This is a genomic window from Nesterenkonia marinintestina, assembly GCF_025420485.1.
GTDB classification, from domain to species: domain Bacteria; phylum Actinomycetota; class Actinomycetes; order Actinomycetales; family Micrococcaceae; genus Nesterenkonia; species Nesterenkonia marinintestina.
The window spans coordinates 55,427-113,097 of the sequence record NZ_JAOEFD010000003.1; the positions used below are offsets into that span (position 1 = coordinate 55,427).

Sequence of the window (57,671 nt, forward strand, 5' to 3'; positions counted from 1 at the left end):
CGTCACCGCGGCCTGGACGAGTCCTACCGTCCCGAAGGTCAGCACGAACATGATCACGAACGGGAACAGGCCGAGCAGCATCGGGCCGACGCGGTCGTACACGTCGGGCTGCCCGTCGAAGACGTACTTGGTCAGCCACATGAGCATCGACGGAAGCACGAGGATCATCACCAGGCTTCGACGGTCGTGCAGAAGCTGCTGCGCCGTGCGCCGCGCCGTGGCCAGCACGCCGATCACGGGAGGCTCTCTCGGGCCAGAGCCAGGAACGCCGCATCGAGGTCCTGCTCACCGGTCATCCGCCGCAGACCGTGCGGTGAGGCGTCGGCGAGGAGCGCTCCGTCCCGAAGCAGGAGGACCCGGTCGCAGCGTGCCGCTTCGTCCATCACGTGGCTCGAGATCAGCAGGGTCCGCCCGGCGTCGGCCAGGCGCCGGAACATGACCCACAGATCGAGCCGCAGCACCGGATCGAGTCCCACCGTCGGTTCGTCCAGCAGCAGCACCTCCGGCGCGGCCAGCAGCGCCGCGGCCAGTGATACCCGTGCACGCTGGCCTCCAGAGAGGTCCCGTGCGAGCCGCCCCTCCGTGCCGGTGAGGCCGACGGTGGTCATCGCCTCGTCGACCGAGGCCGCATCGGCGCGGCTGACGGAGGCGAAGTATCGGAGGTTCTGGACCACGGTCAGATCGGGGTAGACCGAGCTGGCCTGGGTCACGTAGCCGACTCGCCGACGGGCCTCCGCCGCACCGGCGTCGATCCCCAGGACCGTGACCTGTCCTCGGACGTGGGCCTGCACTCCTGCGACGGCCCGGATGAGGGTCGACTTTCCGCTGCCGCTGGGACCTCCATACTGACAAAGTAGGCCTGCCTCCCCACCCGAGCAAGGGTGGGGAGGCAGGCCCCTCTCTGCGTCCGGTGCTGCCCGGAGCCGGCGGCGGCCCGGCGACGGATCGGCGGGGGGCGCCGAGGGCGTCAGCCGGTGGTCACCGGCTCCAGGGCCTCGGTCTCCTCGTCGGAGAACAGCCTCGACCGGATGACGAAACGGTTGCCGGTCGGCCCCTCGATCGAGAATCCGGCCCCGCGTCCCTCCACCACGTCGATCGTGATGTGGGTGTGGGACCAGTACTCGAACTGGGCCTTGGAGATCCAGACCGGAACCGGTTCGGGAGTTCCGGGCTCGAGCTCTCCGAGGAGCACATCCGCCGGGCCGGTCATGAACGTGCCCTGCGTGTAGCACATCGGCGCCGAACCGTCGCAGCAGCCCCCGGACTGGTGGAACATCAGGGGCTGTCCATGGTCCTCCCGGAGCCGGCGCAGCAGGGCTGCGGCGTCCTCACTCACATCGACACGCTGTGCCATGGCGATCATTCCTCCTCCGCGATGTGGTCAGCGGCCCATGGGTCCGATCGACCCCGCCGTGCCGGATCAGAACAGCCCCATCGGGTCCTCAGAGTAGCTGACCAGCAGGTTCTTCGTCTGCTGATAGTGGTCCAGCATCATCTTGTGGTTCTCACGGCCGATGCCGGAGTTCTTGTAGCCGCCGAACGCCGCATGCGCCGGGTACTGGTGGTAGCAGTTCGTCCACACGCGCCCGGCCTGGATCTCGCGTCCCGCACGGTAGGCAGTGTTGCCGTTCCTCGACCACACGCCGGAGCCGAGGCCGTAGAGGGTGTCGTTGGCGATCTCCATCGCCTGGTCGAAGCCGGAGAACTCGGCGACCGAGACCACGGGGCCGAAGATCTCCTCCTGGAAGACACGCATCGAGTTGCTGCCCCGGAAGATCGTCGGAGTCACGTAGTAGCCGCCGGAGAGGTCGCCTCCGAGGTCGATCTGCTCACCGCCGGTGAGGATCTCGGCACCCTCCTGACGTCCGATGTCCAGGTAGGACAGGATCTTCTGCAGCTGGTCGTTGGAGGCCTGGGCGCCGATCATGGTGTCGGTATCGAGCGGGTTGCCCTGCACGATCTTCTCCGTCCGAGCCACGGCGTCCTCCAGGAAGCCGTCGATGATGGACGACTCGACGAGCGCGCGCGACGGACAGGTGCAGACCTCCCCCTGATTGAGGGCGAACATGGTGAACCCTTCGAGCGCCTTCTGGTAGAAGGAGTCCTTCTCCTGTGCCACGTCGGCGAAGAAGATGTTGGGACTCTTGCCCCCGAGCTCGAGCGTGACCGGGATCAGGTTCTGTGACGCGTACTGCATGATCAGGCGCCCGGTCGTCGTCTCCCCGGTGAAGGCGATCTTCTTGATCCGCGGGCTGGAGGCCAGGGGCGCGCCGGCTTCGGCGCCGAACCCGTTGACCACGTTCACCACGCCCTCCGGCAGCAGGTCGGCGATCAGCTCGACCAGGACCATGATCGAGGTCGGGGTCTGCTCCGCGGGCTTGATGACGATGGCGTTGCCCGCCGCCAGCGCGGGAGCCAGCTTCCACGTGGCCATCAGCAGCGGGAAGTTCCAGGGGATGATCTGACCCACCACGCCCAGCGGCTCGTGGAAGTGGTATGCGACGGTGTCGCCGTCGATCTCGGAGATGCCGCCCTCCTGCGTCCGGATCGCACCGGCGAAGTAGCGGAAGTGGTCCACGGCCAGCGGCAGATCGGCCGCCAGGCATTCACGGATCGGCTTCCCGTTCTCCCAGCTCTCCGCGACCGCGAGGGTCTCCAGGTTCTCCTCGAGCCGGTCCGCGATACGGGTCAGGACGAGGGCGCGCTCGGTCGCCGAGGTCCGACCCCAGGCCGGGGCGGCCTTGTGCGCGGCGTCCAGGGCCAGCTCGACGTCCTCCGCCGTGGACTGCGCGACCTCGGTGAACGCGCGACCGTTGACGGGTGAGGGGTTCTCGAAGTATTGGCCCTTGACCGGTGCGACCCACTCGCCGCCGATCCAGTTGTCGTAGCGTGACTTGAAGGTGACCTTCGCACCTTCGGTGCCGGGCTGTGCGTAGACGGTCATCGTGACTCCCTTCCTGGGGTCAGCACTCCATGGGTGTCCGGGTGCTGCCGCGGCTGGCGGTGTTCTCGGCTGTGCGAGAGTGATGCACATCACTCTACCGTCACGAGCCTAGACCCACGGACGTTGCACCGACGTTGCACTCGGGTGACACGGGTGAGGTGCCGACGACCGACGACGTGGGCCTAAGCCTCTGAGAAGTCGACCTTTCCGCCCCTCGTCATCCGCCCTATGCTGGTGATCCCGGACACGACGGCGTCCGAGGACGGTTTCTCGGGAGTGACGGACACTGTGAGCACCACCGGCGAGGGCACCGGGTCCCACTGGTCAGCGGTGAACCCTCTCCTGCGCGACTCTTGGAGCCGGTCTCGGCGCTACGTCACCGATCCCTTCGACGCCCTCGCACCGATCGCGCTGGACGACGCCCACCTGCGGGAGGCTCGTCGAGATCACCCACTGTCCGCCGTCATGCCCGTGTTCGGGCGTATGCTCACCCAGCCGGCCGCCGACGCCGGGCTGATCGTCGCCGTCGGCGACGCCCGCGGAAGGCTCCTCTGGGTCGACGGGGCCCGATCCACCCTCCGACGGGCCGAGTCCGTGGCGTTCCAACCGGGAGCGGACTGGTCCGAGCGGGCCATCGGGACCTCCGCGCCCGGGACGGCTCTCGTCACCGGCCACGGCGTCCAGGTTCACCGCTCCGAGCACTACGCCCACCCGGTGCAGGGCTTCTCCTGCACCGCGGCACCCATCCGCTGCCCGCTGACCGGTGAGGTCCTGGGAGTCGTCGACGTCACCGGCGGCGCAGACGCCGTGTCCAGACACTCCCTTCCGCTGATCCTCGCCGCCGTGGACGCCGCACAGACGGAGCTGCGTCGGATCCGAGAGGTCGGACCGGCCCCGAGCTCGGCGGCCCGGCGCGCCGTACGGCCTCACAGGGGCCCGGCGCCCCTCCCGGTGCCGCCTGCGGCGGAGCTGACGATCCTCGGAGCCGACCGACCGCATCTGCGCGCCGGAGTACGCTCGGCGGAGCTGAGCCTGCGCCACGCCGAGATCCTGACGCTGCTCCTCGAGGACCGAGGCGCATCCTCCGCCGTCGGCACGCACGGCATGACCGCCGAGGAGTTGGCCGAGGCCCTCTACGGCTCACGGGGGCATGCCGTGACGCTGCGCGCCGAACTGGTCCGGCTGCGGCGTCGCCTGGCGGATCTGGCCTCTCCCGAGCACCTGGGGATCGCCTCTCGGCCCTATCGGCTGATCGGTCGCGTCACCTCTGATGCGGAGCAGATGCTCGAGGCCCTCGCGGACGGCGACCGCGACACCGCACTCACCCTGTGGTCCGGCCCGCCGCTGCCGACCTCGGAGTCCCCCGGGGTGGAGGCCCTCAGGACCCGGACGGAGTCCGTGCTGCGCGAGGCCATGCTCCAGGACGCCGACGCCGACCAGCTCTGGCGATACCTGGAGGCCGGCACGGACGCGAGCGACGAGGAGCTCCTGCGCACAGCCCTGCGGATCCTCCCCGCCGACTCACCTCGTCGCGCCGTGCTGCTCGGACGTGCAACTGCCGCGCAACGTGCCTGTGACTAGAGTCACAGGTGCTGCGACAGGCGGTGCAGGCCGGCACCGTCGTAGAGACAGCGGACTGAGGAGATTCCCATGAAGAGCATGAGAGCAGCGGTCGTCGAGAGCTTCGGCGCAGACCTCAACGTGACCGACCGCCGGGTCCCGACGCCGGAACGGGGCCAGGCCCTGGTGAAGCTGATCGCCTCCGGCGTCTGCCATACCGACCTGCACGCCGCCCAGGGCGACTGGCCGGTGAGACCGACTCCGCCGTTCGTCCCCGGTCACGAGGGGGTGGGCATCGTCGAAGAGATCGGCGAGGGGGTCGAGGACCTCGAGGTCGGCGACATGGTCGGCAACGCCTGGCTGTGGTCGGCCTGCGGGACCTGCCAGCACTGCCGCACTGGGTGGGAGACGCTGTGCGAATCTCAGGTCAACGGGGGCTACAGCACCGACGGGTCCTTCGGCGAGTACATGATCGTCGACGCCGCCTACGCACCCCGCATCCCGGAGGGCTCGGACCCCCACGAGATCGCGCCGGTGCTCTGCGCCGGGGTCACGGTCTACAAGGGACTGAAGATGACCGGCGTCCGCCCCGGCCAGTGGGTCGTGATCTCCGGGGTCGGAGGATTGGGGCACATCGCCGTGCAGTACGCCGTGGCGATGGGGATGCGGGTGATCGCTGTCGACGTCGCCGACGACAAGCTGGCGCTGGCCGAACGGCACGGTGCCGAACTGACCTACAACGCCATGGGACGCGATCCGGCCCAGGAGATCCAGGAGGCCGTCGGCGGCACCCACGGCGTGCTGGTCACCGCGGTGCATCCCTCGGCGTTCGGCCAGGCCATCGGCATGACCCGACGCGGCGGCACCATCGTCTTCAACGGCCTGCCCCCGGGCGACTTCCCCGCGCCGATCTTCGAGATCGTGCTCAAGGGGCTGACCATCCGCGGGTCGATCGTCGGCACCCGTCAGGACATGGTCGAGGCGCTCGACTTCTACGCCCGCGGCACGATCCGCCCGACCTTCACCCGTCGTCGGCTCGACGACGTCAACGCGGTCCTCGACGAGATGGAGCACGGAAAGATCGAGGGCCGTGTGGTGATCGACTACACGGAGGAGGCCTGATGACCATGACCGCCGAGGCCGGACACACCCATGAGCCGAGAGCCGTCGCTCAGCGTTGGCTCGACGGATTCGCCGCAGCATTGGACTCGAAGGCTGGGGACTCCGTGGCGGCCTGCTTCGAGCCGGACGGGTTCTGGCGCGACTTCGTCGCCTTCACGTGGAACCTCTACACGGCTGAGGGCCGCGGCGAGATCGCCCGGCTCGTCGAGTCCACGGCCGAACCGACCGCGGCGACCGACTGGCACCTGGCCGAGGAGCCGACCGTCGAGGACGACGGCGTCGTCCTGGCGTGGCTGTCCTTCCGCACCGGGGCGGGAGTCGGTCAGGCTGTGGTCCGCCTGCGCGGCGGTCATGCCTGGACCCTTCTGACCATGCTCAATGAGCTGACGGGGCATGAGGAGCCCGTCGGACGTCGTCGCCCTCGGGGCGTCACCCACAGGATCACCGGAGACCGCGCCACGTGGCTGGAGGAGCGGACGGCCCGGGAGGCCGCGCTCGGCCGCACCGAGCAGCCGTACGTCCTCATCGTCGGGGGCGGCCAGGGCGGCATCGGTCTCGCGTCACGCCTGCACCACCTGCAGGTGCCCACGCTCGTCGTCGACCGGTACGACGCGCCCGGAGACGCCTGGCGGAACCGATACAGGTCTCTGCACCTGCACGACCCCGTCTGGTACGACCATCTGCCCTATCTGAAGTTCCCCGACACCTGGCCGATCTTCCCGTCGAAGGACAAGGTCGCAGACTGGCTGAACCACTACGTCGACATCATGGAGATCCCCTACTGGTCGAAGACCGAGTGCGTGGGGGCGTCCTGGGACTCCGCGCATGGTCGCTGGGAGGTCCGAACGGTCAGGGACGGCACGACGGTCACACTGCATCCGCAGCATCTGGTGTTCGCCCTCGGCGTGTCCGGATATCCGCAGACGCCGGAGCTCCCCGGACAGGACGTCTTCTCGGGCGAGCAGCACCACTCCTCGGATCACCGAGGCGCCGAGGGGTACCGCGGCCGGCGGGCCGTGGTCATCGGTTCGAACAACTCTGCCCACGACATCTGTGCGGCCCTCTGGGAGGACGGGGCTGAGGTGACGATGGTCCAGCGCTCGTCCACCCATATCTCGCGCAGCGAGTCCCTCATGGACCTGGTGCTGGGCCCGCTCTATTCGGAGGACGCCGTGGAGGCCGGCGTGGACACCGACCGGGCGGATCGGCTCTTCGCCTCCTGGCCGTACCGCCTGCTCCCCGAGGTCCAGCGGCCCGCGTTCGACGCCATGCGCGAACGGGACTCGGAGTTCTACCGCGCCCTGGAGGACGCGGGCTTCCGACTGGACTTCGGGGAGGACGGCTCGGGGCTGTTCATGAAGTATCTGCGCCGCGGCTCGGGGTACTACATCGACGTCGGGGCCTCACAGCTGGTCATCGACGGCGAGATTGCGTTGGCGTCCGGCCAGGTCGACCACCTCACCGAGGATGCCGTCGTCCTGGAGGACGGCACCCGACTGCCGGCCGACCTCGTCGTGTATGCGACCGGCTACGGTTCGATGAACCAGTGGCTCGCAGACATCGTCTCCCCCGAGGTCGCCGACGCCGTGGGCAGGTGCTGGGGATACGGATCCGACACCACGCGTGACCCCGGCCCCTGGGAGGGTGAGCTGCGTAACATGTGGAAGCCCACCAACGTGGAGACCCTCTGGATCCACGGCGGCAACCTGCACCAGTCCCGGCACTACTCGAAATATCTGGCGCTGCAGCTCAAAGCGCGCTATGAGGGGCTCGACACTCCGGTGTACGCGCTGCAGCAGTCACACCACACCTCGTAGTCGGCGGGCCGCCCACGGGCCGGATCCCCGCCGCAGCCCCATCGACCCGTTCGTCAGCCCATGAGGGGTGAGCCGACGAACGGGTCGATGGCCAGCCCGACGAAGAGCAGGGTGAGGTACATGATGGACAGGTGGAAGACCCTCATGGCCTTCTTGTCGGTCAGCGTGCCGTCCTGCGCCTGTCGGTGCAGCACGTGGGACTCATAGACGAACCACACTCCGGCCACCGCGGCGAAGGCGGTGTAGGTGATGCCCGCCCATCCCATGGGGATCAGCAGCAGCGAGCACACCACGGTGGCCCAGGCGTACAGGACGACCTGGACCGAGACCGTCTGAGCGGTGGCCACCGCCCCCAGCATCGGCACGGAGGCCGTCTGGTAGTCGGTGCGGTACTTCATCGACAGCGGCCAGTAGTGCGGCGGGGTCCACAGGAAGATGATGAAGAAGAGGACCACCGCGGGCCATTCGACGGTCTCACGCACCGCCGCCCACGCGATGAGCACGGGGAAGCAGCCGGCGAGCCCGCCCCAGATGATGTTCTGCTCGGTCCGACGCTTCAGCACCATCGTGTACACCACGACGTAGAAGAACATCGCCGCGGCCCCGAGGGCGGAGGCCAGCGGGTTCGCACCCAGCCACAGGATCACCAGCGCGGCGACCCCGAGCAGCGAGGCGAAGACCAGCGCCTGCCGGGGAGTGACCTCTCCGGTCACCAGCGGCCGCCGCTTGGTCCGGTTCATCAGTCGGTCCATGTCCCGATCGATGTAGCAGTTGAACGCCCCTGCTGAGCCCGCGGCGAAGGCACCGCCGACCATCGTCGCCAGCACCAGCCAGAAGTCCGGGAAGCCGCGCTGGGCGAACATCATCGTCGGCAGCGTGGTGACCAGCAGCAGCTCCACGACGCGCGGCTTGGTCAGCGCGAACAGCGCCGAAGCCTTCTGCCGCCACCGAGGGGCACGGTCGGCGTCGCTCACAGGATGGTCCGCGGCGTCGACGGCGGCCCGGGGCGCCGCATCTGCGGCCGCGCCGGTGGGGGCGGAGGGGTTCTCAGTCACGTCTGGGCTCGCTCAGAGGGGTCGAGGTGCAGGGCGATCATCGTCATTCTAGCGCCCCGATCGGACGACCGTCGGACCTCGACCGCTGCGGCTCCCATATTTCGACAGCAGGTAGAAGAGCCTCTGGGCGGCTCAGGCGTCGATGCGCTCCTTCGTCACCGCCTGGGACCCCTGGATGATGAAGTCCTTCCGCGGGGCCACCACCGAACCCATCAGCAGGTCGAAGATCCGCTCGGCGTCCTCGGCGTCCTGCACGCGGATCCGACGCAGGGACCGGCGCGCCGGATCCATGGTCGTCTCCGACAGCTGATCGGCGTCCATCTCACCGAGGCCCTTGTACCGCTGGATCGGCTCCTTGTGACGCAGGCCCTCCCGATCCAGCTCGGCCAGCAGCTGATGCAGCTCGGCCTCGGAGTAGGTGTAGCGCACCTCGTTGGCACGTCGGCCGGGGTGTACGACCTCCACCCTGTGCAGCGGGGGGACGGCGGCGAAGACCCGTCCCTGCTCGATCATCGGACGCATGTACCGGAAGAACAGCGTCAGCAGCAGCGTCCGGATGTGGGCACCGTCGACGTCGGCATCGGTCATCAGCACGACTCTGCCGTAGCGGGCGGCGTCGATGTCGAAGGATCGACCGGATCCCGCGCCGATGACCTGCAGCAGCGCGGCGCACTCGGTGTTGGAGAGCATGTCGGAGACCGAGGCCTTCTGCACGTTGAGGATCTTGCCTCGGATGGGCAGCAGCGCCTGGTAGTCGGAGGAGCGGGCCAGCTTCGCCGTGCCGAGGGCGGAGTCGCCCTCGACGATGAAGAGCTCCGAGGACTCGACGTCCTTGGACCGGCACTCGACCAGCTTCGACGGCATCGACGAGGACTCCAGCGCGTTCTTCCGGCGCTGTGTCTCCTTGTGCATCCGCGCCGAGATGCGCGACTTCATCTCGGAGACGACCTTCTCCAGCACGGCGGAGGCCTGCTGCTTCTCGCCCCGCCTGGTGGAGGTGAGACGCTCGGAGACCTGCTTCTCGACGATCCTCGAGACGATCTGACGAGCGGCGGGGGTGCCCAGGATCTCCTTGGTCTGGCCTTCGAACTGCGGCTCGGCCACGCGCACTGTGACCACGGCAGTGAGCCCGGCGAGGACGTCGTCCTTCTCCAGCTTGTCGTTGCCCGCCTTCAGGCGTCTCGCGTTGGCCTCCACAGCACGACGGAAGGACTTCAGCAGGGCCTGTTCGAAGCCGGCGAGGTGTGTGCCGCCCTTTGGGGTCGCGATGATGTTCACGAAGCTGCGCACGGTGGGGTCGTATCCGGTGCCCCAGCGCAGGGCGACGTCGACCTCGCAGTCTCGGTCGACGTCCTGCATGTGGCTGCGACCGTCGTCTCCCAGGACGGGAACCCGCTCGGTGAAGGTCTCATGGCCCTGGATGCGCCAGATGTCGGTGACGGCCGGATCGGGGCTGAGGAAGTCGGTGAACTCTCCGATGCCGCCGTCGTACTGGAAGACCTCCTCGGACGGCCCGTCGGCCCCCCGCTCATCGCGCACCGTGATGCGTAGGCCCGGCACCAGGAAGGCGGTCTGTCGAGCACGCGCCGTCAGCTCCGCGTCGTCGAAGCGCGCGTCGGAGGTGAAGATGTGCCGGTCGGCCCAGTAGCGGATCGAGGTCCCGGTGACCCCCCGTTTGGCCCGACCGACGACTTCGAGCGGAGAGCCCTCCTGGGCGGGGGTGAAGTCCGCTTCGGGATCCGGCCGCGCACCGGCGAACGTGCCGGGCTCCCCGCGGCGGAAGGACATCTGGTGGACCTTGCCGGATCGGGTGACCTTCGCGTCGAGCCGGGACGACAGCGCGTTGACCACCGATGCCCCGACGCCGTGCAGCCCTCCCGACGCGGTGTAGGAGCCGCCGCCGAACTTGCCCCCGGCGTGCAGCTTGGTGAAGACGACTTCGAGGCCCGAGAGTCCGGTGCGCGGCTCGACGTCGACGGGGATGCCGCGCCCGTCGTCGGAGACCTCCACGGAGTCGTCCGCGTGCAGGACCACCGAGATCGTGGAGGCGAAGCCGGCCAGGGCCTCGTCGACGGAGTTGTCGATGATCTCCCAGAGGCAGTGCATGAGCCCGCGTGAGTCGGTGGAGCCGATGTACATGCCGGGGCGCTTGCGCACGGCCTCCAGGCCCTCGAGCACGGAGAGGTGCCGCGCGTCGTACTCGGATCGTCGGGACACGGGGCTCCTTCGGGTGGTGCGTCGATTCGGGTGCGGAGCTCCGTCTCGGGGCGGGATCCCGACGCTCCGCACGACTGTCACCACAGTAGCCCGGATCCCCCGGCCGCCCCGGGAGGAGCGCCGCCACGGTACGCGGTGAGCGAAAGGAGGGGCGAATCGCCGCGTATGCGCGAATGGAACAGGACCGATCGTGGTTGTATGGTGCACACGATCTAAGGACGACCGTTGTGCGAGCGATCGATGCGAGGAGGCGATTGCCATGTCCAGCACCACTGGAACGCTCGAGCCGGGGACGGCCGAGCTCACCGCCGAGCACCGCTGCGACCGGTGCGGCGCCCAGGCCTATGTGCGGGCCGCGCTGTCCTCCGGAGCAGGCGTGCTGCACTTCTGCAACCACCACGCACGACAGGTGGAGGAGACCCTTCGGCCCCAGACCTCGGAGTGGCGTGACGAGTCAGCCCGCCTGAGCGGCGCCTGACGCACGTCGTCCGTCAGACATGAGGAGGGCCCCGGAGCATCGCGCTCCGGGGCCCTCCTCATGTCTGTCCGACGGTGGACCTGGTGAGGATCAGTCGAGGTAGTCCCGCAGCACCTGCGACCGGCTGGGGTGCCGCAGCTTCGACATGGTCTTGGACTCTATCTGACGGATCCGTTCGCGGGTGACCCCGTAGACCTTCCCGATCTCGTCCAGGGTCTTCGGCTGACCGTCGGTCAGGCCGAACCGCATCGCCACCACACCGGCCTCCCGCTCCGCCAGGGTGTCGAGCACCGAGTGCAGCTGCTCCTGGAGAAGGGTGAAGCTGACGGCGTCCGAGGGCACGACAGCTTCTGAGTCTTCGATGAGGTCGCCGAACTCCGAGTCGCCGTCCTCGCCGAGCGGAGTGTGCAGCGAGATGGGCTCACGGCCGTACTTCTGCACCTCCACGACCTTCTCGGGCGTCATGTCGAGCTCATGTGCCAGCTCCTCCGGGGTGGGTTCGCGGCCCAGATCCTGGAGCATCTGTCGCTGCACGCGGGCCAGCTTGTTGATGACCTCGACCATGTGGACGGGAATTCGGATGGTGCGGGCCTGGTCCGCCATGGCGCGGGTGATGGCCTGACGGATCCACCACGTGGCGTACGTGGAGAACTTGAACCCCTTGGTGTAGTCGAACTTCTCGACCGCACGGATGAGACCCAGGTTGCCCTCCTGGATGAGGTCCAGGAACAGCATCCCGCGTCCGGTGTACCGCTTGGCCAGCGAGACGACGAGGCGCAGGTTGGCCTCGAGGAGGTGGTTCTTGGCCCGACGTCCGTCGGCGACGATGAGCTCCATGTCACGACGCAGGCGCTTGTCCGTGACGTCGCCCCTGTTCATCCGGTGTTCGGCGAAGAGTCCGGCCTCGATGCGCAGGGCAAGGTCGACCTCCTGCTCGGCGTTGAGGAGTGCGACCTTGCCGATCTGCTTGAGATAGTCCTTCACCGGGTCAGCGGTGGCTCCGGCCGAGACCACCTGCACGGCGGGGGCGTCATCGTCGTCGGCGTTGGAGATGATGAAGCCGCGTCCGCGGCTCTCCTCCTCCTCGGCCTCCTCCCCCTTGACCGCCTTCTTGGCGTTCTCGACGATGGCCTCGGCGTTGTCACCCTCACCGGCGACTGCTGCGACCTTCTTGGCGACCTCATCCTCGTCGCCGTCCTCCAGAGCCTTGGCGACGGCCTGCTCGAGGACCTCGGTCGGAGCGGCCTGCTCGGCCTGCTCCTCCTTCTCGGCCTCGGCCAGCACCTCGTCGACGGGATCAGCGGCCCTGCGGCGGCCGCCCGTCGACTTCGGCGCAGAGGTCTCAGCCTCCGGTGCCGCCTCGGAGTCGCCCGCCTTCGCCGAAGCAGCCTTGGAGCGGCTCGCCCCTGCGGTCGACGACTTCGTGCCGGAGGACTTGGTGCCTCCGGTCTTGGTAGCCGTCGACTTGGTGCCCGAAGACTTGGTGCCCGAAGACTTGGTGCCCGAAGACTTGGTGCCCGAAGACTTGGTGCCGGCGGACTTGGAACCTGCGGCCTTCGTGGCCGTCGACTTCGCACCTGACGACTTCGCACCTGACGACTTCGCCGCGGTCGACTTCTTCGTGCCCGTCGATCCGGACCCGGCGGTGCTCCTACGGCGAGCAGTGCTCTTCGCCCCGGAGGACTTCCCGGCCTCCTCGGGAGTCTCGTCCTCGGTGCGCGATGTGGATGTGGTGGGGGACACAGTGACCTTCCGACGTCGGCGTACGCTCGGGGATGTCGACTCATCGTCAACACACCTATGACCCTGTCAAGGCCTCGATCTCGCCCAGCGCACCGCAGAACCCGGATGCCGGGTCCTCTGGCGGCGACGCTGAAGCGGGGATGAAGCTGCAGGGTCTCATCGGGGCTCAACGCCTCCCTCCGTGGTTTCATTCCCACTGGGCCGGGAAGATCCTGCCGACAGTACGAAGAGCCTGACGAAGAGCCTCGGAGACGGCCGCTCGACCGACGATCCTCACCTGTCCCGTCTGTGATGGTGGGCCCAGCTGTGCTCCCGGACCCGTGCCCACGGGCAGACCATCCCCAGTGCCGCGGCGCTGCCGAGCAGCCCGCTGAGCTGATGTCCGGGAGCGACGGCCTCCGCGCGCGCCACCAGCTCTCCGCAGACTGCGCCGCGGCCCTTCGACCACTCGATCCAGGCCAGCAGCGCGAGGATCTCGGATGCACCCCGCCCGTCGGCCACGGCGTGCAGGATAGTCAGCACTCTGCTGAGGCGTTCGATCCGGTCCCACGCCGGAGCACGGCCCGTGGCTCCCAGGAGGACCCGGGCAGGGGGCTCATGGGTCGCCGACGACTCATCGCACAGCTGCGCCGTCGCGCGGTCGGCCGCGGCGAGCACCAGCACCGCATCCCGGAGCCCGGGATCCTCCAGCGATCCGATCAGCACCGGCACCACGTCGGCGTTGTCACGGACCCACGCGTCGGCCCCGGCCGGTTCCTGCGCCTCCGCGGAGCCGTCGACTGCGACGTCCCACAGAGCGAGCACGTCGTCGAGGCGCTCCTCGGCCGGCTCCTGCGGATCGGTCCGGAGTGCATGCAGGTCGCGGCGGATCGTTGCGGTGAGCTCGGGATCGATCGGCGTCGGCTCGCGGAGCATCGTGTCGACGAGGTCGGCGGGGTCTTCGGCCACCTGGCTGCCTCTGTAGACCATGTGGGCGTCCACCAGGCTGCCCACCGCACTCTCGACGGGCGTCCCCGGATACGGGCAGCAGACCTCGTCGAGGCAGTCGAAGTCACGGACGTATCCCCCGCCGACGTGCCAGACCTGCACGAGATCGATGCCGAGCCCCTCCCCGAACCACCGCTCCAGCGACCGGTGCAGCGCAGCCCCGGGCCGCAGCTGGGGGTCGCCCTGCGACGGCGGCGCGGGCGCCTCGCCCATGTACAGCAGCGCCACCAGCCCCGACGGCATGGAGGGAAGTCCGGCGCCCGCCAGACTCTCCGCCGCCGTCTTCGCCAACGCATCAGGGTCGTCCGCCGCAGGGGCCAGATCCAGCCGGAGGTGGGCTCCGGTCCGTCCGCCGTGGAGGGCGATCAGGACGAGCGAGTCCCGCGGCGTGTAGCCGAAGGTGTGCCGGACCATGGCCAGGACGTCGCCGGGGTCACGGATACGGACGACGACCTCGTCGTCGGGGGGCGAGGGCAGTTCGGACAGGTGGGGGTCGCATGCATCGGTGCTCATGCCGACCACCGTGGCCGCCCCGCTCCCCGGCTCTCCACCACAGGGCAGTCTTCTGGGGAGAACGCTTCAGGCGGGCCGGGGCGCAGGACCTCCTGTGGAGGAGTCCCGACGGGTGCGACGACCCGCTCAGCGGTCTGCGGAGTCCGAGGGATCGTCGTCGGCGGGCGGGTGGCCCCCGTCCTCGACCTCGTCGGCCGGTCTCGACCTCAGGAACTCCTCGACGGCCGCGCCCAGCTCCTCGGCGTCGGGGACCGCGTCGTCGTCCTTGACCAGCAGTGACCGCTGGGCCGCGGGCGCATGGGCGTCGAAGTTGCGCTCCAGGCGCTCGACGAGTCCCTGGACCTCGGTGTTCTCAGCCGTCTGGGAGGCGATGTCCTGCTCGACCTGTCGGGCGGCCTCCCTGAGCTCGTCGGTCGGAAGCATGAGCTCCATGGCCGCACCCGCATACTCCAATGCCGACACCGCCACCTGCGGATAGCGTCCGGATGCGAGGTAGTGCGGCACGTGCAGGGAGTAGCCGACGACATCGTGTCCGCCGTCCTGCAGCCTGAGTTCGAGCACCTGGTGGATCCCCGCCTCCAGCTGGGCCGACGGCGACCAGGTGGAGATGCCTTCGATCAGGTCCTGTCGCGACCCGTGCGCGGTCACGCCGAGCGGCCGGGTGTGCGGCACAGGGAGACCGAGGGAGTCGACGATGACCGTGAGGCCGACGTCCAGCCGCTCGACGGTGTCGATCACCGCGTCGGTGACCTGCTGCCAGCGGAAGTCCGGCTCGTCGCCGGTCAGGAGCAGGAACGGTCTGCCCATCGCGTCGTGGAGCTCATAGAGGCCGAGATCCGGCCCCTCGTACTCCTGGAAGCGTCCCTCGCTGAAGGTCAGACGTGGACGGCGTGACCGGAAGTCGAAGATCTCGTCGGTGCGGAAGCCGGCGAGCCGTCGGTGCGGCAGACCGTCGAGCAGCGTCTCGGCGAGCTGACGGCTCAGGGCGCCGGCGTCGGTGTGGCCGGTCAGCGACACCAACAGGGTGGGAGCCTCACCGTCACCTCGGTCCGATCCGACCGTGCCGGAGAGCACGTGCTCGAGGGCGCCGGCACCGTCCTCGGGCTCGAGGTCGACCCGGAACTGCGGATCCTTCACGTGGCCCTCCCCTCCGCCGTCGTCGTGCGGCGATCCGAATTCTGTGCGCTGCTCGCCAGGACCTGTCCTGCCGATGGTGCTCCTGGGTGCAACAGTCGTCGTCCATCGGCCATTCCCGGCACCGGCGGGTGCTTCGATAGGATCCCTGGAGGCACATGCGCCTCGGAAGCCCCCGATGGATCGATGCGGGTGCCGTGAGCCGAATCAGACGATATGAGCAGTCTCCCGGAGGAGACTCGGACGGGATAGATGTGATCAACGACTTCCAGCCCCACCTGACCACCGGTTCGACGGCGGTCGACAAGATCGAGGCCGACGCTCTGGTCCTGGGCGTCGCCAAGGGTCCCGACGGGCCCGTGCTGCTGCCCAACCCGCTCGCCGACAAGGCGGCACGCAGCGTCGCCGATTCGCTCACGTCGCTCGGGGTCACCGGTGCCGCCGACCAGCTGAACCGCCTGCCGGGCGTGGACGGCTTCCGCACCGGCACCCTGGTCCTCATCGGCGTGGGACCGCTGACCGGTGAGCCCTCCGGCGGCGTCTCCCCCGAGGCCCTGCGTCGGGCCGCAGGCTCGGCCGTGCGCCAGCTCGGCACCGCGGACTCGGTCGCCCTCGCACTGCCGGCGGGCACCGTGGAGCAGGTCTCCGCCGTCGCCGAGGGCGCCGCCCTGGGCGCCTACTCCTTCACCGCATACCGCGGCTCGAAGGAGGAGCGCAGCAAGACGCCGGTCGAAGCCATCACCGTCCTCACCGATCTCAGGGAACGACACACGAAGCAGGCCCTGCGCCGTGCCGCCGCCGTCGGCTCTGCGGTCCGCGCGGCCCGAGACCTGGTGAACACGCCCCCCAACGACCTCTACCCCGAGTCCTTCGCCCAGATCGCCTCCGACCTCGCCGGACGGGTCCGGGCGCCCGGCGCGACCGGATCGGAGAAGGCACCGAAGCTCACCGTGAAGGTCTGGGACGACAAGGCGCTGGAGAAGCAGGGCTTCGGCGGACTCATGGGCGTCGGCAAGGGCTCCTCGCGGAAGCCCCGCCTGGTCCGCATCGAGCACGCACCCTCCAAGCCGGCCGCCCACGTGGCGCTGGTCGGCAAGGGCATCACGTTCGACTCGGGCGGCCTGTCGCTGAAGCCGGCGAACGCCATGGACACGATGAAGCTGGACATGGGCGGCGCGGCCACCGTCCTGGCCGCCGTCCGCGCGGCCGCCGACCTCGACCTCCCTGTCCGGGTCACCGGTTGGCTCTGCCTGGCGGAGAACCTTCCCTCCTCCACGGCTCAGCGGCCCGAGGACGTGATCCGCATCTACGGCGGCAAGACCGTCGAGGTGCTCAACACCGACGCCGAGGGGCGGCTCGTCATGGCCGACGGTCTGGTGATCGCCTCGGAGGAGCACCCGGATGCGGTGATCGACGTCGCGACCCTGACCGGGGCGCAGATGATCGCCCTGGGCGCGCGCACCGTGGGACTGATGGGCCAGGAGGAGCTGCGCGATCAGCTCGTCGACGCCGCCGACGCGGCCGGGGAGAGCCTGTGGCCGATGCCGATCCCTGAGGAGGCGCGCGCAGGCTTCGAGTCACAGGTCGCCGACCTCACCAACACCGGGGACCGCTTCGGCGGCATGATGGGCGCTGCGGCGTTCCTCCGCGAGTTCGTCGGTGAGCGTTCCGACGCCGACGCCGACGCGCTGGACAGGGAGGCCCAGCGCATCCCGTGGGCCCACCTGGACATCGCCGGGCCGGCGTTCAACGAGAAGGGCGCGTACGGATACACCCCGAAGAGCGGCACCGGTGTGATGGTGCGGACGCTGATCACGTATCTGGAGAGCCTCGGCCGCTGAGTCGACGACGTCGCTGCGGTCGCACGCGGGGCGGACGGCGGGGCGGACGCGCGCTCCGCCGTCCGCCCCGCAGCGCCTCTCACCCTCGGCTGTGCCCCTGAAGAGGATCGAGCTGGGAGCGGGACCTCCGAGACGCTAGGCTGGGCACTGCGTAGACTGGCTCCGTCCGCCGACGGCGGATCCCCGCACCCGGGCTCTCGGACCCGTCGGACCGAGTCGACGGATCCCACCGGATGCGCACAACGAAGCATCACCACCACCGAGGGAGCAAGCACCGTGGCCGACCAGCCTCAGGCACAGGAATTCGACGTACTCGTCCTCGGAGGGGGCAGCGCCGGCTATGCGGCCGCACTGCGGGCCGTGCAGCACGGCTTCAGTGTGGGTCTGATCGAGCGGAGCAAGCTCGGAGGGACCTGCCTGCACACCGGCTGCATCCCCACTAAGGCCTATCTGCACGCCGCCGAGCTGGCGGACGAGGCCCGATCCTCGGAGAAGGTCGGTGTGAAGACCACGTTCGAGGGCGTGGACATGGCCAAGGTCCGTGAGTACAAGGACGGCATCGTCGCCGGGAAGCACAAGGGCCTGACCGGTCTGCTGAAGATGCGCAAGATCACCGTGATCGAGGGTGATGGGAAGCTCGTCTCGGAGGACGGGATCGAGGTCGACGGCACGACCTACACGGGCAAGCACATCGTGCTGGCCACCGGCTCGACCTCGAAGACCATGGGGCTGCCGCTGAGCGACCGCATCATCACCTCGACCGAAGCACTGCAGCTCGACCACACCCCGAAGTCGGCCATCGTGCTGGGCGGCGGCGTGATCGGCTGCGAGTTCGCCTCGGCATGGACCTCCTACGGCACTGAGGTCACCATCATCGAAGGGCTGCCCTCGCTGGTGCCCAACGAGGACCCCGTCATCGTGAAGAACCTGGAGCGTTCGTTCAAGAAGCGCGGCATCAGGTCCAGCACGGGGACCTTCTTCAAGGATGTGGAGGAGACCTCCGACGGGGTGAAGGTCACCCTGGAGGACGGCAAGGAGTTCGAGGCGGAGATCTGCCTCATCGCCGTCGGACGCGGTCCGGTCACCGAGGGCCTCGGCTTCGAGGACCAGGGCATCGAGGTCGACCGTGGCTTCGTGATGACCGACGAGCGGCTGCACACCGGCGTCGGCAGCATCTACGCGGTCGGTGACATCGTTCCCGGCCTGCAGCTGGCGCACCGCGGGTATGAGCACGGGATATTCGTGGCAGAGGAGATCGCCGGCAACTCGCCCATGATCGTCGAGGACATCAACATTCCGAAGGTCACCTACTGCGACCCTGAGATCATCTCCATCGGCTACACGCAGCCGAAGGCCGAGGAGGAGTTCGGCAAGGACGAGGTGGAGGTGACCGAGTACAACCTGGCCGGCAACGGCAAGTCCTCCATCCTGGGCACCGGCGGCATCATCAAGATGATCGCGGTCAAGGGAGGACCGATCGTCGGCGTGCACGGAATCGGATCCCGCATCAGCGAGCAGATCGGTGAGGCGCAGCTCATCGTCAATTGGGAGGCCTACCCGCAGGACGTCGCAACTCTGGTCCACGCCCACCCGACCCAGAACGAAGCGATGGGTGAAGCAGCGATGGCGCTCTTCGGCCATCCGCTCCACGGCTGATCGTCGGTCGTATCCCGCACATCAACCTCCGCGTGCTCGCCCCGGTACGCACCCGCACTTGAGAGTAGGAGTCGGACATCATGTCTGAGACAGTCAACCTTCCGGCCCTCGGTGAATCGGTCACCGAAGGAACCGTCACCCGCTGGCTCGTCGAGGTCGGCGACGAGGTCGAAGTCGACCAGCCCATCGTGGAGGTGTCCACCGACAAGGTCGACACCGAAGTCCCCTCCCCCGCCGCCGGCACCGTCGAGGAGCTGCTTGCAGACGAGGACGAGACCGTGGAGGTCGGCTCCCCGCTGATCCGCATCGGTGACGGCTCGGGCGGGTCCGAGGACTCGGACGACGACGAGTCCGCCGACGAAGGGGCCGAAGACGCAGACGAGCCTGCCGAGGACGCAGAGGAGTCGACCGAGGACTCGGACGACGAGGCCGCGGAGGACGACTCCCCGAGCGATGACGACGAGTCCGACGAGTCCGACGACTCGGATTCGTCCGACGGCGGCGGCGACGGCGAGGACGTCACACTTCCGGCCCTGGGCGAGTCTGTGACCGAAGGCACCGTCACCCGCTGGCTCGTCGAGGTGGGCGACGAGGTCGAGGTCGACCAGCCCATCCTCGAGGTCTCCACCGACAAGGTCGACACGGAGGTTCCGTCCCCGGTCGCCGGCACCGTTCAGGAGCTGCTCGTCGACGAGGACGAGACCGTAGAGGTCGGCGCCGTGCTGGCGCGCGTCGGCTCCGGAGGCGGGTCGTCGTCCGGAGGCGGCGCGAAGGAGACCCCGGAGGCCTCGGACCAGGAGGAGGCCGACTCCGACCACGACGAAGAGGTCAAGGACCAGGCCGAACAGCCGTCCGAGGCGGATGAGGACACCTCTGACGACGAGTCCGACGACGCGTCGGCCGAGAAGTCCGAGGAGACGTCGGAGGACGCGTCCGACCAGTCCTCCTCCGAGGGGTCGGAGGAGGAGAAGAAGTCGGAGTCGACCTCCGGGTCGAAGGCCGAGTCCGATTCGAAGACCGACTCCGGCGAGGGTTCCGCCTCGGCCGAGAGCTATGTGACTCCGCTGGTCCGGCAGCTCGCCAAGAAGGAGGGCGTGGACCTCTCCCAGCTCAGGGGGACGGGCGTCGGCGGCCGCATCCGGAAGCAGGACGTGCTCGAGGCGGCCGAGAAGTCCGGCGGTGCCCAGGAGGAGACCGCGTCGTCGGGCTCCGAATCCCGCCGGGCGCCGGAGGTCGAGGAGGACACGACCAGGCGCGGCACACAGGAGAAGGCGCCCCGCATCCGTCAGGTCATCGCCCAGCGGATGAAGGAGTCGCTCGACGTCTCGGCGCAGCTCACCCAGGTGCAGGAGGTCGACATGACCCGCATCGTGCAGCTGCGCGGACGTGCCAAGGAGTCCTTCCAGCAGCAGAACGGTGTCAAGCTGACCTACCTGCCGTTCATCGCCACGGCGGTGGCCGAAGCTCTGAAGCAGCACCCGAAGCTCAACGCCGAGTACGACGAGGACGCCCAGCAGATCACCTACCACGACCGCGAGCACCTCGCGATCGCCGTAGACACTGAGCGGGGGCTCCTGGTTCCCGTGATCCAGGACGCCGGCGGACTCAACCTCGGCGGTATGGCACAGAAGATCTCGGACGTCGCAGAGCGGACCCGCAGCAACAAGATCGGTCCGAACGAGCTCTCCGGCGGCACCTTCTCGATCACGAACATCGGTTCCGTCGGTGCGCTGTTCGACACTCCGATCATCAATCAGCCGCAGGTGGCGATCCTGGGCACCGGAGCCATCGTCAAGCGACCCATGGTCGTCACCGATGCCGAGGGCAACGACACCATCGGCATCAGGCACATGATGTACCTGTCGCTGACCTACGACCACCGGCTCGTCGACGGTGCGGACGCCGGCCGATTCCTCCAGACGCTCAAGGGTCGTCTGGAGGGTGCCGCCTACGAAGGGGATCTCGGCCTCTGACCGAGCACGACCCTCGGCTCGTCGGAACGGGGCGGGTGCACGGATGAGTTCCGTGCACCCGCCCCGTTCCCGTCAGGTCGTCTCTGAGATGCTCTCGAGCAGCCACCGGTCCTCCGCCCAGGCGAACTCGAGGCGCACGTGCTGGCTCTGTTCCGCTCCCCCGCCGAACTCCGTCGCCGTCACCACCACAGGGATCGCGAAGGCCCGGTCACCGTCGTTGAACTCCCTCGGAACGGCGTCACCGTCGACCACATCGATGGACATGACCGCTTCCGAGTCCGAGGGACCGGCCTCCTCCGCGGCCGAGAGCATGATCTCCTCGGCCTCTCGAGCTCCGGACCCGTCGAGGGTGTAGGCGTCGGGACCCACAGCGGCGGGATCCAGGAGCGCAGCGGCGCGGAGGTCCTCCAGCCCCTCCACGAGTGTGTCGGGGTCGTCCGAAGCCAGGGCCGCCCGCTCCTCACCCATCGCGTCGTCGTCGTCCTCGTCGGCCTCCTCTTCAGCGTCGTCGGCCTCGTCGTCAGCGCCGTCCTCGGCGTCCTGCGCCGTGCTGGGCGACTCGGAGCCGCTCCGATCGGGAGGCTCCGTCGACGGGAGGGCCACCCACCCGAGGAGTCCGATTCCGCACGTCAGGGTCACCGCACCCGCCGCCCATCGTGCCGGTCGACGTCCACGCGTCGGTCGGACCGGAGACCGAGAGGTCGGCAGCTCCGCGACGACCTCGTCGTCGACGTGCTGACTCAGATCGATCGTCTCCGGAGACGCGGCGACGAAGAGGCCGATCGCGAACTCCTGGGCGGTCGGTCGACGGCTCGGATCCTCCGAGACGGCGTCGTCGATCAGGTCGATCAGACGCTCGGCCAACTCTGGGCGGACGGCTCCCAGCGGTGTCCGCCGATGGTCGGGCCCGGGGTGCTCCCCGGTGAGTGTGAACCAGGCCACCGCCCCGAGGGAGTACACATCTGCGGCGCAGGCCAGCTCGGACCCTCCCTCTTTCCCGTCCGCCCGTCCGCGTTCCGGAGCACGGAAGCCCGTCGTCCCTGCGGTCGTCGCACGGGCGCCGAGCAGCTGTGCGTCACCGAGGTCGGCCAGGGCCGGTCGTCCGTCGGGGGCCAGCAGGATGTTGCCGGGCGAGACGTCCCCGTGCACCGCACCGCTGCGATGCAGGTGTCCGACGGCCTCCGCTACCGGGGAGAGCACCGTGGTCAGCTCCCCCGGACTCAGACTGCCCCGCACGGTGAGCAGCCGACCCAGCGAACCGCCGGCGAACTGTTCGAGGAGCAGAGCCGGGCCCTGCGACGTGGAGACCCAGCCGTGGGGCGTGACCAGGTGTTCATGACGCAGCGGGCGCATGGCCTCCAGCTCCGCACGGAGCCGATCCGGACGTGCGGCTCCGCCGGCGCAGACCTTCACCGCGACCCTGGCCGGCACCTCCGTCCCCCGACACCAGATCGGTCCGTCCTCCGAGTCGCGAGGCTCTGCCATGGGGTCCTGAGAGGTCGTCCCGGACGAAGCCCGGGACACGACGTCGGCCGACCAGACCGCGGAGGAGCCCCCGGTCCCGAGCAGACGGCCCATCCGCAGCCCCGGAGCGTAGGGAGGCTCCCCGCGACGCAGGGCCGACGACGCCCCGGGCAGGCCCCGGGAACCTCCGTCGGAGCGGTCCTCGAAGACCGAGTCTGCGGCGTCGGCGTCCTCTGAGATGTCGGCGGGATGGGCGGTGTCGTCGGTGTCCATGCCCCCACTGTGCCCGAGCGCGGTCCGTCTCCGCAGACGCTCTCCACAGGTCTGAGGATCCTGCGTGGGACGTCCCTGTGTGACGTCGCACCACGTCCTCCGTCCACCGGCGGGCTCCGACGGTACTAGGCTGGGTCCATGTCACTCGCCTTCAGACGTCTCGGATTCGATCCGGAGTTCGTCGACTACGCCGATGCGCTGCAGGTCCAGAGATCCCTGCACGCAGACGTCGAGGCCGGTCGGAGTCCCTCCACGGTGCTGCTGCTCGAACACGAGCCCACCTACACCGCGGGCCGCCGCACCGAACCTCAGGACATGCCGCAGGACGGCACTCCCGTCATCTCTGTGGACCGGGGCGGAAAGATCACCTGGCACGGTCCCGGCCAACTGGTGGGATACCCCATACTCCACCTCGCCGACCCTGCGCTGGTGAAGGACTACGTCGCAGTGCTCGAGCACCGACTGATCCACGTGCTCCGACGTGACTACGGCATCGAGTCGACCACGGTCGAAGGACGCTCCGGAGTCTGGATCACCGATGGCCCGAGACCCCGCAAGATCGCCGCCGTCGGACTCCGCGTCCACCACGGGGTGACGATGCACGGCTTCGCCCTCAACTGTTCGAACGACCTGCGGGCCTTCGACACCATCATCCCGTGCGGAATCACCGATGCGGCCACCACGTCCGTCAGTGCAGAGATCGGACGCACCGTCACCCCGGGCGACGTCGCACCGGCGATCACGGCAGAACTGCGTGACCACCTCCCGCGGCTCCTGCGATCCGCAGCCGACGTCGCCGCCTCGAGGCGGGAGACCGCCTCCCCCATCGACACGGAAGGAGCCCTGAAGTGACAGTGGCACCCGAAGGACGCCGCATGCTGCGCGTCGAGGCCCGCAATGCGGAGGTCCCCGTCGAGCGCAAGCCCGAGTGGATGCGCACCAAGGTGAAGATGGGACCCGAGTTCGCCGCCATGAAGAAGCGCGTCGGTGGGAAGGGCCTGCACACGGTCTGCGAAGAGGCCGGCTGCCCAAACATCTTCGAGTGCTGGGAGGACCGTGAGGCCACGTTCCTCATCGGCGGATCCGCCTGCACCCGTCGCTGCGACTTCTGCGAGATCGACACCGGGCGTCCGCAGGCCGTCGACGAGGCCGAACCGACCCAGGTCGCCGAGTCCGTCCGCGAGATGGACCTGCGCTACGCCACGGTGACGGGTGTGGCCCGCGACGACCTCCCCGATGAGGGCGTGTGGCTCTATGCCGAGACCATCCGCAGGATCCACGAGCTCAATCCCGGCACCGGGGTCGAGATCCTGATCCCGGACTTCTCCGGACGTCCCGAGCACATCGCCGGCATCTGTGAGGCGAGCCCCGAGGTCTTCGCCCACAACGTCGAGACCGTACCGCGCATCTTCCGTCGGATCCGCCCTGCGTTCCGCTACGAACGGTCCCTCGACGTCCTCTCCCAGGGCCACGACCACGGGATGATCACCAAGTCGAACCTGATCCTCGGAATGGGTGAGACGCGGGAGGAGATCACCGAGGCCCTGCAGGACCTCCATGACGCCGGCTGCGATCTGGTCACCATCACCCAGTACCTCCGTCCCACTCCCCGGCATCTCCCGGTCGACCGATGGGTCCGACCGCAGGAGTTCCTCGAGATCTCCCAGGAGGCGGAGGAGATCGGGTTCCTGGGCGTCATGTCGGGCCCCCTGGTGCGCTCCTCCTACCGCGCCGGCTCGCTGTGGGCCAAGGCCATGCAGAAGAAGGGCCGGCCGATCCCCGAGCACCTGTCCCACATCGAGCCCTCGGGCACGACCAAGCAGGAGGCCGCGACCCTCGTCGCCGCCGGTCACTGAGCCGGACCTCAGACTCGACCACCGCCGCCGGCATCGGGACCTGCGGCGGTGGTCGAGCAGTCTCGGCGAGCGGGTAGACTGGAGGCACTATGGCACAGGCTGAATCCTCCACCCCGCAGGTCTCCTCGAAAGCCGAGGCGAAGGCCGAGCTGAAGAAGCTCAAGGCCCAGCAGAAGCAGCAGAAGCAGGAGCGCAGGGCGCGCAAGAAGGCGAACAAGAAGGAAGGCTTCTTCGCGCGCATCAAGCAGGTCTTCGACATGACCCGCTCCTACGACCCGAACATCGGGTGGTGGATGGCGCTGACCTTCCTCATCACGTTCGCCGTGATCGTCGTGGCGGTCGGACTGCTCATCAACTGGGTCACCGGTCTGCTGATGGGCCTGCCCTTCGGCCTCTTCGCGGCCCTGTTCGTCATGAACCGTCGCGCGGAGAAGGCCGCGTTCTCGAGGATCGAGGGCCGTCCGGGCGCGGCCGCGGCCGTGCTGAACACGCTGCGGCGCGGGTGGTCCGTGACCGAGGAACCGGTCGCCATGGATCCCAAGACCCAGTCCTCGATCTTCCGGGTCGTGGGCAAGCCCGGACTCGTGCTGGTCACCGACGGCAGCGCCGGGGCGGTGCGCAAGCTCGTCCCGAAGACGCGCAAGCGGTTCACTCCGATCCTGAGGGACACCGGCGTGCCCATCCACGTGGTGGAGACCGGACGGGGCGAGGGCCAGGTCCCGCTTCCACAGCTGAACAAGCACATCAAGAAGCTCGACAAGGCCCTCAACAAGCACGAGGTGGCGGCCCTCGACAAGCGGCTGAACTCCCTGCCGATCTCCCGCCCCCCGATCCCCCACGGCGTCGACCCCTACCGCATGCGTCCCGACCGGAAGGCCATGCGAGGCTGACCCGGCACACCGCACCGCCCGTCGGCCCGCCCCGGGAACTGTCGTCAGCACCTCCGGCGTGGTAGTGTGGTCGGCTGTCTGGCAGGCTCCGCCACTGATGTGCGCCCCGGCGCACCTCACCCATGATCCTGCACGTCCCCTGTGATCTCAACAGAGCCCACAGCCGTGCTCGGCGGAGGACCGCAGCCGAAGCGGACCCTCGGCAGTCCGCGCTCTCCGGAGGGGATCCCGGAGGCCAGGTGGCCGTCCGTTCCGAAGAGGGACCCGCGATCTCGCGGAGGTCTCTCCGACGTGCCCCGGACGGCGGATAAACAGCAAGGCCGACTGAGAAGAGAGAGGCACACCCATGCCCACCACCCCCCTGCGCTCCCGCCGCACGGTCAAGCAGTCCCGTGCCCTGGGCATCGCGCTCACGCCGAAGGCCCAGAAGTACCTGGACCGTCGTCCCTACGGACCCGGTCAGCACGGACGGACCCGTCGCCGCACCGACTCCGACTACGCGGTGCGTCTGCGCGAGAAGCAGCGCCTCCGCGCACAGTACGGGATCCGCGAAGCCCAGATGACCCGGTACTACGAAGAGGCCAAGCGTCGCGACGGCCTGACCGGTGAGACCCTCATCGAGCTGCTCGAGTCCCGCCTCGACGCCCTGGTCCTGCGCGCCGGGTTCGCCCGCACCATCGCTCAGGCGCGTCAGTTCGTCGTGCACCGTCACATCCTGGTCGACGGCAAGCGCGTCGACCGCCCGTCCTTCCGCGTCAAGCCGGGCCAGATGATCCACGTGCACGAGCGAAGCGAGAAGTTCGAGCCCTTCCAGGTGGCCGCCGCCGGCGCCCACCAGGACGCGCTGCCCTCCGTGCCGGGCTACCTGACCGTCGAGATCGACAAGCTGCAGGCCACCCTCTCCCGCGCCCCGAAGCGCGAGGAGGTCCCGGTGACCTGTGAGGAGCAGATGGTCGTGGAGTACTACGCCCGCTGATCCGTCCGCGGTCGCCCGACCGCACCACAGCGAACGGAGCCCGTCGCCCGCAGCCCCTTGCCACGGGGCGCGGCGGCGGGCTCTCGTCGTCTGCCGGTACACTTGATCCGGTCCCTTCGCCCGACCGACGGACAGACGCCGGTCCGGGGACCACCGCCCATCGTGAGCAGGAGGACGCGACCCGACCATGAAGACCGAGGACATCACCCGCACGTGGTACGACTACTTCGCCGCGAAGGGCCACGAGCGGGTTCCGTCGGCGTCGCTGGTCTCCCCCGACCCCTCCGTCCTGTTCACCATCGCCGGCATGGTCCCCTTCATCCCCTACTTCCTGGGCACGGAGACCCCGCCGTACGACCGCGCCGTCTCGGTCCAGAAGTGCATCCGCACCGCGGACATCGAAGAGGTCGGAAAGACCGCACGCCACGGCACGTTCTTCCAGATGTGCGGCAACTTCTCCTTCGGCGACTACTTCAAGGAGAAGGCCATCCCCATGGCCTGGGAGCTGCTGACCACACCGGTGGAGGGCGACCCGGACACCGGGATGCGCGGCTACGGTCTGGATCCTGAACGGCTCTGGGTGACGGTCTATCTCGACGACGACGAGGCCTACGGCATCTGGCGCGACGTGGTCGGAGTCCCCGAGGAGCGGATCCAGCGGTTCGGCCCCGAGGACAACTACTGGAACACCGGGCAGCCCGGACCGGGCGGCCCCTGCTCCGAGATCTACTTCGACCGCGGCCCCGCCTACGGCCAGGACGGGGGACCCGCCGTCGATGAGACCCGCTTCGTCGAGATCTGGAACCTCGTCTTCATGGAGTTCCGACTCGCCGCAGTCCGCTCGAAGTCCGACTTCGACGTCGCCGGTCCCCTGCAGCACAAGAACATCGACACCGGCCTCGGCCTGGAGCGACTCGCGATGGTCCTCCAGGGCGTGGAGAACATGTATGAGACCGACCAGGTGCGACCGGTCCTCGACCGCGCCGCCGAACTCGCCGGGGTCGAGTACACCTCCACCGAGGATCCCCAGGATCCGCGCCACAGCGACGACGTCCGGCTGCGGATGGTCGCAGACCATGTGCGCAGCTCCCTGATGCTGATCTCCGACGGCGTCCGCCCTTCCAACGAGGGGGGCGGATTCGTCCTGCGTCGACTCATCCGCCGCGTCATCCTCGGCATGCGGCTCATGGGCGTCGAGGACCCAGTCTTCGCCGACCTCATCGGCGTCTCCAAGGATGCGATGAAGGGCGTCTACCCCGAGGTCGAACGGGACTTCGAGACGATCCGCTCGGTGGCCGCCAAGGAGGAGCAGGCGTTCCTGCGGACCATCTCCTCGGGCACCGCCAAGCTCGAGGACGCCGTCTCCCAGGCCCGCTCCTCCGAGTCGGCGCTCTCAGGTGCCGACGCGTTCGCCCTGCACGACACCTACGGCTTCCCCATCGATCTGACCCTCGAGATGGCCGCCGAGGCCGGTGTCACCGTGGACGTCGACCGGTTCCGCGAACTGATGGCAGAGCAGCGCGACCGGGCCCGCGCCGACGCGAAGGGCAAGAAGTCCGGGCACGCAGACACCGAGGTCTACCGGCGCCTGCGCGGCGAGCGGCCCACCCGGTTCACCGGCTACACCGAACACAGCAGCGAGTCCACGGTCCGGGGCCTGGTGGTCGAAGGCGTCTCCGCCGACCGCGCGGCGGCCGGGCAGGAGATCGAAGTCGTCCTGGATGCGACGCCGTTCTACGCCGAGGCCGGCGGTCAGGCGCCGGACACCGGCCGCATCACCGGCGACGGCTTCACCCTGGAGGTCACCGACGTCCAGTCCCCCATCGGCGGTCTTGCCGTTCACCGCGCCCGGGTGCTCGACGGGGAAGTGCCGGTCGGCGCGGAGGCCCTCGGACAGATCGACGTGCGTCGTCGACTCGATGCCCAGAAGGCCCACACCGCGACCCACATCGTCCACGCGGCCCTGCACGATGTGCTCGGTCCCGGCGCCGTGCAGGCAGGCTCCTTCAACAAGGAGGGATACCTGCGGTTCGACTTCACCCATGACGATGCGATGAGCGCCTCGGCCCGACAGGAGCTCGAGGAGATCACCAACCTCGCCGTCCGGGACGACCACGAGGTCTCCACGCACATCATGTCGCTGGAGGACGCCCAGGCGGCCGGTGCGACCATGCTCTTCGGAGAGAAGTACGGCGATCAGGTGCGCGTCGTCGAGCTCAACGGGCCCTGGTCCCGGGAGCTCTGCGGAGGCACCCACGTGCAGTCCACCGCCGAGGTGGGCACGATGGCGCTGCTCTCCGAAGCGTCCGTCGGGTCCGGGAACCGACGCGTCGAGGCGCTGGTCGGCATGGACGCCTTCCGACACTTCGCCGCCGAGCGGACCCTGGTCAACCAGCTGACCGAGATGCTCAAGGTGCCCGCGGATCAGGTGCCCGACCGCATCAGCAGCACCCTGCGGCGCCTCAAGGACGCCGAACGCGAGCTGGAACGGCTGCGGGCCGAACAGATGCGCGCTCAGGCCGGCGAGCTGCTGCACAGCGCCGTCGACGCCGACGGTGTCGAGGTGCTCACCCACTCCGCCGGGCAGGTCACCTCCGCCGACGAGATCCGTGAGCTGGCCCTCGACCTCCGCGGACGCTTCGGCACCCGCAGCGCGGTGGTCGCAGTCGCCGGCGAGGCGAAGGGTCGCCCGGTCGTCGTCGTCGCCACCACCGAGTCGGCGCGCAGGGACGGCGTCGCCGCCGGAGACCTGGTCAAGCGTGCCTGCTCCGTACTGGGCGGAGGCGGAGGGGGCCGTCCCGATGTGGCGCAGGGCGGCGGGCAGGACGTCGCCGCGATCGACGACGCGCTGGCCGGTGTCCTCCGCGACGTCCGAGACCGTCGGTGAGCACCGAGGAGACGGAACCGTCGCCGCCGCCCGCCGACGCCCGTGCGGGCGTGCGCCTGGCGGTCGACGTCGGCGAGGCACGCGTCGGGCTGGCTGCGACCGACCCGGACGCCCTGATCGCGACCCCGGTGATGACCCTGCGCCGCGACCCCCGACGCGGCGGGGATCTGCGGATGCTGTCGCGGGTCGTGGCCGACCGCACCGCGGTCATCGTCTACGTGGGTCTGCCGCTGGCCCTCTCCGGCGGTGAGACCGCCTCCACGACCAAGGCCCGGGAGTACGCCCAGCAGCTGGCGGACCGCCTCGCGCAGGCCCGGGAACCGACCGAGGTCCGCCTCGTGGACGAGCGGCTCTCCACCGTCTCGGCCGCACAGAAGATGCGCGAGTCGGGTGTCGACGCCCGCGGCGGTCGTGCCGAGATCGACCAGGCCGCGGCCGTGGAGATCCTCGAGCACGCCTTGGCCGTCCGTCGAGCCCAAGGGGCCGAGCCGGGACGGGCAGTCCTCCCCCGCTCCTGAGGCCGTCTCCTCCCGGGCACTCGACTGCGCGGCGGATCGTTCTCCACAGGTGCGCCTCCGAGAGCACATTAGAAGGCGACGGTCCGGCACCATGGATGCATGACCGTCATCGCCGAGGAACCGTCGACCACCCCCCTCTACCGCCCGGGTGCGCCGTTCTGCGACGAAGAGCTGCAGAGCCTCAGACGCGAAGGAGCCCTGCGTCACCTCCTCGGAGACGTCTACGCGCCCAGGACGGCCGCACCGACGCCCGAGCTCCGGGCCGCGGCCCTCCGTCGTCTGCTCTCCACCGGTGAGATCACCGACGTCGTCCTCTGCGGGGAGACCGCCGGATGGCTCCACCTCGGAGAACCCGATCCGCGACGCCTGACCGTGATCTCCTCACGGTTCCGCAGCACCCGTCGTCAGGACGTCATGGCCCGGCAGTGCCATCAGATCCGGCTCCAGGAGGGTGACAGCTCCCTCGTCGCCGGAATCCGGGTGACCACCCCGCTCCGCACCGCGGCCGACCTCGTCCTCGGGATCGGCACGGTCGACACCGCGGGGCTGATGACCGCCGGCACCCACGATCCCCGACGGCGCGAGCTGATCGCCGCACTCATCGCTGTGCATCCGGACCAGGCGGATCCCAAGCGCGTCGAGGACCTCGTCTCCTGGCAGCTGAGTCTGCGCGGGGAGACGGCCGACCGTCGGGAGATCGGGCGGACGCTGACAGCCTGTCTGGCGTGAGGCCGCCTCCGGCTCGTGGACTCCTCGTCAGCCGGCCGTCAGCCGGCCGTCAGCACGGCGTCGGATCATCCGTCGTCACTGTCGCCGGCGCCCGATGGTCCGGTAGACGTCGTAGACGCCGTCGATGCGCCGGACCGAGTTCAGCACATGGTTCAGATAGCGGGGGTCGCCCATCTCGAAGGAGAACCGCGAGATCGCCACCCGATCCCTGGAGGTCTGCACACTGGCGGAGAGGATGTTCACCTGCGATTCGGCCAGTACACGGGTGACGTCCGAGAGCAGGGACTTCCGGTCCAGGGCCTCCACCTGGATCTCCACCAGGAACACCGAGGACTTCGTCGGCGCCCACTCGACGTCGACGAGGCGATCCGGTTCGTCCCGCAGCTGGTCGACGTTGCGGCAGTCCGACCGGTGCACCGAGACCCCCTGGCCACGGGTCACGAAGCCCTCGATGTCGTCGGGGGGCACGGGCGTGCAGCACCGGGCCAGCTTGACCAGCACGCCCGAGGCCCCCCGTACGATGACCCCAGCGTCCGAGATCTCAGCCGGTCGGGCCTGCGGAGCCGTGATCGGGGTGGTGTCGTGCTCCTCGACGTCGTCGGACTCGGCCGGAGCGAACAGCGCCTCGAGATGCTCGGTGACGTTCTGTGCGGAGACGTTGTTGTCCCCGATGCCGGCGTAGAGCCCGGCTACGTCCGTATAGTGCAGCTGCTCGGCGACCTTCTTGAGCACCTCGGGGTTCATGACCTTCTGCAGCGGCAGCGTCGATCGGCGGATCGCCTTGGTGAGGTCGTCCTTGCCGCGTTCGATGGCCTCCTCGCGGCGCTCCTTGGTGAACCACTGCCTGATCTTGTTCCGCGCCCGCGCCGACTTCACGAACTGCTGCCAATCAGTGCTGGGTCCGGCACCCTCCGCCTTGGAGGTGAAGATCTCGACCCAGTCCCCATGCTGGAGCTCCGAGTTCAGAGGCACCAGCTTGCCGTTGACCCGCGCGCCGATGGTCCGGTGACCCACGTCGGTGTGGACCGAGTAGGCGAAGTCGACCGGGGTGGAGCCGGCCGGCAGCGCCATGACCTCTCCCTTGGGGGTGTAGACGAACACCTCCCGGGCGTTGATCTCGTACCGCAGCGACTCGAGGAACTCGTCCGGGTCGGTCGTCTCGGACTGCCAGTCCACCAGAGACCTCAGCCAGCCGATGTCGGCGGTCGTCTGACTCTGCTGCGTCGCCACACCGGGGGCGGAGCCGTCGACGAAGCGCACGGACTTGGCGGCCCCGGTGCGCTGCTGCGCGTCGTCGGACCTCTGCTTGTACTTCCAGTGCGCGGCCACACCGTACTCGGCGCGGCGGTGCATCTCATACGTCCGGATCTGGATCTCCACCGGTTTGCCCTGCGGACCGATGACCGTGGTGTGGAGGGACTGGTACATGTTGAACTTCGGCATCGCGATGTAGTCCTTGAACCGTCCCGGCAGGGGATTCCACCGCGCGTGGAGCGCCCCCAGCGCCGCATAGCAGTCCCGGACCGACTCCACCAGCACACGCACGCCCATGAGGTCATGGATGTCGTCGAAGTCCTTCCCCCTGACGATCATCTTCTGATAGATCGAGTAGTAGTGCTTGGGGCGACCGGTGATGGTGGCCGAAATGGTGGAGTCGCTGAGGTCGTCGGCGATGATCTGTCGCACTTCGGAGAGGAACTTCTCCCGCTGCGGCGTCCGGTCCCCCACCAGTCGGACGATCTCTTCGTACACCTTGGGATACAGGACCGCGAAGGACAGGTCCTCCAGCTCCCACTTGATGGTGTTCATCCCCAGCCGATGCGCCAGCGGGGAGAAGATCTCCAGGGTCTCCTTGGCCTTGCGGGCGCTCGAGTCGGCCGAGACGAACTTCCAGGTGCGGGCGTTGTGCAGCCGGTCGGCCAGCTTGATCATCAGCACCCGGATGTCCTTGGCCATGGCCAGGACCATCTTGCGCACCGTCTCGGCCTGGGCCGCGTCGCCGAACTTCAGCCGGTCCAGCTTCGTCACGCCGTCCACCAGATGGGCGATCTCGGTCCCGAAGTCCTCGGTGAGCCGCTCCAGGCTGTAGTCGGTGTCCTCGACGGTGTCGTGGAGCAGAGCGGCCGCCAGCGTCCGTCCGGTCAGACCCAGCTCCGCGAGGATGGTGGCGACCGCGACCGGGTGGGTGATGTAGGGCTCGCCGCTCTTGCGCCGCTGGTGCCGGTGCTGGTGGGCGGCCACGTCGAAGGCCCGCCGGACCAGCGGCAGGTCGGGCTCGACGTCGGTGCCGCGCATGACGTCCTCCAGCGGGGCCAGAAGGGCCCTGTCCGCGGCGCCTCCCGCCGCGTCCGCTCCGTCGTCGTGACGCTCGGAGACGTCGGCGGCCCGCTGTGCGGCGGATGCGGAGTCGTCGTTCACCAGATGCGACCTGCTCTCCGGGGGTGAGTGACACGGATCGGATGTGCGCACATTCTACGCGCTGGTCGCGGGTCCGCGTGCACGCGGGACACAGCGACGATGCTCAGCCGCGGGCCTGATCCTCACGGCCCTGACGACCGGTGGCCGGCATCTCTGCGATGACGATCTGCGGGGACTCCGCACCCTCGTGCTCGGCCTCATCCTGCTCGTCCTCCTCGGCGGGAGGCGGCGGGAACGGCACCGGACGACCCTCGTCGTCCAAGGGGGTGCCGGAGTCGGTGATGCGACCGATCCCCCGCTTCCCGCGCAGCCGCAGGACCTCCTCGGTGTGGGCCACCAGGTCCGCGTCGTTGCGCCGCATGCGGGCATAGAGCGGCGCCTGGACGAAGATCGTGGCCAGCGTGCCGATGATGATGCCCACGAAGAGCGACAGGGCGATGTCCCGCAGCGTGCCGGCGCCGAGCAGGAAGGCTCCGATGAAGAGGATCGACCCCACCGGAAGGATGCCCACGACGGAGGTGTTGATGGAGCGCACCAGCGTCTGGTTGACCGCAAGGTTGACCCGTTCGGTGAACGTCTGGTCCTTCTGACTGGTGACCGAGGCGACGTTCTCGCGGATCTTGTCGAAGACCACCATGGTGTCGTACAGGGCGTAGGAGAGGATCGTGAGGAATCCGATGATCGCGCTGGGCGTGACCTCGAAGCCTGTGGCCGAGTATACGCCCCCGGTGATGACCACCACGACGCCCAGCCCGGCGATCGCCGCCAGCGACATCTTCCACGTGCGGAAGTACACGGCCATGTACAGGGCCACCAGGACGATGAAGATCACCAGCCCGATGAGCATCTGCTGCGAGACCTGATCGCCCCATGTGGGCCCCACGAAGCTGGAGGTCACTTCGTCGGCCGAGACCCCGTACCCCTCCTGGAGCGCCTCGCCGACCTCGAGGGTCTGCTCGTCGTCGAGCTCCTCGGTCTGCACCCTGATCGTGCCGGGGGCGATGTTGGTGACGTTCGCCTCCTGGTCGCTGACCTCGGCGACGGCCTGCTCACCCACCGTGACGTCGGTGTCCTCCACCGACGAGACGGTGAACTCCGACCCGCCGGTGAACTCGATGCCCAGGTTGAAGCCGCCTCGGAGGAACGGGACGGCGACGGAGGCGAGGACGAGCAGCGCGGCGATGAGGAACCAGAGGTTGGAGCGCTGGATGAACGGATAGGCGCGCTCTCCGGTGTAGAGCTGGTTGCCGACCTTGGCGAATCCTGCGGCCATCAGTCCTCCTCGTCCCTGTGCTCGGCCCCGTCCCCGGCCCCGTCCTCGGCGCGCTCCCGGGCGTCACGGGCCCGCTCTCGGGCCCGGCGACGTTCGGCGATGGTCATCTGCGCCCACTCGGCTCCGTCGACCTGCGGCTCGTCGGACGCAGGGTCCGCGGCTCCGGTCTCCGTCCGGCGCTCCGTTCCGCCCTCAGTTCCGCGGTCCGTCCCGGATTCGGTCCGTACCGCCGCCTCGGAGGTCGCGGCCCCCGGCGATGTCGCACCGGTCCCGCCGGCGGTGCCCTCGTCGCTCGGCGTCGTGGCCGAGGACTCCCCGGCCACCGCGACTACGGCGGAGTCCCGGGAGTAGACCACTTCGCGGCGCGCGAAGCGTCCGGCGCCCCGGTAGAGGACATCGACCCCCAGCTCCTTGGCCGACAGGCCGGAGAACGGCCTGCCCTGGGCGAAGAACCGACGCCGCGCCAGCAGCCGCATCACCGGATGGGTGAAGAGGAACACCAGGATCACGTCGATCAGCGCCGTCAGACCGAGGGTGAAGGCGAAGCCGCGGACGTTGCCAACTGCGACGAGGAACAGCACCGCCGCGGCGATGATGTTCACCGCCTTCGAGGCCAGGATCGTGCGACGGGCACGTTCCCATCCGGACTCCACAGCACCGGCCAGCGACCGGCCTTCGCGGAGCTCGTCCTTGATGCGTTCGAAGTAGACGATGAAGGAGTCGGCGGTCAGTCCGATGGAGACGATCAGCCCGGCGATCCCGGCCAGCGAGAGGCGATAGCCGTCCGACCACCCCAACAGGGAGATGGCGAACCACGTCAGCAGACCGGCGACCACGAGCGAGGTGATGGTGACCAGGCTCAGCGCCCGGTACTGGAAGACCGCGTAGCCGGCCACCAACAGCAGCCCGATGACGCCGGCGAGCAGCCCCATCCGCAGCTGGTCGGAGCCCAGCGTCGCGGAGATCTGCTCCTCCGACTCGATCTGGAAGCTGATCGGCAGCGAGCCGTAGCGCAGCTGTTCGGAGAGGTTGCGGGCCTCATCCTCGGTGAAGTCCCCGGTGATCTGCGGTCGTCCGTCGGTGATCGCGGCCTGGGTCCGAGGGGCGGAGATCACGTGGCCGTCGAGGACGATGGCGAACTGGTTGCGCACGTCCGGGAGGTTCACCAGGCGCGTCGTGGACTCCCGGAACATGTCTGTGCCGTCGGAGTCGAAGTTGATGGTGACCGCCCACCGGCCGGTGGACATCCCCGACTGGGACTGCTCGGTGCCGAAGTCCGCGCCGGAGATGTGGTCGCCGGGGACCTCGACCGGTCCCAGGATGTACTTCATGCCGGTCTCCGGGTCACAGGTGACCAGGGGTTCGTCGGTCTCCGCGTCCTGACGGTCCGCCACGCTGAGGTCCCGCGAGCACTCGTAGTTCGCGAACTCGGCCGCGACGTCCTGCGACACCCAGTTGGTGTCGGAGGGATCGGTCGGAGACTCGGTCGGCTCGGGGAAGTCCTCGGGGCGGGCCGTCTCGTCGTCGCCCGCCTCGGCGTCCTCAGCATCCTCCTCGCTGAGCGCCTCCTCGTCCAGTTCGGCGTCCTCGCCCTCCTCGTCGATCAGCTCCTGGATGTAGGCCATGTCCTGCTCGGCCTGCAGCACGGGCCGGAACTCCATGTCGGCGGAGGCCTGGATGAGCTCCCGGGTCTCGGCATCCGGAGACCCCGGCATGCCGACGACGACGTTCTCGGCGCCCTGCGTCGCAATCTCAGCCTCGGCGACACCCGTGCCGTCCACGCGCTGGCGGATGATCTCGACGGCCTGTTCGAGCTGCTCGTCGTCCAGGGTCTCGTCGCCGTCGACCTGGGGGGAGAGCACCATCTGCGTTCCGCCGGAGAGGTCCAGGGCCAGCAGAGGGGGCCACTGGGCCTTGCCCTGCGCGACACCGTAGGTCAGCAGACCGCCCATACCCAGCAGCAGGATCAGCATGCCGATCAGGGCGCCGCGTGCTCGCGCCGCAGTCTTGCTCTTGGCCATCAGGCGAGATCAACCTTCCGCAGTGCATGGCGTCCTGCTGGGGATGAGGCAGGGCGTGCCGGTCGTGGGGCGCGTCCGACGACGCCCCGCGTCGGGACGATCAGCGCTCCTCGGCGGAGGTGGGGTCGTCCGGGGTGCTGGCCGGCTCGAGCACCTGCTGGACCGCCTGCAGGAGGAAGTCGACCCGGTCCCCGGAGGAGAACTCGACGGTGAGGCGCTGACGCTCCTCGTCGCGACCCACCACGGTGCCCACCATGCCGCCGGCCAGAAGCACCTCGGCGCCGATGACCGCACCGGACATGGCGTCCAGCTGCTTGTCCCGCATCTTCTTGCCGCGGCGCATGATGACGATCACGAAGATCACCATGATGGCGAACATGATGAGCAGGAACGGGTCGAACCCGCCCGTGGTGCCGCCGTCGGCCGTCAGCAGGGTCGTCGCCGGGACAGAGTCGAGCGTCTGTGTCACGAGGGGATCACGCTTTCGTCGTAGGAGGACACTGGACCCCGCGGCCCACGTGAGGGGTTCGGGCCCGCAGGGGCCCGCCGGGGTCGTTCAACGCGCCAGGATATCAGGTGCCGGGGAGCCTTTCCTGGGACTCCGGTCGGCTCAGGCCGAGATGGGCGAAGGCCTCGTCGGTGGCGATGCGCCCCCGAGGCGTCCTGGCCAACAGGCCCTCTCGGACGAGGTAGGGCTCGGCGACCGTCTCGACGGTCTCCGTCTCCTCGCCCACGATCACCGCCAGGGTGGACAGTCCCACCGGACCGCCGCGGAAGGTCGTGCACAGCGCCCTGAGGACGGCTCGGTCCAGTCGGTCCAGTCCCCGCGGATCGACTTCATAGGTGTCGAGCGCGTCGGCGGCCGCTCCGCGGTCCACCTCGTCGACGCCGTGCACCAGGGCCCAGTCGCGGACCCGTCGCAGCAGCCGGTTGGTGATGCGGGGAGTCCCCCGGGACCGGGAGGCGATCTCGGCGAAGCCGTCCTCGCCCACAGTCATCTCCAGCAGCCCGGCCGAACGTCGGAGGACCTTCTCCAGCTCCTGGGCGGAGTAGAACTCGAGGTGACCGGTGAAGCCGAACCGGTCGCGCAGGGGGCCGGGCAGCAGGCCCGCCCGCGTCGTCGCACCCACGAGGGTGAACTCCGGCAGCTCCAGCGGGATCGAGGTGGCGCCTGCGCCCTTCCCGACGACGATGTCGACGCGGAAGTCCTCCATCGCCATATAGAGCATCTCCTCCGCCGGCCGCGACATCCGATGGATCTCATCGATGAACAGCACCTCCCCCTCGGTCAGGGAGGACAGGATCGCGGCGAGGTCGCCGGCGTGCTGTATGGCCGGGCCGGAGGTGATCCGCAGCGGTGCGCCCATCTCGGAGGAGATGATCATCGCCAAAGTGGTCTTGCCCAGACCGGGCGGACCGGAGAGCAGCATGTGGTCGGCGGCGCGGCCGCGGATCCGCGAGGACTCCAGCACCAGGGAGAGCTGGGTGCGGACCGTCTGCTGGCCGACGAAGTCCTCGAGCGACCGGGGTCGCAGCGCCGCCTCCATCGCACGCTCCTCGGGCGCCGTGGTCGTGCCGACGATCTCGCGGGGGTCTTCGGTGGTCACCGCCCGGGACCTCCCAACATGCGCAGGGTGCTGCGCAGCAGCACGGCGACCTCCGCCTCAGCGAGCTCCGGAGCCTGCTGGACCTGGTGCTCCACCGCAGACCGGGCGTCCTTCTCCGACCATCCCAGCGAGACCAGGGCCTGCTCGACCTGCGCACCGGACCCGCCGGCCGCCGACCCCGTATCCGCCGGTTCGCCGGGGTCCTCCGGCGCGGAGGCCGGCACGTCGATGACGAGCCTGCCGGCCAGCTCGAGCAGGATGCGCTGCGCGGTCTTCTTCCCGATGCCGGGGACCTTGGTGAACGCCGCAGTGTCCGACTCCGCGATGGCGCGGCGGACTTCGGCCGGAGTGTGCACGCTCAGGACGGCCAGGGCGAGACGGGGCCCCACACCGGAGATGGAGAGCAGAGTGGTGAAGATCTCACGCTCATCGCCGGAGGAGAATCCGAACAGCAGCGGCGCATCGTCCTGCCGCGGCACGAAGCTGGTCTGCAGGCGGATCTCGTCCCCGTGGCGCAGCTCGGCCAACGTCTGGGCGGTGGCGGTGACATGCAGGCCGAACCCTGAGACCTCCACCACCGCATGATCGAGTCCGACGTGCAGCACCTCGCCGCGGATGGAAGAGATCATCGGGCCGGTGCCGCCTCTCGTCGGGTGCGCGATTCGGAGATGTCTTCGAACAGACTACCGGCGGCCGCGCTCCCCGCGGGACACGACGCGCCCGCCGGAGGCCCCCCGCGCGGCGGGCCCGGAGGGGGTGCGTCCCCGGCGCTCTGCGGCGCGCCACGCCTGCTGCGCGGGCGTCAGCGAGCCGGACTGCGACTCCCCGGCCCGCTGCAGGGCCGTCTTCGCCCCCTGGTGCGTCCTGGTGTCCGCGGACATGTCCTGACGGGTGCCGATGCCGGCCCGCCAGCCGTGACAGATCGCCACAGCGTAGGCGTCGGTGGCGTCGACCGGGCGGGGCAGATCGGGCAGGCGCAGGATCCGCTGTACCATGCGGGCCACGGCGTCCTTGTCCGCCCGCCCGTCGTCGGTGACCGCGGCCTTGACCTCGGAGGGCGTGTGCCACGCCACCGGGATGCCGCGCGCGGCCGCCGCGGCGATGACCACGCCGGAGGCCTGAGCCGTGCCCACCACCGTCGGGGCGTTGTTCTGGGCGAAGACCCGTTCGACGGCCAGCACGTCGGGGGCATAGGTGTCCAACAGGTGCTCCGCGGCCCGCTGGATCGCAAGGATGCGGTCGGCGAGGTCCTGATCCGAGCGAGTGCCGGTGACCTCCACATGGACCGACCTGCCTGATCGGTCGCGTCGCATCTCCACCACGGCGAATCCGCAGCGGGTCAGCCCGGGATCCACCCCGAGGATGCGCTGATCGACCAGCGAGCCCTTCGCGCTGCCGGTCAGGGCGGATCCGTGAGCGTTCATCCCCGGGCGATCCTCAGGCCTCGGCGTGCAGCTGCGCCAGCACCTCGGCGTCGAGGTCGGCGTTGGTCCACACCCCTTGGACGTCGTCGAGGTCCTCGAGGGCCTCGGCGAGCCGCAGGAACTTCTTCGCCGCGTCGATGTCGAGGTCCACGGTCATCGAGGAGACGAACTCGACCTCGTCGGAGTCATAGGCGAGGCCGGCCGCGTCCAGCGCCGCCGCGACCGACGACAGGTCCTGGGGCTCGCATCGCACCTCGAAGGTGTCCTCGTGCTCGTAGACCTCCTCGGCGCCGGCATCGAGGACTGCGGCGAGCACGTCGTCCTCGGTCAGCCCCGCACCGGGCAGGCGCACGATCCCCCTGCGTTCGAACATGTAGGCCACAGACCCGGGATCGGCGATGGTGCCTCCGGAGCGGGTGATCGCGGTGCGCACCTCGGCGGCCGCGCGGTTGCGGTTCTCCGTCAGGCACTCCACGAGCAGCGCGGAGCCCTGAGGCCCGCGGGCCTCGTACATGATCTCGTCGTAGTCGACCGACTCACCGGTGAGCCCGGCGCCGCGCTTGACGGCGCGATCGATGTTGTCGTTGGGCACCGAGTTCTTCTTGGCCTTCTGGACCGCGAGGTCGAGGGCGGGGTTGCCGTCGGTGTCCGGGCCGCCGGCACGTGCGGCGATCTCGATCTGCTTGATGAAGCGTGCGTTGATCTTGGCCCGCTTGGCGTCGACGGCGGCCTTGCGGTGCTTGATGTTGGCCCATTTGGAGTGTCCGGCCATAGATCTTCCGTTTCTCTTCCGGGGACGGGTCGCTGCGCCCCAGCCTACCGCCGGCGCCTCATCGCGCCGGGATCTGCCGGCGGACCATGACGATCCGCTGGACCACCGTGATCAGCGAGGCCGCGGCCAGCAGCCAGAGGACGACGCCGAGGACCACGACCGGGAGCCCGAGGCCGGTGAACCCGGTGAACACGAGGGTCGCAACCATCCGTTCCGGACGTTCGGCCAGGCCGACGTCGGCCCGGAGCCCCATGGCCTCCGCCTTGGCCCGCACATACGGGACGAGCCCGCCGAGGAGCATGCACAGTCCGGCGGCGTATCCGACCCACAGGTGCTGACCGTCGACGAGGAACCAGGTGAGCAGCCCCAGGAACACCGCACCGTCCTGCACCCGATCCGCGGTGGAGTCGAGGAACCCGCCCCACTCCGAGCGGACGTCGGCGATCCTGGCCATGAGTCCGTCCACGAGGTCGGAGAAGACGAAGAGCGTGATCCACACGGTGCCCCAGAACAGCTCGCCGAGCGGGTAGAGCACCAGGGCGCCCAGGCTGACTCCGAGGGCACCGACCACGGTCACCGCGTTCGGCGTGACCCCCCACCGCAGCAGCAGACGGGCCAGCGGGGCGAACAGCGCGGTGAAGAGTCCCCGCGCGTACCGGTTCAGCATCAGGAACCCCGCTCCTGGCGCCGCCGGAAGTCCTCGGCGGCGGGATCCCACGCCTCACGCAGGATGCCGAGGGTCTCACCCAGGGTCTGGGACATGTTCTTGGTCTGGGCGATGATCGGGAGGAAGTTGCCGTCCCCGGACCAGCGTGGGACCACATGCTGGTGCAGGTGTGCGGCGATGCCCGCTCCGCCGGGCTTGCCCTGATTCATCCCGAGGTTGAAGCCCTGTGGGGCCGCGGCGGCGCGCAGCGCGGTCATGGCGATCTGGGCGGAACGGGTGAACTCCTCGGTCTCCGCGGCGGTCAGATCGGTGAGGTCGGGGACGTGACGGTAGGGACAGATCAGCAGATGGCCCGGATTGTAGGGGTAGAGGTTGAGCAGCACGTAGCAGGTGCGGCCCCGGGCGACGATCAGCGCCTCCTCGTCGTCGCGTCCCGGTCCTGCGCAGAACGGGCAGTCCTCCGTGCCTGAGACCTGGTCCTGGCCTCGGCTCACATATGCGGTCCGATGAGGGTTCCAGAGCCGTTGGAAGGCGTCGGGCACCCCGGCCGGCACGGAGTCCTCGGCTGCGCCGGACCCGTCGGACCGGCGGCTGTGCTGCTCCCTCACGGGTCGATCAGACCTCCCGCTCCTCGATCGCACGCAGGATCCGCGCCACTGCTTCGTCGATCGGCACCTGGTTCTCCTGGGAGCCGTCGCGGTGGCGGAAGGAGACGGCCTCGGCCTCGGCGTCGTCCCCTCCGGCGATCAGCACGAAGGGGATCTTCTCCTTGGAGGCGTTGCGGATCTTCTTCGGGAAACGGTCGGTGCCGTCGTCCAGCTCGGCACGGACGCCGGCGGAGCGCAGCCGTCGGACGACCTCGTCGAGGTAGTCGTTGAACGGTTCGGCCACCGGCACTCCGCGCACCTGCACCGGGGCCAGCCAGGCCGGGAACGCCCCTGCGTAGTGCTCCAGCAGGATGGCGAAGAACCGTTCGATGGAGCCGAACAGCGCACGGTGGATCATGATGGGACGCTGACGGCTGCCGTCCTCGGCGGTGTACTCGAGGTCGAACCGCTCCGGCAGGTTGGGGTCCACCTGGACCGTGGAGAGCTGCCACTTCCGGCCGATGGCGTCGGTGATCTTCAGGTCGATCTTCGGGCCGTAGAAGGCGGCTTCGCCGGGCATCTCGGTGAGCCGGAGGCCCGACTTCCTCGCCACGCTGCGCAGCGCGTCGGTCGCCGACTCCCAGTACTCGTCGGAGCCGACCCACTTGTCCTTCTCGTCGTCGCGCAGCGAGAGCTCGAGCTCGAAGTCCTCCAGGCCGAAGTCCTTCAGCAGGGAGACCACGAAGTCGACGACCTCGGCGACCTCCTCCTCCAGCTGGTCCCGGCGCACGAAGAGGTGGGCGTCGTCCTGGGTGAATCCGCGCACTCGGGTCAGCCCGTGCAGCACGCCGGAGCGTTCGTTGCGGTAGACGGTCCCGTTCTCGGCGAGCCGCATCGGCAGCTCGCGGTAGCTGCGGCCCCGCTCCTTGTAGACGAGGATGTGCATCGGACAGTTCATGGGCTTGAGGTAGTAGTCCTGGCCCTGCTTGGTCACGTTTCCGTGCTCGTCGGTCTCCTCATCCATGTGGATCGCAGGCCACATGTCGTCCCGGTAGTTCTTCAGATGGCCTGAGGTCTCGAAGAGGTCCGCCTTGGAGATGTGCGGGGTGTAGACGTAGGTGTATCCGGCCTCGAGGTGGCGGGCACGGGCGTGCTGCTCCATCAGTCCGCGGACCAGGCCGCCCTTGGGGTGCCACACGGAGAGGCCCGACCCGATCTCCTCGGGGAAGCTGAACAGGTCCAGCTCCCGCCCGAGCCGCCGATGGTCACGGCGTTCGGCCTCGGCGAGCCGGTCCTTGTACGCCTGCAGGTCCTCCCTGCTCGGCCATGCGGTGCCGTAGAGGCGCTGCAGCTGAGGATTCGTCTCCCTCCCCCTCCAGTACGCGCCCGCAGCCCGCATCAGCGAATAGGCGCCGCCGATGAGCTTGGTGCTGGGTACGTGCGGGCCGCGGCACAGGTCGGCCCAGACGCGCTCGCCCTTCCGATCGACGTTGTGATAGATGGTGATCTCTCCGCCGCCGATCTCCACCGAGGCGCCCTCTGCGGCCTCGGAGTTCTGGGAGTCGAGCAGCTCGAGCTTGTACGGCTCCTCGGCCATGGCCCGCCGCGCCCGGTCCTCGGTGACCACCTCACGCTCGAACGTCTGACCCTGCTTGATGATCCGCTGCATCGTCTTCTCGATGCGCTTGAGGTCGTCCGGGGTGAAGGGCTCGGCGACGTCGAAGTCGAAGTAGAAGCCGTCGGTGATGTAGGGTCCGATCCCCAGCTTGGCCTCGGGGAACAGCTGTTGGACCGCCTGAGCCATCACGTGCGCGGTCGAGTGGCGCAGCACCTCGAGGCCCGCCGGCTCGGAGACCTCGACCGATTCGACCTCGGAGCCCTCGGGCAGCTCGCGGGAGAGGTCCCACAGCTCACCGTCGACGCGCATCACCACGGTGGTCGGCCGGTCGGCGAAGTGTTCGGCCCCGGTGGTCCCGTCGGGGACGTCGACGGCGGTCCCGTCGACGGTGAGGCTGATGCGTCGGGGCTCGACGGCGACGGAGCCGTCGTCGGTGCGGTTCTCGGGCACGGGGAGTCGCTCTCCTTGATCGTCGGCACGGGGCCCGGTCGTCATGCCGGTGCCCTGCGAGTCTAGTCCACCGGTCTCGGGGATGCGCCGCCGGCGGGGCCGCTCAGCCGCGCTGACATCCCGGACACCAGTACAGCGTCCTGGAGGCGAGATCCCGACGCAGGATCATCTCCCCGCAGCGGAGGCAGGCGGTCCCCTGATGCTTGTAGACCCAGTGGAGACGCTCCGAGGCCGGCCCGGCCTGTGCATCCCCGTCCGGTGCATCCCCGTCCGGCGCGTCTCCGTCCGGCGAGTCCCGACCCGGAGCGGCAGTGCTCGGGTCCGCCTCCTCCGGACGGAAGGTCCGGATGATCCCTTCGGCGACCCCGTCGCGCAGCTGGTCGCCCAGCCGGTCCCAGAGTCCGTGCACGCGCCGTGCGTCGAGGGAGCTGGCCGGAAGGTAGGGGTCGATGCCCTCGAGGAACAGGGATTCGGCCCGATAGATGTTCCCGACCCCGGCGATGATGCCCTGGTCCATCAGGGCCTGTGCGATCGGGATCCGCCGTGTGCTCAGGCGGTGCAGGAACTCGACGGCCGGGTCGCCGCCGTCCCCGGTGCGCAGCGCGTCCGGACCCAGACGCCCGAGGACCTGGGCGTATTCGGACCCGGTGAGCACCCGACAGGTGGCCGGCCCGCGCAGGTCCGCCCAGCCGTCCCGCACGACGATCCGCGCCCGCACCGCACCGCGGGGCTCCTCGGGGATCACCCGGCCGTCGTCGCCGCGCCGAATCGTCCCGGACGGGGCGCCGGCGCGCGGAGCCCCCATGCTTCCGGCGCCGGCGAGTCCGCGCAGGAACGCCTCGTCGCCGCCGAAGCTGAAGGCCCCGTAGAGTCCCAGGTGGACGTGCCAGACGTGGTCGTCCGCATGCACGAACAGATGCTTGCCCCACGCCTCGGCCCGGTGCGGTGTCCGACCGTCGAGGACGTCGGCGCCGCCGGCGAACCGGCCCTGCGGGGAGGTCACCCGCCAGGGGCGTCCGACGACCACGGCCTGGAACCGTGCGGCGAGCCGGTGGAGGGTGTGGCCTTCGGGCATCTCAGCTCAGTCGAGGATCTCGCCGGTGGCCTCGTAGTGCGAGATCTTCCCGATGCGTCGAGCATGTCGGTCCTCGCCGGACCAGTCGGCACGAAGGAACGTCTCCACCACGGAGGTGGCCTCCTCGAGGCTGTGCTGACGGCCGCCGAGGCCCGCCACATTGGCGTCGTTGTGCTCGCGCGCCAGGCGCGCGGTGTCCTCGTTCCAGATCAGAGCGGCTCGGATCCCGGCGACCTTGTTGGCCGAGATCTGCTCACCGTTGCCCGAACCGCCGAGCACGATGCCCAGAGAATCCAGACCGGCACGGCGGTCCTGAGCCACCGCTTCGGCCGCACGCAGACAGAACCCGGGGTAGTCGTCGAGCGCGTCGTACTCCTGCGGACCGTGGTCGACCATCTCGTAGCCGACCTCGGTCAGGTGGGCGACCAGGTGGGCCGAGAGCTCCATTCCGGCGTGGTCGGTGGCGATGTGCACGCGCATAGGTTCCGTCTCCTCGTCGAGGCGCTTGGTCCGGCGGGTCCGCGGAGTGCGGCCCCGGCCATACTAGTCCGTCGCGGTCGGCGGCGTGCGTCCGGGACTGGCATGATGGAGGGGCGTGCCGCGACGTCGGCACCTGGACCGCAGATTCCCGTCGCCGGAGGGACCACCACCGCGATCATGAGCTCCGCACCGCACACCGTCTCGATCAACGTCGACTGGCAGGTCGACCGCGGCTCCGAGGCCGTCGGGGAGCCGCAGCGGCTGCTGCTCTCCGCCCTCGCCCAGTCCCACACGGCCTCATACCTGCGCCTGGCCGCGGCGGAGGGCGTGGAGGTCCGCGGCATGAGCATCCGGGCCACGGCTGAGGTCCGGACCCGGGACGACGTCCCCGACGGCCTCACCGACGGCATCTCCGCCGCCGTGCTGCGCCCGGAGGTGACCCTCGCCGATGAGTCCAGGCGGGCCGAGGCCGACGCCCTGCACACGCGGGCCGCCGGAGGCGCCGTCGCTCGCAGCGTCACCTTCCCCGTCACCGTGGAGCCGCGGATGCCCTCGCCGAAGGAGGACGAGGGGCGTCCTCCCACGGAGCCGCCGACGTTCTCCCGTCGGCTCGGTGCGCCGATCGCCACCCTGAAGCCCGTCGGGAAGCCCCCCGCGCAGGTGACCGGCCTGCCGACCGCGTCGTCGGCCGCATCCGCGCCGGCCCGGTCCGAGGCGCCCGGCGGCGAGCAGCAGAGCTTCTACGACGCGGTGGGGGGCCGACGGACGTTCCGCACTATCGTCGACACCTTCTACGCCCAGGTCGCCGAGGACGCCGACTTCCGAGCCATGTACCCGGAGGAGGACCTGGAGCCGGCCAAGGAGCGTCTGCTGATGTTCCTCGAGCAGTACTGGGGCGGTCCGCGCACCTACCAGGAGCGCCGGGGGCATCCACGCCTGCGCATGCGTCACATGCCGTTCCGGGTCGACGCGGCCGCCCGCGACACCTGGCTCCGCCACATGCGCGTCGCCGTCGACGCCGCCGACCTCTCGCCGCTGCACGACGAGATCCTGTGGGACTACCTCGAGCGTGCCGCCCACTCCATGGTCAACAGCTGAGCGCGGGTGGGGCCGCGGAATCCCGAGCGTCGTCGACGCCGGGTCACGCCCCCGGCCGTGAGGTCGCCTCCGTGACCGGGGTCGTGGACCGTACGACCACGAATCCGCCGGCCCCGCTGATCCGCAGCCAGGCCCCCTGCCGGTGCAGCGTGCTCCGGCCCCGGCCCCCCTCCGGTGCGAGGAAGTGCAGCGCGTGGGCGCCGAACGCCGCCCCGGCGGGGAGGTCCTCGACGGGGACGTCGGTCGCCGGGCGTCCCCAGACCTTCTCGCGGACCTGCTCGACCACGGCCGCACCGGCGCTGGTCGGCACCGCCTCCCTGATCTCGGCGATCCCGGCCTCGGCGCATCGGCGCAGGGCGTCGTCGTCGACCTCACCCATCGGCTCCCACCCGCGGCGCGGGGGCGTGACGGCGGCCCAGGGCACGGACAGCCGCTTCGGAGGGACGGGGAGTTCGGTCTCCGCCGGATCCAGCCGCGCCAGCCGTTCGGTGACCGCCCGGAGCTCGACGGTCGCGTCGACCAGGGAGGGTTCGGCCAATGCGGCGGTCCTGAGGCCGAGCACCGCGGGGAGACGTCCCACGAGAGAGCTGGGGGTCATCACCGGCACCCAGGCGGCCAGCACCGCACCGACGGCCTGGAGACGGATCCCCTGGTCCTGGATGCGGAGGGCCCGGGCGGCGTAGGTGTTCATGTCCTGAAGGGCGGCGGCCTCGGCGAAGCGCAGCGAATCGGTCATGTCCCGATCCTCTCATCGGTCCCGCCCCTGAGGGCCGATGGGACTCCGCTCGTGGCGCACGGACGAGTCTGGCTAGAGTGGTGGGCGTCAACGACCGCATCACCCCCAGCCCCGGAGGTCCCATGTCCCCGCGCGACGCGCAGGTGCCGAATCCGCAGCAGGCGGCCGACCAGCTGGCGGCCATGTTCGACCTCGAGGAGCTGGGAGCGGGCGAGGGGACGCGGACCACCGAGGACCGCTTCCTGGGTCGCGTCCAGGAGCAGGCATTCTGGCGGGTCTTCGGCGGGCAGGTCCTGGCACAGGCGGCCCAGGCCGGAATGCGCACCGTCGCCGAGGATCGTGTCATCCACTCGCTCCACGGGTACTTCCTCCGCCCCGGGGACGCGACGCGGCCGATCGAGTTCGGGGTCGAGCGTCTGCGCGACGGGGGCTCGTTCTCCGCGCGCCGCACCCACGCCTATCAGGACGGTGTGCCCATCCTGTCCATGATCGCCTCCTACCAGCGACCCTCGCGCGGCCCCGACCATCAGCGGCCGATGCCGGCGGGCATCCCGGATCCCGACGACCTCCCGTCGCCGCGGGAGCTCGTGGGACACGTCGATCACCCGATCATCCAGGAGTGGGCCCACGGCCGTCCCTTCGAGATCCGTCACGTCGACCGTCCCCTGTATCTGGAGGCCGACCGGGTCCCCCGACCGCACAACGCGGTCTGGATGCGATGCCGCGGCCGTCTGCCCGATGATCCGAACCTGCACCGCGCGGCGATCCTCTACGCGTCCGACTACACGCTCCTGGAGCCGGTCCTGCGCAACCACCGGCTCTACTGGGGCAGGCCGGGCATGAAGATCGCCTCACTGGACCACGCCATGTGGTGGCACCGCGACGCCCCCGCCGACGACTGGCTGCTCTTCGTCCAGGAGAGCCCCAGCGCCCAGGGGGCGCGCGGACTGGGCACCGGTTCGATCTTCGACCGTTCGGGACGCCATGTGGCCACCGTCGCCCAGGAGGGCATGGTCCGGGCGCCGGACGGGCTCGCACCCTGGTTGAAGGAGCGCATCCTGCGCGCCCGCGTCGGCAAGGTCACCCGGAGTCCGCGCACCGCGAGCTACGAGCCGGTGTGGAGGTCGCGGGAGGCCCGGTAGATCGACAGAGCTTGCGAGGCCGTCGACGACCAGGAATACCCACGGGCGGCCTCAGCCGCGGCGCGCCCCATCTCGGCCAGGCGTGCCGGTTCGGCCGCCCGGGTCACCGCATGGGCCCACGCCTCCGGCTCCAGGGACTCGAGGAGCAGCCCGTCCACGCCGTCGTCGATGAGCTCCGTCAGGCCGCCCACGGCATGGGCCGCCACCGGAGTTCCGCAGGCCATGGCCTCCAGCGCGACGAAGCCGAACGACTCCGAGTATGACGGCATGAGGACCAGGTCGGATCCCCTGAAGAGCTCGGCCAGCGCCCGATGTCCCAGCGGACCGCGCTGCACCAGGACGTCCGAGACGCCGGCCTCCTCCGCCAGCACTGCGACGTCCAGAGGCAGCGGGCCGCTGAGCTGTCCGGCGACGGTCAGCGTCACGTCCCGGTCGGGGCGGAGCCGACGCACCAGTCCCGCCGTCGCCACCGCCACCTGGGGTCCCTTGTGGGGCTGGAGGCGTCCCGCGAACGTCAGGCGCAGGGGGACCGGTGCGGGGCGGGGCTCTGACTCGTCCTCCGCCGGTGGGCCGAGGGGGGACTCAGGGCGGAAGATCGAGAGGTCGACTCCGGGACGCAGCAGCCGGATGCGGTCCGCACATTCGGGGTACAGCCGCGACAGGTCCTCCGCCTCGCGGCCCGTGTTCGCCGTCGTGACGCGGGCCGTGCGGGCGATGTGATGCTCCCAGGCCTCTCGTCGCGGGTCGTGCGGCAGGTGGGGGTCCCGCTCCCGCTTGACGGCCGCCACGGTGTGCATCGTGTGCACCAGCGGGGACCCCAGACGCTCCGCCAGCACGAGGCCGGCCGCCCCGGAGATCCAGTAGTGGGAGTGGACGACGTCGACGGGAGGACCCTCCGTCCCCATGATCAGCCGGACCGACGCCTCGACGGACTCGAAGGTCTGGTCGATCAGGGGCCGCGCCGGATCTGCACCGATGATGTGCAGGCGCCTCCCGTCCTCGAGGACCCGGGTCGACCCCGAGGCGGGCGCTCGGCCCGAGCGGGGCGTGGTGGTGACGATGTCGACGTCTGCGCCCTGCATTCGCAGCGACCGACTGAGGTAGTCGACGAACGTGTTGAGGCCCCCGGCGTCTCCCGCCCCGGCCTGGGCCAACGGGGAGGTGTGGAGGCTGAGCATGACCACGCGTGTCATCGGCGCTCCAGGTACTCGGCGCAGGAGGCCAGCTCATCCGGTGAGGCGTCGAGGTCCTCCGTGTCGCGGCGGAGGACCCAGATCCCCTCGTCGTCCTCGATCACCGGCTCGAAGCCGAGGCGCTCGGCGCGGTCGAAGGCCTGCTCAGGGGTCAGGGGGTCGGTCCCTCCGAGCTCCTCGACGTGCTCATCGATGATCAGCCAGGTCAGCACGGCCTCGTCGGTGGTGCCGTTGAGCCCGACCGAGGTGCGGTCGACCAGGTGGGGCACCGCAGTGTCGGCGACTTCGACGCACACTGCGTCGGGCACGGCGTCGACCGCCCTCTGCTGGGCCTCGGCCCGCTCGGACGTCGTCCAGTTGTCTCCGGTCAGCGTCCGCTGGAGCGGAAAGACCTGGGGGAAGGCGAGGCTGCCCACCGCGCTGACCACGAGCACGGTGATCGGCAGCGCCGGCATGAGTCGGGGCCGACCCCATCGGGCCACGATCCGGCGCAGGACGTCGAGGGCGGCGAGCAGGAAGATCGGCGCCAGGATCGCATCGTACTGATAGACCGGGGCCCAGACGTTGAGTCTGTCGTTGAACAGCCTGGACAGCAGCACCGGTGCGCCGATGAGCACGTACGGCGAGGCGAACGGCAGCAGCCACAGGGGCACGAAGTGCAGCAGCCACAGCCCCACCTTCAGCGGGTGGTCGAAGAGGATCGCCACGGCGTTCCACGGCTGGGTCAGCAGGAACACGACCGCCGCTCCCGCAGTGGGGCCCAGAGCGGTGAACTCCCAGTAGCCGAACTCGCCGGCCGGTGAGAAGTGCGGTATGACGACCTCCACGGCGAACCAGTAGCCCGCCGCACCCATCACCGCCGTCGCGGCGGCGGGCAGCCAGGCACGTCGCACGGCGAGCACGAGCGCCACGGCGATCAGCGTGACCCCCATGTCCTCACGCACCAGCAGGAGCACTCCGGAGAGCACCACCACGAGCAGATGCCGTCGACGCTCGATGCCCCAGATCATCCAGGCCACCAGCGGCACCCCGAAGGCGATCTCGTGGAAGTCCCAGTTCACGATGGCCTGGAAGGGCCAGAATGCCAGCAGGGCCGCCGCGCTGAGCAGCGCCGTGCGATGGTCCCACCACCGGCGGACCACCAGATACACCGGGACCGCGGTGGAGACCAGCAGCAGGATCATGGCGATGTTGAGCACACGCGGGTCGTCCCAGATCCAGTACAGCGGCGCCAGCGAGGCGATGATCGGATGGAAGTGGTCTCCGAGGAGGTGGAAGTCCTCCCCCTTCACCGGCACGATGGGGGCCTCGAACAGGGCGTACTGCCGCACCGCCTGGTCGAAGATCCCGAGGTCGTACCCCTTCGCCTCGAAGTTCCGGAACCGCAGCAGCGAATGCGCCAGGTACAGCAGAGAGGCCGCCGTCATCACGGCGGCCAGCTGAAGCCTCTGCGTGCGTGTCAAGCGCCTCGGGAGGGATTCGAACCCCCGACCGGCGGATTAGAAGGCCGCTGCTCTATCCTCTGAGCTACCGAGGCAGGCGCCGGATCCGAGCGCCCGCTGCGGATCCTTCGGCAGGCCAGTCTACCGATTCGTCTCCTCCACAGGCCACGTCACGGCCGGGACACGCACCCGCGTCGTCCACAGCGGAGTCCGTCACCGGTGACGCCGACGCGGTCCGCGATGAGGCTGGGGACGTCGACGGAGCCGACGACACGGCCGCGGCCCGACGACCGATGACCCTGCCACAGGCCGTGGGAGCGCGGAGGACCGCCACGATGACCGAGACAGTGACCGTCCGAGGCTTCGTCGGAAGCGACGTACGCCATCTGACCACCGAGAGGGGTCTGCCCATCTCGACGTTCCGCGTCGGCTCCACGTCACGCCGATACGACAGGGAGCAGGGACGATGGGTCGACGGAGACACCAACTGGTTCACAGTGACCTGCTTCCGAGCCCTCGCACAGAACGTCCGCTCCACCCTCCGGAAGGGGGATCCCGTCGTGGTCACCGGCCGGCTGCGGGTGCGGCGGTGGGAGAATGACGCCGGTGCCCGGGGCACGGCTGTGGAGATCGACGCCGACGGACTCGGACACGACCTCACCTTCGGCACGGGGAGCTTCACCCGCATCTCCCCCGGAGGCCGGACCGAGGCGTGGGACCACGGCTCCGGACGGACCGACGAGTCGCAGGAGCACGAGGCTCCGGGACCCGAGGAGCCGGACCGTGCGTCCTCGGCCGGACCGGACGGATCGTCGGGGGCGTCCGGTCACCAGGATGAGGCTGACGACGGCTGGGGAGCACCGGCGTCGCAGGGCGCCTCGGCGGCCGCACCGCAGCCTTCGACGCATCAGCCCGGTCCGTTCTGACCGGTCGGAGCGACGGCCGTCGTCGCATTCGCCGCAGGGGCCCGCGGCGACTAGCCTGGAGGCCATGGCAGAGTTTATCTACACCATGATCAAGGCCCGCAAGAAGGTGGGCGACAAAGTCATCCTGGACGACGTCACGATGTCCTTCTACCCGGGCGCCAAGATCGGCGTCGTCGGCCCCAACGGCGCGGGGAAGTCGACGATCCTGAAGATCATGGCCGGCCTCGACGAGCCGTCGAACGGTGAGGCGCGCCTGTCCCCCGGCTACTCCGTCGGGATCCTGCAGCAGGAGCCTCCGCTGAACGAGGAGAAGACCGTGCTCGGCAACGTCCAGGAGGGCGTGGGCGAGATCTACTCGAAGCTGCGGCGGTTCAACGAGATCTCGGAGCAGATGGCCGACCCGGACGCCGACTTCGACGCCCTCATGGAGGAGATGGGAGCCCTGCAGGCCGACATCGACGCGGCCAACGCCTGGGACCTGGACTCCCAGCTCGAGCAGGCTATGGATGCCCTGCGCTGCCCGCCCGGCGACGCCGACGTCACGGTCCTCTCCGGTGGTGAGCGTCGACGGGTGGCGCTGTGTCGGCTGCTGCTCTCCAAGCCCGACCTGCTGCTGCTCGACGAGCCGACCAACCATCTCGACGCCGAGTCGGTGCTGTGGCTGGAGCAGCACCTGGCCGACTACGAGGGCGCCGTGCTGGCCGTCACCCACGACCGGTACTTCCTCGACCACGTCGCCGAGTGGATCTGTGAGGTCGACCGCGGTCGGCTGTACCCCTATGAGGGCAACTACTCCACCTACCTGGAGAAGAAGCGCTCACGGATGGAGGTCCAGGGCAAGAAGGACGCCAAGATGGCCAAGCGCCTGGCCGAGGAGCTCGAGTGGGTCCGCTCGAACACCAAGGGACGCCAGGCGAAGTCGAAGGCCCGACTCGCGCGCTATGAGGAGATGGCCGCCGAGGCTGAGCGCACCCGGAAGCTCGACTTCGAGGAGATCCAGATCCCGCCCGGCCCTCGCCTGGGCACCCAGGTCATCGAGGCCGAGGACCTGCAGAAGGGCTTCGGCGACCGCATCCTGATCGACGGACTCTCGTTCTCGCTGCCGCGCAACGGGATCGTCGGCGTGATCGGGCCCAACGGCGTGGGGAAGACCACGCTGTTCAAGACCATCGTCGGCATGGAGGAGAAGGACGGCGGCGAGCTGAAGATCGGCGATTCGGTGAAGATCGCCTACGTCGACCAGTCGCGCGCCGGGATCGACCCGAACAAGTCCCTGTGGGAGGTCGTCTCCGACGGCCTGGACCACATCCAGGTCGGCCAGGTGGAGATGCCGTCGCGCGCCTACGTCTCAGCCTTCGGATTCAAGGGACCGGACCAGCAGAAGAAGGCCGGGGTGCTCTCCGGCGGTGAGCGCAACCGTCTGAACCTGGCGCTGACCCTGAAGCAGGGAGGGAACCTGCTCCTCCTCGACGAGCCCACCAACGACCTCGACGTCGAGACCCTGGGCTCGCTGGAGAACGCACTCCTGGACTTCCCCGGATGCGCCGTGGTCGTCTCCCACGACCGGTGGTTCCTCGACCGGGTGGCCACCCACATCCTGGCCTGGGAGGGCACGGACGAGGAGCCTGCACGCTGGTACTGGTTCGAGGGCAACTTCGAGTCCTACGAGCAGAACAAGGTGGAGCGCCTCGGCCCGGAGGCCGCGCGTCCCCACAGGGTCACCCACCGCAGGCTGACCCGCGGCTGAGGCCTCGCCCGCCCGAGGACCGACCGGCACCGCCCCGGACGCGACCATCGGGTACTTCACCGGGGCCGCGCCGGTCATGTGCTCGAGGCATCGGATGACCTGGGCGGAATAGCCGAACTCGTTGTCGTACCACACGTAGAGGATCGCCTGTCGTCCGTTGACGATGGTGGCCAGACCGTCGACGATGCCGGCCGCACGGGTGCCCACGAAGTCGGTCGAGACCACCTCGGCGGAATCGATGTAGTCGATCTGCTTGTGGAGCTCGCCCTCCAGCGACTGCCGCCGGAGGAAGCGGTTGAGCTCCTCCTTGGTCGTCTCCTGCTCCAGCTCCAGATTCAGGATCGCCATGGAGACGTCCGGAGTGGGGACGCGGATCGAGTTGCCGGAGAGGCGACCGGCGAGCTCCGGGAGCGCCTTGGCCACGGCCTTCGCGGCGCCGGTCTCGGTGAGGACCATGTTCAGCGCGGCCGAACGCCCGCGGCGCTCACCCTTGTGGAAGTTGTCGATGAGGTTCTGGTCGTTGGTGTAGGAGTGCACCGTCTCCACGTGGCCGTGGTCGATGCCGTAGGTGTCGTTCATCAGCTTCGCGATGGGGGTGATCGCGTTCGTGGTGCACGAGGCCGCCGAGACGATCGAGTCTCCCTCGGCGATGTCCTGGTGGTTGACTCCGAACACGATGTTCTTCAGGTCGCCCTTCCCGGGTGCCGTCAGCAGGACGCGGGAGGCGCCCGGGGCCTGCAGATGCCTGCTCAGACCCTCTTCGTCGCGCCACCGACCGGTGTTGTCCACCACGACGGCGTCGTCGATGCCGTAGGCGGTGTAGTCCACCTCGGCCGGATCGTTCGCATAGATGACTTGGATGTAGGTGCCGTTGGCGATGATCACATCGTTGTCCTCGTCGAGGCGGATCGAGCCGTCGAAGGGACCGTGCACCGAGTCCCGCCGCAGCAGCGACGCCCGCTTGGCGAGGTCGTTCTCCGCCCCCTTGCGCACCACGATGGCCCGCAGACGCAGCCCCGAGGCGGAGGAGGCCCGCCCGACCAGGATCCGAGCCAGAAGCCGCCCGATGCGTCCGAACCCGTAGAGCACGACGTCGCGCTGGGCGGTGGTCTCCTGTCCCTTCCTCCCCACGATGTCGGCGAGCTCGCCCCGAAGGAAGTCGGTCAGGTCGTCCGCACCGGATTTCCGGAAGCGGTGGTTCAGCCGGGCGATGTCGATGCTGGCCCCGCCGAGGTCCAGCGTCGTCAGCGCCTCGACCAGCGGAAGGGTCTCCGAGATCGGCAGCTCGACCTCGTCGACCTGACGAGCGAATCGGTGGGCCTTGAGGATCTCGATGGCGGACTGGTTGACCAACTTCCGACCGTGGATGCCGGTGACCACGTTGTTCTCGCGGTACAGGCGTCCGATCAGCGGGATCATGGCCTCGGCCATGGCCTCGCGGTCGATCCACTGCTGAAGCTGCTCATCAGCTGCGCGGTGCGGCACAGTGTCGTTCCTTCCGTGAAGACGTCGTTGTCTCGGCGGTGTCGTCCCTGCGGTCGTGCGGCCGTCGTGCGGCCGTGCAGGTGGTCGGAGCCCTCGCATGGAGCACGAGGCATCGCCGCACCCATCCTAGAGGGTCACAGCCGCCGGTGCGCGTCCGGGCGTCGGCGGTGTGGTGGGACGGGCCGGCCTGTACGCCGGATTCTGTCCCGCCCGCACCTTGCGGCGCTGCGGGCGGGGACCGCCATCCATCTGGGCTCCGCGTCGCCGCGGGCCTCGAGCGGCCAACCCGGGTGCTCGGGCGGGCAGCCCTGATCACGCACCCTGTTCGGCCTTGCACCGGATGGGGTTTGCCGAGCCGCGGCAGTCACCTGCCGCGCTGGTGGTCTCTTACACCACCGTTTCACCCTTACCCGTCCGACTCCCCTGCGGGAGCCGAGCGGGCGGTCTGCTCTCTGTGGCACTGGCCTGCGGGTCACCCCGAGTGGGCGTTACCCACCATCCTGCCCTGCGGTGTCCGGACGTTCCTCGGCGGCTCGGAGCTGATCCGCACCGCCGCGACGGCCCGGCCGACCCGTCCCGCCTCCATCCTACGTCCCACCCCGGCATGCGCCGGATCCGCCGGTTCAGCCGACTCAGCCGACTCAGCCGCCCAGGCCCGCCTGTTCGTCCGGCTGGTGGATTCCGAAGATGTTGCCCTCGGTGTCGTGGAAGTATCCCTGCCAGGCCATGCCGGGCAGCGCGTACTTGGGCAGGGCCACAGTGCCGCCCGCCTCAGCGATCTCTGCACCGACGGCGTCGTAGTCCTCGACGGCCATGGTGACCACGAATGCGTTGACGCACCGTCCGGGCTCCGGCTCCGGTCCTCGGCGCAGCATCATGCCGCCGTCGATGCCCGGCCGGTCGTCCCCTCCGGTGCGGATGCCGAAGTACGGCATGCCGGCGTACTCGCTGTAGTCCTCGTACTCCCAGCCGAAGACCCGCGCGTAGAAGCCTCGCGCCCGCTCCATATCGGTGGCTTGGATCTCGAAGTGGATCGGACGCGTCATGTGGAGCTCCTCCGCTCGACGGGCGCCGCCTTCGACGCCCTCTGAGCAGCGAGTCTGCACCCCGGTCCGCAGAGTCACAAGGTCTGAGGACCGACGTTGGTAGTCTGCTCTGATGCTCATCTACCTGCCGCCCTCCGAGGGCAAGACGCCGCCCGGCTCCGACGACGCCGCCGGGGCGCCCGTGGCCCCGCAGGAGATGCTCCTCCCCCAGCTCGCCGAGCGCCGCGAGCAGGTGATCGATGCCCTGATCCAGACCTCTCAGGCCCCTGACGCGAAGCAGGTCCTGCGCGTCGGTGCCACCGTGACGGAGGAGGTGCGGGCGAACCTCGACCTCCGTCACGCCCCCACCGCCCCGGCGCAGCAGCTCTACAGCGGCGTGCTGTTCGACGCCCTGGACCCTCAGGGACTCGACACATCGGCACAGGCCCGTGCCGACGAGTCGGTGCTGATCTTCTCCGGCCTGTTCGGAGTCACCGGCTTCTCGGACCGGCTCCCGGCGCACCGGCTCTCCATGGGCGTCACGCTCCGACCCTTCGGCGACGACCGCGATCCCGGCCCGCTGGGTTCGTTCTGGCGTCGCGCCATGTCCGAACCGCTGGACGACCATGTGGGCGACGAGCTCGTCCTGGACTGCCGCTCCTCCTCCTATGCCGCGGCGCATCGACCGCCGTCGGAGCAGACTGTGGCGGTCAACAGCTTCACCGAGGCCGACGGCGCACGGAAGGTGGTGACCCACTTCGCCAAGCGGGCGCGGGGTGAGCTCGTCGGCATGCTGCTGCGCGCGGAGGCCCGGGCGCAGAGCATCGACGACGTGGCTGAGATCGCCGCAGAGCGCTGGGAGGTCGAGGTGCGGCCTGCAGAGGGACGCCGGCCCCACCAGCTGGACCTGATCTCAGCAGGGGAATGACGCGCCGCCGACCTCATCGCGCCGCACGAGGGTCACCTCTCCGGTCGGATCCGGCTGCTCGCAGGGTCCCACCGCCGACCGGCGGCGGAGGCGTCCATGGCCTCGTTGCTCAACGCGTCGGCGTCGCCGTTCTGGGCGCGCGGGATCCAGGTGAACGTCACGTTCATCAGCGGCAGGACCGCCGCCGCCTCGGCGGCGAGCCGTCGCATGTCCTCGTGTCTGATCCTCCATCGTCCGCTCATCTGTTCGACGACGAGCTTGGAGTCCATACGCACTTCGATCTGCGCGGCGTCGTCGATGTCGCGGGCCAGCCGCAGACCCTCGATTAGTCCGGTGTACTCCGCCACGTTGTTGCTCGCCCGCCCGAGCGGTGTGGCCCGCGCGGCCAGGATGCGGCCGGAGGCGTCGCGCACCAGGGCCCCGGAACCGGCGATCCCGGGGTTGCCGCGGCTCCCGCCGTCGGCTTCTACGATGAGGTCCGGCACAGGTGTCCTTTCGGAGGGGGACGGTCGGATCCGCGGACGAGCCTATCGTCCCGGAGTGATGACGAAGTCCCAGGGGTCGGTGTTGATGCCCGAGACCGCGACCTCGGCCTCGAATCCCCGGTCGGCGAGCGCTCGGTCCAACGCCTGCGCGGCCGCGGGCAGCCAGAGCCATTCGGAGGCGAAGTGGGAGACGTCGATGAGGTAGGGGCGCCCGTCACGCACCGCCTCGCGGGCCTCCGAGGCGGGGTGATGCCGCAGATCGGCGGTGACGAACACGTCGGCCTCGGCCGCCCGCGCCGCCTGGAGCAGCCCGTCCCCCGCCCCGCCGCACAGTGCGACCCGGCGGACGAATCCGTCCCGGTCGCCGGCCACGCGGACGCCTCCGGCCACGGAGGGCAGGACGGAGAAGACGGTCGCGGCGAAGTCTCCGAGGGTGGTC

The 57,671-nt window shown here is 69.5% G+C and carries 47 protein-coding genes, 1 tRNA gene, 1 other RNA gene and 3 pseudogenes (2 of these 52 running past the window's edge); 20 read left to right on the forward strand and 32 right to left on the reverse strand.

Features of this window, described 5'->3' with window-relative positions; all coding sequences use genetic code 11:
- The 4 genes in view from N7E59_RS03665 to exaC are tightly spaced (at most 57 nt apart) and all read right to left on the reverse strand, a layout consistent with a single transcriptional unit that may run on beyond the window.
- Window positions 1-237: the 5' portion of an ABC transporter permease gene (locus tag N7E59_RS03665; RefSeq protein ID WP_261623561.1), read on the reverse strand. 321 nt of this gene lie to the left of the window's left edge; the window shows 237 of its 558 coding nt (coding positions 1-237); it begins with the start codon at window positions 235-237; its stop codon lies beyond the left edge, outside the window.
- On the reverse strand, window positions 234-1,067 hold the full coding sequence (locus N7E59_RS03670; protein WP_315942982.1) for an ABC transporter ATP-binding protein: 834 nt from the start codon (window positions 1,065-1,067) through the stop codon (window positions 234-236). The genes N7E59_RS03665 and N7E59_RS03670 overlap by 4 nt, the downstream gene beginning before the upstream one ends.
- Window positions 968-1,363, reverse strand: coding sequence for a DUF779 domain-containing protein (locus N7E59_RS03675; protein WP_261623562.1), 396 nt, complete (start codon window positions 1,361-1,363; stop codon window positions 968-970). Before N7E59_RS03675 ends, N7E59_RS03670 begins: the two co-directional genes overlap by 100 nt.
- A gap of 57 nt (window positions 1,364-1,420) precedes the next feature.
- Complete coding sequence (exaC, locus tag N7E59_RS03680; protein ID WP_261623563.1) at window positions 1,421-2,944, reverse strand: acetaldehyde dehydrogenase ExaC; 1,524 nt, start codon at window positions 2,942-2,944, stop codon at window positions 1,421-1,423.
- Between the two features lie 288 nt (window positions 2,945-3,232).
- Between exaC and N7E59_RS03685 the strand changes: the two genes are divergently transcribed.
- The 3 genes from N7E59_RS03685 (at window position 3,233) to N7E59_RS03695 (ending at window position 7,443) form a co-directional block, all read left to right on the forward strand.
- On the forward strand, window positions 3,233-4,525 hold the full coding sequence (locus N7E59_RS03685) for a GAF domain-containing protein (RefSeq protein ID WP_261623564.1): 1,293 nt from the start codon (window positions 3,233-3,235) through the stop codon (window positions 4,523-4,525).
- 69 nt (window positions 4,526-4,594) lie between these two features.
- On the forward strand, window positions 4,595-5,626 hold the full coding sequence (gene adhP / locus N7E59_RS03690) for an alcohol dehydrogenase AdhP (RefSeq protein WP_261623565.1): 1,032 nt from the start codon (window positions 4,595-4,597) through the stop codon (window positions 5,624-5,626).
- Window positions 5,626-7,443: a flavin-containing monooxygenase gene (locus N7E59_RS03695; protein WP_261623566.1), complete on the forward strand. Its 1,818-nt coding sequence runs from the start codon at window positions 5,626-5,628 to the stop codon at window positions 7,441-7,443. The genes adhP and N7E59_RS03695 overlap by 1 nt, the downstream gene beginning before the upstream one ends.
- 53 nt (window positions 7,444-7,496) lie before the next feature.
- Here N7E59_RS03695 and N7E59_RS03700 read toward each other — a convergent pair whose 3' ends face one another.
- Both N7E59_RS03700 and N7E59_RS03705 read right to left on the reverse strand, forming a co-directional pair.
- A complete protein-coding gene (locus N7E59_RS03700) occupies window positions 7,497-8,498 on the reverse strand; it encodes a heme o synthase (RefSeq protein ID WP_390904998.1) in 1,002 nt (333 codons plus the stop codon).
- Between the two features lie 132 nt (window positions 8,499-8,630).
- Window positions 8,631-10,715, reverse strand: coding sequence for a DNA gyrase/topoisomerase IV subunit B (locus N7E59_RS03705; RefSeq protein WP_261623567.1), 2,085 nt, complete (start codon window positions 10,713-10,715; stop codon window positions 8,631-8,633).
- A gap of 259 nt (window positions 10,716-10,974) precedes the next feature.
- On the opposite strand from N7E59_RS03705, the gene N7E59_RS03710 reads away from it, so the two are divergent.
- A complete protein-coding gene (locus tag N7E59_RS03710; RefSeq protein WP_261623568.1) occupies window positions 10,975-11,193 on the forward strand; it encodes a DUF7455 domain-containing protein in 219 nt (72 codons plus the stop codon).
- Window positions 11,194-11,283: 90 nt separating this feature from the next.
- On the opposite strand, the gene N7E59_RS03715 is transcribed toward N7E59_RS03710, so the two are convergent.
- From N7E59_RS03715 to N7E59_RS03725, 3 genes are all read right to left on the reverse strand, one after another.
- On the reverse strand, window positions 11,284-12,936 hold the full coding sequence (locus N7E59_RS03715; RefSeq protein WP_261623569.1) for an RNA polymerase sigma factor: 1,653 nt from the start codon (window positions 12,934-12,936) through the stop codon (window positions 11,284-11,286).
- Between the two features lie 273 nt (window positions 12,937-13,209).
- The gene (locus N7E59_RS03720) at window positions 13,210-14,436 is read right to left on the reverse strand and encodes a DUF4192 domain-containing protein (RefSeq protein ID WP_261623570.1); all 1,227 of its coding nucleotides are present in this window, start codon (window positions 14,434-14,436) and stop codon (window positions 13,210-13,212) included.
- 126 nt (window positions 14,437-14,562) lie between these two features.
- The gene (locus N7E59_RS03725) at window positions 14,563-15,573 is read right to left on the reverse strand and encodes a PAC2 family protein (RefSeq protein ID WP_261623571.1); all 1,011 of its coding nucleotides are present in this window, start codon (window positions 15,571-15,573) and stop codon (window positions 14,563-14,565) included.
- A gap of 251 nt (window positions 15,574-15,824) precedes the next feature.
- On the opposite strand from N7E59_RS03725, the gene N7E59_RS03730 reads away from it, so the two are divergent.
- From N7E59_RS03730 to sucB, 3 genes are all read left to right on the forward strand, one after another.
- Window positions 15,825-17,411: a leucyl aminopeptidase gene (locus N7E59_RS03730; RefSeq protein ID WP_261623572.1), complete on the forward strand. Its 1,587-nt coding sequence runs from the start codon at window positions 15,825-15,827 to the stop codon at window positions 17,409-17,411.
- A gap of 276 nt (window positions 17,412-17,687) precedes the next feature.
- The gene (gene lpdA / locus N7E59_RS03735; RefSeq protein ID WP_261623573.1) at window positions 17,688-19,067 is read left to right on the forward strand and encodes a dihydrolipoyl dehydrogenase; all 1,380 of its coding nucleotides are present in this window, start codon (window positions 17,688-17,690) and stop codon (window positions 19,065-19,067) included.
- Between the two features lie 80 nt (window positions 19,068-19,147).
- A complete protein-coding gene (gene sucB / locus N7E59_RS03740) occupies window positions 19,148-21,040 on the forward strand; it encodes a 2-oxoglutarate dehydrogenase, E2 component, dihydrolipoamide succinyltransferase (RefSeq protein WP_261623574.1) in 1,893 nt (630 codons plus the stop codon).
- Between the two features lie 72 nt (window positions 21,041-21,112).
- Here sucB and N7E59_RS03745 read toward each other — a convergent pair whose 3' ends face one another.
- On the reverse strand, window positions 21,113-22,777 hold the full coding sequence (locus tag N7E59_RS03745; RefSeq protein WP_261623575.1) for a serine/threonine-protein kinase: 1,665 nt from the start codon (window positions 22,775-22,777) through the stop codon (window positions 21,113-21,115).
- 138 nt (window positions 22,778-22,915) lie between these two features.
- On the opposite strand from N7E59_RS03745, the gene lipB reads away from it, so the two are divergent.
- The 7 genes from lipB (at window position 22,916) to N7E59_RS03780 (ending at window position 30,633) form a co-directional block, all read left to right on the forward strand.
- Window positions 22,916-23,629 (forward strand): lipoyl(octanoyl) transferase LipB, encoded by a 714-nt coding sequence (gene lipB, locus N7E59_RS03750; RefSeq protein WP_261623576.1) that lies wholly within the window; start codon window positions 22,916-22,918, stop codon window positions 23,627-23,629.
- On the forward strand, window positions 23,626-24,633 hold the full coding sequence (lipA, locus tag N7E59_RS03755) for a lipoyl synthase (protein WP_261623577.1): 1,008 nt from the start codon (window positions 23,626-23,628) through the stop codon (window positions 24,631-24,633). Before lipB ends, lipA begins: the two co-directional genes overlap by 4 nt.
- A gap of 89 nt (window positions 24,634-24,722) precedes the next feature.
- Window positions 24,723-25,523, forward strand: a complete 801-nt coding sequence (locus N7E59_RS03760) for a DUF4191 domain-containing protein (RefSeq protein WP_261623578.1) — start codon at window positions 24,723-24,725, stop codon at window positions 25,521-25,523.
- Window positions 25,524-25,869: 346 nt separating this feature from the next.
- Window positions 25,870-26,499 (forward strand): 30S ribosomal protein S4, encoded by a 630-nt coding sequence (rpsD, locus tag N7E59_RS03765; protein WP_261623579.1) that lies wholly within the window; start codon window positions 25,870-25,872, stop codon window positions 26,497-26,499.
- A gap of 187 nt (window positions 26,500-26,686) precedes the next feature.
- Window positions 26,687-29,386 carry an alanine--tRNA ligase gene (gene alaS / locus N7E59_RS03770; RefSeq protein WP_261623580.1) on the forward strand — a complete coding sequence of 900 codons (2,700 nt, stop codon included), beginning with the start codon at window positions 26,687-26,689 and terminating at the stop codon, window positions 29,384-29,386.
- Window positions 29,383-29,904, forward strand: a complete 522-nt coding sequence (ruvX, locus tag N7E59_RS03775) for a Holliday junction resolvase RuvX (RefSeq protein ID WP_261623581.1) — start codon at window positions 29,383-29,385, stop codon at window positions 29,902-29,904. Before alaS ends, ruvX begins: the two co-directional genes overlap by 4 nt.
- Before the next feature lie 99 nt (window positions 29,905-30,003).
- A complete protein-coding gene (locus N7E59_RS03780; protein WP_261623582.1) occupies window positions 30,004-30,633 on the forward strand; it encodes a hypothetical protein in 630 nt (209 codons plus the stop codon).
- A gap of 75 nt (window positions 30,634-30,708) precedes the next feature.
- On the opposite strand, the gene N7E59_RS03785 is transcribed toward N7E59_RS03780, so the two are convergent.
- The 13 genes from N7E59_RS03785 to N7E59_RS03845 form a co-directional block, all read right to left on the reverse strand.
- Complete coding sequence (locus N7E59_RS03785; RefSeq protein ID WP_261623706.1) at window positions 30,709-32,928, reverse strand: RelA/SpoT family protein; 2,220 nt, start codon at window positions 32,926-32,928, stop codon at window positions 30,709-30,711.
- A gap of 226 nt (window positions 32,929-33,154) precedes the next feature.
- On the reverse strand, window positions 33,155-34,324 hold the full coding sequence (gene secF / locus N7E59_RS03790; protein ID WP_261623583.1) for a protein translocase subunit SecF: 1,170 nt from the start codon (window positions 34,322-34,324) through the stop codon (window positions 33,155-33,157).
- Window positions 34,324-36,345, reverse strand: a complete 2,022-nt coding sequence (gene secD, locus N7E59_RS03795; RefSeq protein WP_390904999.1) for a protein translocase subunit SecD — start codon at window positions 36,343-36,345, stop codon at window positions 34,324-34,326. Before secD ends, secF begins: the two co-directional genes overlap by 1 nt.
- Before the next feature lie 100 nt (window positions 36,346-36,445).
- Window positions 36,446-36,814 carry a preprotein translocase subunit YajC gene (locus N7E59_RS03800; RefSeq protein WP_261623584.1) on the reverse strand — a complete coding sequence of 123 codons (369 nt, stop codon included), beginning with the start codon at window positions 36,812-36,814 and terminating at the stop codon, window positions 36,446-36,448.
- Between the two features lie 103 nt (window positions 36,815-36,917).
- Complete coding sequence (gene ruvB, locus N7E59_RS03805; RefSeq protein ID WP_390905000.1) at window positions 36,918-37,952, reverse strand: Holliday junction branch migration DNA helicase RuvB; 1,035 nt, start codon at window positions 37,950-37,952, stop codon at window positions 36,918-36,920.
- Window positions 37,949-38,581: a Holliday junction branch migration protein RuvA gene (ruvA, locus tag N7E59_RS03810; protein WP_261623585.1), complete on the reverse strand. Its 633-nt coding sequence runs from the start codon at window positions 38,579-38,581 to the stop codon at window positions 37,949-37,951. Before ruvA ends, ruvB begins: the two co-directional genes overlap by 4 nt.
- Before the next feature lie 54 nt (window positions 38,582-38,635).
- Window positions 38,636-39,376, reverse strand: coding sequence for a crossover junction endodeoxyribonuclease RuvC (gene ruvC, locus N7E59_RS03815; RefSeq protein WP_261623586.1), 741 nt, complete (start codon window positions 39,374-39,376; stop codon window positions 38,636-38,638).
- Between the two features lie 13 nt (window positions 39,377-39,389).
- Window positions 39,390-40,148: a YebC/PmpR family DNA-binding transcriptional regulator gene (locus N7E59_RS03820; RefSeq protein ID WP_261623587.1), complete on the reverse strand. Its 759-nt coding sequence runs from the start codon at window positions 40,146-40,148 to the stop codon at window positions 39,390-39,392.
- Between the two features lie 58 nt (window positions 40,149-40,206).
- Window positions 40,207-40,815: a phosphatidylinositol phosphate synthase gene (pgsA, locus tag N7E59_RS03825; RefSeq protein WP_261623588.1), complete on the reverse strand. Its 609-nt coding sequence runs from the start codon at window positions 40,813-40,815 to the stop codon at window positions 40,207-40,209.
- Window positions 40,815-41,423: an HIT family protein gene (locus N7E59_RS03830; protein ID WP_261623589.1), complete on the reverse strand. Its 609-nt coding sequence runs from the start codon at window positions 41,421-41,423 to the stop codon at window positions 40,815-40,817. The genes pgsA and N7E59_RS03830 overlap by 1 nt, the downstream gene beginning before the upstream one ends.
- Before the next feature lie 7 nt (window positions 41,424-41,430).
- The gene (thrS, locus tag N7E59_RS03835; RefSeq protein ID WP_261623709.1) at window positions 41,431-43,329 is read right to left on the reverse strand and encodes a threonine--tRNA ligase; all 1,899 of its coding nucleotides are present in this window, start codon (window positions 43,327-43,329) and stop codon (window positions 41,431-41,433) included.
- Window positions 43,330-43,573: 244 nt separating this feature from the next.
- Window positions 43,574-44,545 (reverse strand): Fpg/Nei family DNA glycosylase, encoded by a 972-nt coding sequence (locus N7E59_RS03840; RefSeq protein WP_261623590.1) that lies wholly within the window; start codon window positions 44,543-44,545, stop codon window positions 43,574-43,576.
- A gap of 6 nt (window positions 44,546-44,551) precedes the next feature.
- On the reverse strand, window positions 44,552-45,025 hold the full coding sequence (locus N7E59_RS03845; protein ID WP_261623591.1) for a ribose-5-phosphate isomerase: 474 nt from the start codon (window positions 45,023-45,025) through the stop codon (window positions 44,552-44,554).
- 177 nt (window positions 45,026-45,202) lie between these two features.
- On the opposite strand from N7E59_RS03845, the pseudogene N7E59_RS03850 reads away from it, so the two are divergent.
- A pseudogene (locus N7E59_RS03850) lies at window positions 45,203-45,553 on the forward strand (OsmC family protein); the annotation flags it as partial.
- A gap of 141 nt (window positions 45,554-45,694) precedes the next feature.
- On the forward strand, window positions 45,695-46,123 hold the full coding sequence (locus N7E59_RS03855) for a globin (protein ID WP_261623710.1): 429 nt from the start codon (window positions 45,695-45,697) through the stop codon (window positions 46,121-46,123).
- A gap of 43 nt (window positions 46,124-46,166) precedes the next feature.
- On the opposite strand, the gene N7E59_RS03860 is transcribed toward N7E59_RS03855, so the two are convergent.
- Entirely contained in the window at window positions 46,167-46,859 is a 693-nt protein-coding gene (locus N7E59_RS03860; protein ID WP_261623592.1) for a hypothetical protein, read from the reverse strand.
- A 122-nt stretch (window positions 46,860-46,981) separates the two neighbouring features.
- Between N7E59_RS03860 and N7E59_RS03865 the strand changes: the two genes are divergently transcribed.
- The gene (locus N7E59_RS03865) at window positions 46,982-48,001 is read left to right on the forward strand and encodes an acyl-CoA thioesterase (protein WP_261623593.1); all 1,020 of its coding nucleotides are present in this window, start codon (window positions 46,982-46,984) and stop codon (window positions 47,999-48,001) included.
- Here N7E59_RS03865 and N7E59_RS03870 read toward each other — a convergent pair.
- The 3 genes from N7E59_RS03870 to N7E59_RS03880 form a co-directional block, all read right to left on the reverse strand.
- Window positions 47,965-49,194 carry a glycosyltransferase gene (locus tag N7E59_RS03870; protein ID WP_261623594.1) on the reverse strand — a complete coding sequence of 410 codons (1,230 nt, stop codon included), beginning with the start codon at window positions 49,192-49,194 and terminating at the stop codon, window positions 47,965-47,967. The two genes, N7E59_RS03865 and N7E59_RS03870, sit on opposite strands and share 37 nt — an antisense overlap.
- A complete protein-coding gene (locus N7E59_RS03875) occupies window positions 49,191-50,657 on the reverse strand; it encodes a DUF2079 domain-containing protein (RefSeq protein WP_261623595.1) in 1,467 nt (488 codons plus the stop codon). Before N7E59_RS03875 ends, N7E59_RS03870 begins: the two co-directional genes overlap by 4 nt.
- A 1-nt stretch (window position 50,658) precedes the next feature.
- Window positions 50,659-50,731: transfer RNA gene (locus N7E59_RS03880), tRNA-Arg, on the reverse strand.
- A gap of 240 nt (window positions 50,732-50,971) precedes the next feature.
- Between N7E59_RS03880 and N7E59_RS03885 the strand changes: the two genes are divergently transcribed.
- Both N7E59_RS03885 and ettA read left to right on the forward strand, forming a co-directional pair.
- Window positions 50,972-51,562, forward strand: coding sequence for a single-stranded DNA-binding protein (locus tag N7E59_RS03885; RefSeq protein ID WP_261623596.1), 591 nt, complete (start codon window positions 50,972-50,974; stop codon window positions 51,560-51,562).
- 64 nt (window positions 51,563-51,626) lie between these two features.
- Window positions 51,627-53,309, forward strand: coding sequence for an energy-dependent translational throttle protein EttA (gene ettA, locus N7E59_RS03890; RefSeq protein ID WP_261623597.1), 1,683 nt, complete (start codon window positions 51,627-51,629; stop codon window positions 53,307-53,309).
- A gap of 27 nt (window positions 53,310-53,336) precedes the next feature.
- On the opposite strand, the pseudogene N7E59_RS03895 reads toward ettA, so the two are convergent.
- The 3 genes and pseudogenes from N7E59_RS03895 to N7E59_RS03905 all read right to left on the reverse strand — a co-directional run.
- Window positions 53,337-54,794 (reverse strand): annotated as a pseudogene (locus N7E59_RS03895) (glyceraldehyde-3-phosphate dehydrogenase); the annotation flags it as partial.
- A 174-nt stretch (window positions 54,795-54,968) separates the two neighbouring features.
- Window positions 54,969-55,368: RNase P RNA component class A (gene rnpB, locus N7E59_RS03900), an RNA gene on the reverse strand.
- Between the two features lie 67 nt (window positions 55,369-55,435).
- The gene (locus tag N7E59_RS03905; protein WP_261623598.1) at window positions 55,436-55,840 is read right to left on the reverse strand and encodes a VOC family protein; all 405 of its coding nucleotides are present in this window, start codon (window positions 55,838-55,840) and stop codon (window positions 55,436-55,438) included.
- A gap of 112 nt (window positions 55,841-55,952) precedes the next feature.
- On the opposite strand from N7E59_RS03905, the gene N7E59_RS03910 reads away from it, so the two are divergent.
- Window positions 55,953-56,747: a YaaA family protein gene (locus tag N7E59_RS03910; RefSeq protein WP_261623599.1), complete on the forward strand. Its 795-nt coding sequence runs from the start codon at window positions 55,953-55,955 to the stop codon at window positions 56,745-56,747.
- 56 nt (window positions 56,748-56,803) lie between these two features.
- On the opposite strand, the pseudogene N7E59_RS03915 reads toward N7E59_RS03910, so the two are convergent.
- Window positions 56,804-57,232: pseudogene (locus N7E59_RS03915) on the reverse strand (reverse transcriptase-like protein); the annotation flags it as partial.
- A gap of 42 nt (window positions 57,233-57,274) precedes the next feature.
- Window positions 57,275-57,671 carry the final stretch of a Nif3-like dinuclear metal center hexameric protein gene (locus N7E59_RS03920; protein WP_261623600.1) on the reverse strand. Its footprint extends 509 nt past the window's final position, so the window shows 397 of its 906 coding nt (coding positions 510-906); its start codon lies beyond the right edge, outside the window; it ends in the stop codon at window positions 57,275-57,277.

Bases quoted from the DNA above. Each gene is read 5' to 3' on its own strand.
- N7E59_RS03675 (WP_261623562.1), bottom strand. From the start codon at position 1,363: ATGATCGCCATGGCACAGCGTGTCGATGTGAGTGAGGACGCCGCAGCC.
- exaC (WP_261623563.1), bottom strand. From the start codon at position 2,944: ATGACCGTCTACGCACAGCCCGGCACCGAAGGTGCGAAGGTCACCTTC.
- adhP (WP_261623565.1), top strand. From the start codon at position 4,595: ATGAAGAGCATGAGAGCAGCGGTCGTCGAGAGCTTCGGCGCAGACCTC.
- N7E59_RS03695 (WP_261623566.1), top strand. From the start codon at position 5,626: ATGACCATGACCGCCGAGGCCGGACACACCCATGAGCCGAGAGCCGTC.
- N7E59_RS03710 (WP_261623568.1), top strand. From the start codon at position 10,975: ATGTCCAGCACCACTGGAACGCTCGAGCCGGGGACGGCCGAGCTCACC.
- N7E59_RS03720 (WP_261623570.1), bottom strand. From the start codon at position 14,436: ATGAGCACCGATGCATGCGACCCCCACCTGTCCGAACTGCCCTCGCCC.
- sucB (WP_261623574.1), top strand. From the start codon at position 19,148: ATGTCTGAGACAGTCAACCTTCCGGCCCTCGGTGAATCGGTCACCGAA.
- N7E59_RS03745 (WP_261623575.1), bottom strand. From the start codon at position 22,777: ATGGACACCGACGACACCGCCCATCCCGCCGACATCTCAGAGGACGCC.
- lipB (WP_261623576.1), top strand. From the start codon at position 22,916: ATGTCACTCGCCTTCAGACGTCTCGGATTCGATCCGGAGTTCGTCGAC.
- N7E59_RS03760 (WP_261623578.1), top strand. From the start codon at position 24,723: ATGGCACAGGCTGAATCCTCCACCCCGCAGGTCTCCTCGAAAGCCGAG.
- rpsD (WP_261623579.1), top strand. From the start codon at position 25,870: ATGCCCACCACCCCCCTGCGCTCCCGCCGCACGGTCAAGCAGTCCCGT.
- alaS (WP_261623580.1), top strand. From the start codon at position 26,687: ATGAAGACCGAGGACATCACCCGCACGTGGTACGACTACTTCGCCGCG.
- N7E59_RS03780 (WP_261623582.1), top strand. From the start codon at position 30,004: ATGACCGTCATCGCCGAGGAACCGTCGACCACCCCCCTCTACCGCCCG.
- N7E59_RS03785 (WP_261623706.1), bottom strand. From the start codon at position 32,928: ATGCGCGGCACCGACGTCGAGCCCGACCTGCCGCTGGTCCGGCGGGCC.
- secF (WP_261623583.1), bottom strand. From the start codon at position 34,324: ATGGCCGCAGGATTCGCCAAGGTCGGCAACCAGCTCTACACCGGAGAG.
- secD (WP_390904999.1), bottom strand. From the start codon at position 36,345: ATGGCCAAGAGCAAGACTGCGGCGCGAGCACGCGGCGCCCTGATCGGC.
- ruvA (WP_261623585.1), bottom strand. From the start codon at position 38,581: ATGATCTCTTCCATCCGCGGCGAGGTGCTGCACGTCGGACTCGATCAT.
- ruvC (WP_261623586.1), bottom strand. From the start codon at position 39,376: ATGAACGCTCACGGATCCGCCCTGACCGGCAGCGCGAAGGGCTCGCTG.
- N7E59_RS03820 (WP_261623587.1), bottom strand. From the start codon at position 40,148: ATGGCCGGACACTCCAAATGGGCCAACATCAAGCACCGCAAGGCCGCC.
- pgsA (WP_261623588.1), bottom strand. From the start codon at position 40,815: ATGCTGAACCGGTACGCGCGGGGACTCTTCACCGCGCTGTTCGCCCCG.
- thrS (WP_261623709.1), bottom strand. From the start codon at position 43,329: ATGCGCGTCGACGGTGAGCTGTGGGACCTCTCCCGCGAGCTGCCCGAG.
- N7E59_RS03840 (WP_261623590.1), bottom strand. From the start codon at position 44,545: ATGCCCGAAGGCCACACCCTCCACCGGCTCGCCGCACGGTTCCAGGCC.
- N7E59_RS03845 (WP_261623591.1), bottom strand. From the start codon at position 45,025: ATGCGCGTGCACATCGCCACCGACCACGCCGGAATGGAGCTCTCGGCC.
- N7E59_RS03860 (WP_261623592.1), bottom strand. From the start codon at position 46,859: ATGACCGATTCGCTGCGCTTCGCCGAGGCCGCCGCCCTTCAGGACATG.
- N7E59_RS03865 (WP_261623593.1), top strand. From the start codon at position 46,982: ATGTCCCCGCGCGACGCGCAGGTGCCGAATCCGCAGCAGGCGGCCGAC.
- N7E59_RS03870 (WP_261623594.1), bottom strand. From the start codon at position 49,194: ATGACACGCGTGGTCATGCTCAGCCTCCACACCTCCCCGTTGGCCCAG.
- N7E59_RS03885 (WP_261623596.1), top strand. From the start codon at position 50,972: ATGACCGAGACAGTGACCGTCCGAGGCTTCGTCGGAAGCGACGTACGC.
- ettA (WP_261623597.1), top strand. From the start codon at position 51,627: ATGGCAGAGTTTATCTACACCATGATCAAGGCCCGCAAGAAGGTGGGC.
- N7E59_RS03905 (WP_261623598.1), bottom strand. From the start codon at position 55,840: ATGACGCGTCCGATCCACTTCGAGATCCAAGCCACCGATATGGAGCGG.
- N7E59_RS03910 (WP_261623599.1), top strand. From the start codon at position 55,953: ATGCTCATCTACCTGCCGCCCTCCGAGGGCAAGACGCCGCCCGGCTCC.